The 55,268-nt window shown below is 56.6% G+C and carries 61 protein-coding genes and 3 tRNA genes (1 of these 64 running past the window's edge); 24 read left to right on the top strand and 40 right to left on the bottom strand.

Features of this window, described 5'->3' with window-relative positions:
* The 3 genes from EPN93_04235 to EPN93_04225 all read right to left on the bottom strand — a co-directional run.
* Positions 1-411, bottom strand: partial view of an N-acyl homoserine lactonase family protein gene (locus tag EPN93_04235; GenBank protein TAL38686.1) — the beginning only. The gene continues 417 nt to the left of window position 1, outside the view; 411 of the gene's 828 nt are visible here — the first part of the coding sequence; it begins with the start codon at positions 409-411; its stop codon lies beyond the left edge, outside the window.
* Positions 412-478: 67 nt separating this feature from the next.
* Positions 479-928 (bottom strand): cupin domain-containing protein, encoded by a 450-nt coding sequence (locus EPN93_04230; protein ID TAL38685.1) that lies wholly within the window; start codon positions 926-928, stop codon positions 479-481.
* Between the two features lie 409 nt (positions 929-1,337).
* The gene (locus EPN93_04225) at positions 1,338-2,354 is read right to left on the bottom strand and encodes a hypothetical protein (GenBank protein ID TAL38684.1); all 1,017 of its coding nucleotides are present in this window, start codon (positions 2,352-2,354) and stop codon (positions 1,338-1,340) included.
* 368 nt (positions 2,355-2,722) lie between these two features.
* Here EPN93_04225 and EPN93_04220 point away from each other — a divergent pair, with 368 nt between their 5' ends.
* The 6 genes from EPN93_04220 to EPN93_04195 all read left to right on the top strand — a co-directional run bounded on the left by EPN93_04220 (position 2,723) and on the right by EPN93_04195 (position 7,585).
* Entirely contained in the window at positions 2,723-3,439 is a 717-nt protein-coding gene (locus tag EPN93_04220; GenBank protein TAL38683.1) for an alpha/beta hydrolase, read from the top strand.
* Positions 3,440-3,771: 332 nt separating this feature from the next.
* On the top strand, positions 3,772-3,972 hold the full coding sequence (locus EPN93_04215; protein ID TAL38682.1) for a 4-oxalocrotonate tautomerase: 201 nt from the start codon (positions 3,772-3,774) through the stop codon (positions 3,970-3,972).
* 136 nt (positions 3,973-4,108) lie between these two features.
* Positions 4,109-4,447, top strand: a complete 339-nt coding sequence (locus tag EPN93_04210) for a transcriptional regulator (GenBank protein TAL38681.1) — start codon at positions 4,109-4,111, stop codon at positions 4,445-4,447.
* A gap of 77 nt (positions 4,448-4,524) precedes the next feature.
* The gene (locus EPN93_04205) at positions 4,525-5,343 is read left to right on the top strand and encodes an NAD(+) diphosphatase (protein ID TAL38680.1); all 819 of its coding nucleotides are present in this window, start codon (positions 4,525-4,527) and stop codon (positions 5,341-5,343) included.
* A 132-nt stretch (positions 5,344-5,475) separates the two neighbouring features.
* Positions 5,476-6,687: an aspartate aminotransferase family protein gene (locus tag EPN93_04200; GenBank protein TAL38748.1), complete on the top strand. Its 1,212-nt coding sequence runs from the start codon at positions 5,476-5,478 to the stop codon at positions 6,685-6,687.
* Between the two features lie 112 nt (positions 6,688-6,799).
* The gene (locus EPN93_04195; protein TAL38679.1) at positions 6,800-7,585 is read left to right on the top strand and encodes a glucose 1-dehydrogenase; all 786 of its coding nucleotides are present in this window, start codon (positions 6,800-6,802) and stop codon (positions 7,583-7,585) included.
* A gap of 85 nt (positions 7,586-7,670) precedes the next feature.
* Here the strand turns inward: EPN93_04195 and EPN93_04190 are convergent, their stop codons facing one another.
* Complete coding sequence (locus EPN93_04190) at positions 7,671-9,047, bottom strand: radical SAM protein (protein ID TAL38678.1); 1,377 nt, start codon at positions 9,045-9,047, stop codon at positions 7,671-7,673.
* A 36-nt stretch (positions 9,048-9,083) separates the two neighbouring features.
* On the bottom strand, positions 9,084-9,869 hold the full coding sequence (locus tag EPN93_04185) for a class I SAM-dependent methyltransferase (protein ID TAL38677.1): 786 nt from the start codon (positions 9,867-9,869) through the stop codon (positions 9,084-9,086).
* 145 nt (positions 9,870-10,014) lie between these two features.
* Between EPN93_04185 and EPN93_04180 the strand changes: the two genes are divergently transcribed.
* On the top strand, positions 10,015-10,827 hold the full coding sequence (locus EPN93_04180; GenBank protein TAL38676.1) for a glycosyltransferase: 813 nt from the start codon (positions 10,015-10,017) through the stop codon (positions 10,825-10,827).
* Between the two features lie 39 nt (positions 10,828-10,866).
* On the opposite strand, the gene EPN93_04175 is transcribed toward EPN93_04180, so the two are convergent.
* Positions 10,867-12,186, bottom strand: a complete 1,320-nt coding sequence (locus EPN93_04175) for a GAF domain-containing protein (protein TAL38675.1) — start codon at positions 12,184-12,186, stop codon at positions 10,867-10,869.
* A 384-nt stretch (positions 12,187-12,570) separates the two neighbouring features.
* On the opposite strand from EPN93_04175, the gene EPN93_04170 reads away from it, so the two are divergent.
* Positions 12,571-13,665, top strand: a complete 1,095-nt coding sequence (locus EPN93_04170) for an FAD-binding protein (GenBank protein TAL38674.1) — start codon at positions 12,571-12,573, stop codon at positions 13,663-13,665.
* A gap of 12 nt (positions 13,666-13,677) precedes the next feature.
* Here the strand turns inward: EPN93_04170 and EPN93_04165 are convergent, their stop codons facing one another.
* From EPN93_04165 to EPN93_04145, 5 genes are all read right to left on the bottom strand, one after another.
* Positions 13,678-14,217, bottom strand: a complete 540-nt coding sequence (locus EPN93_04165) for a TrmH family RNA methyltransferase (protein ID TAL38747.1) — start codon at positions 14,215-14,217, stop codon at positions 13,678-13,680.
* 132 nt (positions 14,218-14,349) lie between these two features.
* Positions 14,350-14,979 (bottom strand): hypothetical protein, encoded by a 630-nt coding sequence (locus tag EPN93_04160; protein TAL38673.1) that lies wholly within the window; start codon positions 14,977-14,979, stop codon positions 14,350-14,352.
* Positions 14,980-15,228: 249 nt separating this feature from the next.
* Positions 15,229-16,251, bottom strand: a complete 1,023-nt coding sequence (locus tag EPN93_04155) for a methylcobamide--CoM methyltransferase (GenBank protein TAL38672.1) — start codon at positions 16,249-16,251, stop codon at positions 15,229-15,231.
* A 51-nt stretch (positions 16,252-16,302) separates the two neighbouring features.
* Positions 16,303-16,929, bottom strand: a complete 627-nt coding sequence (locus EPN93_04150; GenBank protein TAL38671.1) for a cobalamin-binding protein — start codon at positions 16,927-16,929, stop codon at positions 16,303-16,305.
* Between the two features lie 77 nt (positions 16,930-17,006).
* On the bottom strand, positions 17,007-18,095 hold the full coding sequence (locus EPN93_04145) for a GntR family transcriptional regulator (GenBank protein ID TAL38670.1): 1,089 nt from the start codon (positions 18,093-18,095) through the stop codon (positions 17,007-17,009).
* Positions 18,096-18,394: 299 nt separating this feature from the next.
* Between EPN93_04145 and EPN93_04140 the strand changes: the two genes are divergently transcribed.
* Positions 18,395-18,850 (top strand): universal stress protein, encoded by a 456-nt coding sequence (locus tag EPN93_04140; GenBank protein ID TAL38669.1) that lies wholly within the window; start codon positions 18,395-18,397, stop codon positions 18,848-18,850.
* Between the two features lie 159 nt (positions 18,851-19,009).
* The gene (locus EPN93_04135) at positions 19,010-20,326 is read left to right on the top strand and encodes an MFS transporter (GenBank protein ID TAL38668.1); all 1,317 of its coding nucleotides are present in this window, start codon (positions 19,010-19,012) and stop codon (positions 20,324-20,326) included.
* A gap of 15 nt (positions 20,327-20,341) precedes the next feature.
* On the opposite strand, the gene EPN93_04130 is transcribed toward EPN93_04135, so the two are convergent.
* The 3 genes from EPN93_04130 to EPN93_04120 all read right to left on the bottom strand — a co-directional run bounded on the left by EPN93_04130 (position 20,342) and on the right by EPN93_04120 (position 22,229).
* A complete protein-coding gene (locus EPN93_04130; protein TAL38667.1) occupies positions 20,342-20,731 on the bottom strand; it encodes a response regulator in 390 nt (129 codons plus the stop codon).
* Between the two features lie 423 nt (positions 20,732-21,154).
* Complete coding sequence (locus EPN93_04125; GenBank protein ID TAL38666.1) at positions 21,155-21,754, bottom strand: isoprenylcysteine carboxylmethyltransferase family protein; 600 nt, start codon at positions 21,752-21,754, stop codon at positions 21,155-21,157.
* Positions 21,755-21,809: 55 nt separating this feature from the next.
* Positions 21,810-22,229: a MarR family transcriptional regulator gene (locus tag EPN93_04120; GenBank protein ID TAL38665.1), complete on the bottom strand. Its 420-nt coding sequence runs from the start codon at positions 22,227-22,229 to the stop codon at positions 21,810-21,812.
* 471 nt (positions 22,230-22,700) lie between these two features.
* On the opposite strand from EPN93_04120, the gene EPN93_04115 reads away from it, so the two are divergent.
* Positions 22,701-23,993 (top strand): MFS transporter, encoded by a 1,293-nt coding sequence (locus EPN93_04115; GenBank protein ID TAL38664.1) that lies wholly within the window; start codon positions 22,701-22,703, stop codon positions 23,991-23,993.
* Between the two features lie 117 nt (positions 23,994-24,110).
* Here EPN93_04115 and EPN93_04110 read toward each other — a convergent pair whose 3' ends face one another.
* The 3 genes from EPN93_04110 to EPN93_04100 form a co-directional block, all read right to left on the bottom strand.
* Complete coding sequence (locus EPN93_04110) at positions 24,111-24,494, bottom strand: hypothetical protein (GenBank protein ID TAL38663.1); 384 nt, start codon at positions 24,492-24,494, stop codon at positions 24,111-24,113.
* A complete protein-coding gene (locus EPN93_04105) occupies positions 24,491-24,844 on the bottom strand; it encodes a DUF3795 domain-containing protein (protein TAL38662.1) in 354 nt (117 codons plus the stop codon). The genes EPN93_04110 and EPN93_04105 overlap by 4 nt, the downstream gene beginning before the upstream one ends.
* Positions 24,845-24,963: 119 nt before the next feature.
* Complete coding sequence (locus tag EPN93_04100) at positions 24,964-25,908, bottom strand: YafY family transcriptional regulator (protein ID TAL38661.1); 945 nt, start codon at positions 25,906-25,908, stop codon at positions 24,964-24,966.
* Positions 25,909-26,162: 254 nt separating this feature from the next.
* On the opposite strand from EPN93_04100, the gene icd reads away from it, so the two are divergent.
* Positions 26,163-27,377 carry an isocitrate dehydrogenase (NADP(+)) gene (gene icd / locus EPN93_04095; GenBank protein ID TAL38660.1) on the top strand — a complete coding sequence of 405 codons (1,215 nt, stop codon included), beginning with the start codon at positions 26,163-26,165 and terminating at the stop codon, positions 27,375-27,377.
* 130 nt (positions 27,378-27,507) lie between these two features.
* On the opposite strand, the gene EPN93_04090 is transcribed toward icd, so the two are convergent.
* Positions 27,508-27,903 carry a hypothetical protein gene (locus EPN93_04090; GenBank protein TAL38659.1) on the bottom strand — a complete coding sequence of 132 codons (396 nt, stop codon included), beginning with the start codon at positions 27,901-27,903 and terminating at the stop codon, positions 27,508-27,510.
* Positions 27,904-27,979: 76 nt separating this feature from the next.
* Here EPN93_04090 and EPN93_04085 point away from each other — a divergent pair, with 76 nt between their 5' ends.
* From EPN93_04085 to tsaB, 3 genes are read left to right on the top strand one after another with little or no spacing between them, the layout of a single operon-like run.
* Positions 27,980-28,915, top strand: coding sequence for an RluA family pseudouridine synthase (locus EPN93_04085; protein ID TAL38658.1), 936 nt, complete (start codon positions 27,980-27,982; stop codon positions 28,913-28,915).
* Between the two features lie 57 nt (positions 28,916-28,972).
* On the top strand, positions 28,973-29,359 hold the full coding sequence (tsaE, locus tag EPN93_04080; GenBank protein TAL38746.1) for a tRNA (adenosine(37)-N6)-threonylcarbamoyltransferase complex ATPase subunit type 1 TsaE: 387 nt from the start codon (positions 28,973-28,975) through the stop codon (positions 29,357-29,359).
* The gene (tsaB, locus tag EPN93_04075; protein TAL38657.1) at positions 29,322-30,044 is read left to right on the top strand and encodes a tRNA (adenosine(37)-N6)-threonylcarbamoyltransferase complex dimerization subunit type 1 TsaB; all 723 of its coding nucleotides are present in this window, start codon (positions 29,322-29,324) and stop codon (positions 30,042-30,044) included. Before tsaE ends, tsaB begins: the two co-directional genes overlap by 38 nt.
* 7 nt (positions 30,045-30,051) lie before the next feature.
* Here tsaB and EPN93_04070 read toward each other — a convergent pair whose 3' ends face one another.
* Together EPN93_04070 and EPN93_04065 are read right to left on the bottom strand one after the other, a co-directional pair.
* Positions 30,052-31,221 (bottom strand): DUF1577 domain-containing protein, encoded by a 1,170-nt coding sequence (locus EPN93_04070; protein ID TAL38656.1) that lies wholly within the window; start codon positions 31,219-31,221, stop codon positions 30,052-30,054.
* Between the two features lie 346 nt (positions 31,222-31,567).
* On the bottom strand, positions 31,568-31,765 hold the full coding sequence (locus EPN93_04065; GenBank protein ID TAL38655.1) for a hypothetical protein: 198 nt from the start codon (positions 31,763-31,765) through the stop codon (positions 31,568-31,570).
* Between the two features lie 318 nt (positions 31,766-32,083).
* Between EPN93_04065 and EPN93_04060 the strand changes: the two genes are divergently transcribed.
* The gene (locus EPN93_04060; protein TAL38654.1) at positions 32,084-33,451 is read left to right on the top strand and encodes a ribosome biogenesis GTPase Der; all 1,368 of its coding nucleotides are present in this window, start codon (positions 32,084-32,086) and stop codon (positions 33,449-33,451) included.
* Positions 33,452-33,464: 13 nt separating this feature from the next.
* Here the strand turns inward: EPN93_04060 and recR are convergent, their stop codons facing one another.
* From recR to EPN93_04015, 9 genes are all read right to left on the bottom strand, one after another.
* Positions 33,465-34,055 (bottom strand): recombination protein RecR, encoded by a 591-nt coding sequence (gene recR / locus EPN93_04055; GenBank protein ID TAL38745.1) that lies wholly within the window; start codon positions 34,053-34,055, stop codon positions 33,465-33,467.
* 16 nt (positions 34,056-34,071) lie between these two features.
* Positions 34,072-34,392 carry a YbaB/EbfC family nucleoid-associated protein gene (locus EPN93_04050; GenBank protein TAL38653.1) on the bottom strand — a complete coding sequence of 107 codons (321 nt, stop codon included), beginning with the start codon at positions 34,390-34,392 and terminating at the stop codon, positions 34,072-34,074.
* Positions 34,389-36,107 carry a DNA polymerase III subunit gamma/tau gene (gene dnaX, locus EPN93_04045; protein ID TAL38652.1) on the bottom strand — a complete coding sequence of 573 codons (1,719 nt, stop codon included), beginning with the start codon at positions 36,105-36,107 and terminating at the stop codon, positions 34,389-34,391. The genes EPN93_04050 and dnaX overlap by 4 nt, the downstream gene beginning before the upstream one ends.
* Before the next feature lie 24 nt (positions 36,108-36,131).
* Positions 36,132-36,216 (bottom strand) — tRNA-Ser (locus EPN93_04040).
* Positions 36,217-36,442: 226 nt separating this feature from the next.
* Positions 36,443-36,528 (bottom strand) — tRNA-Ser (locus EPN93_04035).
* Positions 36,529-36,580: 52 nt separating this feature from the next.
* The gene (locus EPN93_04030; protein TAL38651.1) at positions 36,581-37,228 is read right to left on the bottom strand and encodes an adenylate kinase; all 648 of its coding nucleotides are present in this window, start codon (positions 37,226-37,228) and stop codon (positions 36,581-36,583) included.
* Positions 37,229-37,253: 25 nt separating this feature from the next.
* Positions 37,254-37,754 carry a nucleoside-diphosphate kinase gene (locus EPN93_04025; protein ID TAL38744.1) on the bottom strand — a complete coding sequence of 167 codons (501 nt, stop codon included), beginning with the start codon at positions 37,752-37,754 and terminating at the stop codon, positions 37,254-37,256.
* A 185-nt stretch (positions 37,755-37,939) separates the two neighbouring features.
* Complete coding sequence (locus EPN93_04020) at positions 37,940-38,119, bottom strand: hypothetical protein (protein TAL38650.1); 180 nt, start codon at positions 38,117-38,119, stop codon at positions 37,940-37,942.
* Positions 38,120-38,847: 728 nt separating this feature from the next.
* A tRNA-Leu gene (locus EPN93_04015) sits at positions 38,848-38,932 on the bottom strand.
* Between the two features lie 162 nt (positions 38,933-39,094).
* On the opposite strand from EPN93_04015, the gene EPN93_04010 reads away from it, so the two are divergent.
* Entirely contained in the window at positions 39,095-39,499 is a 405-nt protein-coding gene (locus EPN93_04010) for a hypothetical protein (protein ID TAL38649.1), read from the top strand.
* On the opposite strand, the gene pyk is transcribed toward EPN93_04010, so the two are convergent.
* The 7 genes from pyk to EPN93_03975 all read right to left on the bottom strand — a co-directional run bounded on the left by pyk (position 39,476) and on the right by EPN93_03975 (position 47,029).
* Positions 39,476-40,549, bottom strand: coding sequence for a pyruvate kinase (pyk, locus tag EPN93_04005; protein TAL38648.1), 1,074 nt, complete (start codon positions 40,547-40,549; stop codon positions 39,476-39,478). The genes EPN93_04010 and pyk overlap by 24 nt on opposite strands.
* 8 nt (positions 40,550-40,557) lie before the next feature.
* Complete coding sequence (locus EPN93_04000) at positions 40,558-41,517, bottom strand: DUF4340 domain-containing protein (protein ID TAL38647.1); 960 nt, start codon at positions 41,515-41,517, stop codon at positions 40,558-40,560.
* Entirely contained in the window at positions 41,507-43,705 is a 2,199-nt protein-coding gene (locus EPN93_03995; protein ID TAL38646.1) for a hypothetical protein, read from the bottom strand. Before EPN93_03995 ends, EPN93_04000 begins: the two co-directional genes overlap by 11 nt.
* Before the next feature lie 6 nt (positions 43,706-43,711).
* On the bottom strand, positions 43,712-44,434 hold the full coding sequence (locus EPN93_03990) for an ABC transporter (GenBank protein ID TAL38645.1): 723 nt from the start codon (positions 44,432-44,434) through the stop codon (positions 43,712-43,714).
* Positions 44,431-45,363, bottom strand: coding sequence for an ATP-binding cassette domain-containing protein (locus tag EPN93_03985; protein TAL38644.1), 933 nt, complete (start codon positions 45,361-45,363; stop codon positions 44,431-44,433). Before EPN93_03985 ends, EPN93_03990 begins: the two co-directional genes overlap by 4 nt.
* 69 nt (positions 45,364-45,432) lie before the next feature.
* Complete coding sequence (locus tag EPN93_03980; protein TAL38643.1) at positions 45,433-46,347, bottom strand: magnesium transporter CorA family protein; 915 nt, start codon at positions 46,345-46,347, stop codon at positions 45,433-45,435.
* Positions 46,348-46,660: 313 nt separating this feature from the next.
* The gene (locus EPN93_03975) at positions 46,661-47,029 is read right to left on the bottom strand and encodes a cupin domain-containing protein (GenBank protein TAL38642.1); all 369 of its coding nucleotides are present in this window, start codon (positions 47,027-47,029) and stop codon (positions 46,661-46,663) included.
* 178 nt (positions 47,030-47,207) lie between these two features.
* On the opposite strand from EPN93_03975, the gene EPN93_03970 reads away from it, so the two are divergent.
* Together EPN93_03970 and EPN93_03965 are read left to right on the top strand one after the other, a co-directional pair.
* Positions 47,208-47,891, top strand: a complete 684-nt coding sequence (locus EPN93_03970) for an adenylate kinase (protein TAL38641.1) — start codon at positions 47,208-47,210, stop codon at positions 47,889-47,891.
* Between the two features lie 180 nt (positions 47,892-48,071).
* Complete coding sequence (locus EPN93_03965; GenBank protein ID TAL38640.1) at positions 48,072-48,377, top strand: nucleotidyltransferase; 306 nt, start codon at positions 48,072-48,074, stop codon at positions 48,375-48,377.
* A 20-nt stretch (positions 48,378-48,397) separates the two neighbouring features.
* Here EPN93_03965 and EPN93_03960 read toward each other — a convergent pair whose 3' ends face one another.
* The 3 genes from EPN93_03960 to EPN93_03950 form a co-directional block, all read right to left on the bottom strand.
* The gene (locus EPN93_03960) at positions 48,398-49,699 is read right to left on the bottom strand and encodes a hypothetical protein (protein ID TAL38639.1); all 1,302 of its coding nucleotides are present in this window, start codon (positions 49,697-49,699) and stop codon (positions 48,398-48,400) included.
* 185 nt (positions 49,700-49,884) lie between these two features.
* Entirely contained in the window at positions 49,885-50,073 is a 189-nt protein-coding gene (locus tag EPN93_03955) for a HEPN domain-containing protein (GenBank protein TAL38638.1), read from the bottom strand.
* Between the two features lie 25 nt (positions 50,074-50,098).
* Positions 50,099-50,395: a nucleotidyltransferase domain-containing protein gene (locus EPN93_03950; protein TAL38637.1), complete on the bottom strand. Its 297-nt coding sequence runs from the start codon at positions 50,393-50,395 to the stop codon at positions 50,099-50,101.
* A 231-nt stretch (positions 50,396-50,626) separates the two neighbouring features.
* On the opposite strand from EPN93_03950, the gene EPN93_03945 reads away from it, so the two are divergent.
* Genes EPN93_03945 through EPN93_03925 form a run of 5 tightly spaced genes read left to right on the top strand, consistent with a single transcriptional unit; the run spans position 50,627 to position 54,773 of the window.
* Complete coding sequence (locus EPN93_03945) at positions 50,627-50,827, top strand: hypothetical protein (GenBank protein TAL38636.1); 201 nt, start codon at positions 50,627-50,629, stop codon at positions 50,825-50,827.
* A gap of 37 nt (positions 50,828-50,864) precedes the next feature.
* Positions 50,865-51,872 carry a hypothetical protein gene (locus EPN93_03940; GenBank protein TAL38635.1) on the top strand — a complete coding sequence of 336 codons (1,008 nt, stop codon included), beginning with the start codon at positions 50,865-50,867 and terminating at the stop codon, positions 51,870-51,872.
* The gene (locus EPN93_03935; GenBank protein ID TAL38634.1) at positions 51,873-52,307 is read left to right on the top strand and encodes a hypothetical protein; all 435 of its coding nucleotides are present in this window, start codon (positions 51,873-51,875) and stop codon (positions 52,305-52,307) included.
* On the top strand, positions 52,307-53,797 hold the full coding sequence (locus EPN93_03930) for a DEAD/DEAH box helicase (protein TAL38633.1): 1,491 nt from the start codon (positions 52,307-52,309) through the stop codon (positions 53,795-53,797). Before EPN93_03935 ends, EPN93_03930 begins: the two co-directional genes overlap by 1 nt.
* Entirely contained in the window at positions 53,790-54,773 is a 984-nt protein-coding gene (locus EPN93_03925; protein TAL38632.1) for a hypothetical protein, read from the top strand. The genes EPN93_03930 and EPN93_03925 overlap by 8 nt, the downstream gene beginning before the upstream one ends.
* Before the next feature lie 85 nt (positions 54,774-54,858).
* Here the strand turns inward: EPN93_03925 and EPN93_03920 are convergent, their stop codons facing one another.
* Positions 54,859-55,221, bottom strand: coding sequence for a hypothetical protein (locus EPN93_03920; GenBank protein TAL38631.1), 363 nt, complete (start codon positions 55,219-55,221; stop codon positions 54,859-54,861).
* Between the last annotated feature and the right edge of the window lie 47 nt (positions 55,222-55,268).

Raw genomic sequence — 55,268 nt, 5'->3', positions numbered from 1 at the left:
GGGAAGTTGTTGTGGTATCGGCTTCATGAAGTTGTGCCATTCATCTTCCTGGAAAATAATCCTGGCATTTTTGAAAAGATGCACGTTCCCCGCATGATCATTATGCAGGTGTGTCAGGAGCACCGTGTCAATATCGGATATCAATAATCCCTCTTTCTTCAAGGCATTCTCAACAAAACAAGAACCACCTTCTGCCGGGAGAGCACCCCATGCCTTGCCGTCAACGATGAATCCGTCGCTGATTCCCGTATCAACCAGAATATTTCTCATCCCATTCTGCAATAGGAATCCTAAATATGGGGCACTCATCTCGAAATCTTCCTCCAGCGGAGGCATCCCCGCCGGCCAAATCATCGAGACCCGCGCACGTATATTTCCGAAATAGAGGACCTTTATTTTCCAATACTTCATTCTTGAACTCCTATATGAAATTTAAAATTCATCAAAACTGAATTCGGTTTTACTAATTGCCGGACTCTCAGCCGCACCCCTTGAATTCTTTCAGTTTTTCAACCATGGCATTCTTGGGAATATCCGGTATACAATCAGTGCCGTCACCGGGACAGTCTATAATGCAGAGCAATTCTACCGGTTCGTTACCCTTGACGACACCCTTGTGTTTCTCATTTTCGTAAAAATATACGGTATCGCCGGGACCGACTTCGATCGTTTCGCCGTCACCATTTTGAAATATCATTGTACCCTTCAGGACAACGGGCGACTGAATATAGGCGTGGTTATGAAGCGGCATCATCTCGAGCGGGAGGCCCGGTTGAAGTGTATATTTGCGTACTGCATATCGATGCCTATATCGTTCATCACCAACCTGATTGCTTATTATCCATTGAATCACGAACATTCCGTCAGGAAGCCCGAATGGCTTACCCACATCGATCTTTTCCATGTCTGCGAGTTTTCTAATTATCATTATCCGCTCCTTAATGAATATCGATTGATCGTATTCCTGACATATGCACTCATCACCCAAGAATCGGGGAACAGTCGAATACGATAGAAACTATAAAACCATTTTAGTTTCTTATTACACAAAGGGTACACCACGCCTATTTGTCAACTTAATTAATTTCAAATTTTCAACTCAAGAAATTTGACGGGAATATCAGATCCTGGTGAATGCGCCTGCCGCGGTGGGCAGGCCCCGGAGAACAGACATAAGACTGATGCTTTTCCTGTTCAGCGATCTATAAGTGCACCCACGGGCAGGGTGCCAGTATGGACCAAAAGACAGCCGACATCATCATTCATCGCCGGGAAATCGAACGCGGCACTATTCGAGCCCTATGACTCCGGAGCACCACGCATGCGCCCATACCTCGTCAGAACGCGTACCTGTTCTGCAGCACGTCGAGGACAAGCTTTTTGGCTGCGTCCCCGCCGTTGTCGTACAGGAGCATATGTCCGCTTTCCGCGAACTTGACGGTCTTCACACGGTTGCCGGACGCGCGCAGCTTCTCCGCAAGCGACTCAAACCCCGCGGCGCTGAAGGTCAGATCGCTGTCCCCGTAGAGGATGAGGATTTTTTCGTTCGTGACACGGGGAACCAGATCCTTTTCCATGTACTCAGCGGTTTCGGTAAGATGCAGACCCTGCGCAAGGTTCTCTTCCCAGTTCACGGTGTCCTTCGCAAGCGCGTTCCATGTTTCGAGGTTTTTCCCGCTATTCACGATGTCGTATAACGTTGCGCGCTCCTTGTTGCCGCCCCTCATCGCCAGGGGGACGATATACCGGAGCCAGGAGGTCTGGGTCGCAAGCCAGCGCATCAGCGCGCTGCCCGACTTGTAATCGAGCACCGTGTTTACCGGCGCGACCATGACCATGGCATCGGGCTTTCTTTTCCCGAACACGGCCAGGGTGATGTTCGAAAATCCCCCGAACGACATGGAGCCCGTCACCACGCGGTGGCCGGCGGGAAGGTTGGCGCAGTAGGCATCGTAGACCTGGAGCGCCTGGCGCATGTCCTCCTCGCGGTGCCATGCGCGCGTTCGATACGCGACGGGCCAGCCCTGCAGGCCCGTGACCGGGCAGACGACGTTGATATGGTAATTTTCGTGAAGCGCCTTGAACCAGTCGAGATAATGTCCTGCCGCGACCTGGCCGCGAAAGCCGTCGATGAAAAAGAGCGTCGTCGCGTTGCCGGGCCTGACCAGGAAGATCGGCTCGCCGTAGGGCTTATGGTACTTGAGATCCTTGTCGTAGGGGCGATTCGCCTCGAGTTTTTCGACCTTTTTCAGCACTGAATCGCGCTGGCAGGAATAAAAAGAAGCATACAGGCCGACACAGGCAAAGACGACCACCAGTGATTTCGCTAGAATAATGCCTGCTTTTTTTATCATGCCAGTTCTCCTTTTTTAATCACCCTCTATAAATTTGCATCGTATTTCCAACCAGAGTTTACGGATATAAACTTGCACTGGAATGTTCGTCACAGTGATGCACTATACAAACGTATGTCAAGGAGTAATTATCCAAGCGAACTGACCTATTCCCCTAACAGTACGTTTTCTACAAACGGTGAAAGTGAAAGGCTTCAACGGAAATTTTGCCCCGACATGGATCGCCCCGATCAGACAAAATCGGTAAACCCGCGCAAATAAATATTGACACATTTGAGGATATGCTGTCATATCATCCGAAAGATAGCGAGCGTTCGTTATCTTTTTCCTGGAAATTGAAGCACCATTAAACTCAAGGAGATGAAAGCATGAAAACTCAACGCCTCAAAGCCCTGTTTTTGATTTCCGCATTTATCGCCTTATCCGTTATTTCCCCGCTTTCCAGCCAGTCGGTCCCGGAACATAATCCTATCCTGTTTATACATGGATGGTCGGCCAATGCCTCCAAATGGGATACGATGAAGCAGCGCTTTATTGATGACGGCTGGTCGTCCGATTCATTATTCGCGTATACATTCGCAAATCCAAACAGCGGCGCGGTAGGCATCAACATAACCAATGCGTCCCAGATCAGCGGGTGGGTAGATCAGGTTCTTGCCCAGACCGGCGCGAACCGGGTGGATATCATTTGTCATAGCATGGGCGGGGTCAGCACGTTATACTATCTACATTCGCTCGGCGGCGCAGCCGGCGGCAAAGTCACGGACGTAGTATTCCTCGATTCTTCCATGAAGGGCAACCCCGACTGGCTGGTTGTTCTGGCAATACCCGACATGAAACCCAGTACCGCCGTATGCAAAGCCAATGCCGTTCGTGATCAGACCCCCTATGGCATTCTGGCCGACAGCGTCGATCCGCATGTTGCAGGCGATATGACGTATACGTGTTACTGGCAAAAGGACAGCATCAATACTCTCGATGGGGCGACAAGCTTGCAGTTTTCAGCTATTGCTCATAACGACTTTTGTACCGACGCTGGTATATATGAATATGTCTCCGCCGCAGTGCAGGCAAACGAGGATTAATCAGCGTATTTGATTTCAGGATATATTAATAATTATGGAAAGAGCCAACTGGATGCTTTTTAGGGTATGAGTGGTCCGGCGACGCCGGCGGAATGTCCACAGCAGGGGCAGCCGCCGGGGTCGCTACGGCCATGTTTTACCCCGCCGCAGGGCCGTCGCTTACCCGGAGCTCATACCCATGTGTGCCGTCCATCGCGCCAAACTCCGCCCCGATATCCGTCTCCGTGCAACCGGAAAATTATAAATATTTTGAAGAAAAAGTCTTGCTACATATTGTGTAGTACACTACATTGTTTGTAGCTAACTACTATATATGTAGCAAGGAGGATTTCATGCCGGTAATTAATTTCGACCTTGGCCTCGGCCAGATAAACGAGGAGCAGAAAAAAAGGGTAATCTCCCGTTTTACGGCGGATGCCGTTGAGATCACGGGAATCGCCGCAGAAAAATTCACAGTTTTTATCAACGAATCACCCCTTGAGAACATCGGTGTCGGCGGCAAGACGATTAAAGACATCAAGGCGGGCAGATAAAACAGGGGGGCGGGAGAAAAGCTCTTGCCCAGTTTCTCCGCAGGCTCATTGTTACCATCATGCGGATAGTTTAGCCCGATAATGAGCGCCTTTACATGCAATTTGCGGGTTAATAAAAGCTTGAAGAGGTACTACGATGGCAATTCCAAAGCCCGGCAAACCCGTTCGGGGTTCAACGACGGGGTCACCCGTAATGGCAATCTTCGATCTTTTAGGGCGCCGCTGGGCTATGGGAATTGTCTGGCAGCTGAGCAGCGGGCCGCTCGCCTTCAACGTATTGCAGAGCAGATGCAGCTCAATCTCTCCGACAATCCTCAGCACCCGTATTAAAGACCTCATTGAAGCCGGAGTGATCGAACGCAGCCTTGACGGCTATCAGCTTACTAAAACAGGCCGGGAACTTTTTACGATTCTTGAGCCCTTCCAGGATTGGGCAATAAAGTGGGCAAAGAGTTTGAAAAATTCTTCCGGATAAAGGCGTTTCCCATCATTCCCTGCAATTGTTACGAATTACATTAGATCAGGGAAATCGAATTTCAGGTGATATCCATTATGAATTTCATTTCATCATTCAGGCCTCCGGAAAATTGCAGCGATCCGGCATGGTGGTTTATCTTCCAAAATGATAAAATACTCGCATGTGCCGGCAGTGATTCTGCCAAAATACCCAAAGTCACGGACCCCGGATCATTGAACATTAAAACTGTCAGCAGGCAGTACCTGGGAATCCTTGATGGAATACACTGCTATGCTACTGCCATTGATGCGCAATCGAAGGTATTCCCCGAAGGCCTATCCCTTCTATCCTTGCGCACCCTGTATGGCATGGTCCCCAATGATCTTTTCAGGATAGCGGCGCGGGCATCCATGATTATGTATTGGGACAGAACGCATCAATTCTGCGGGCGGTGCGGCACGCCGGTGCAGTTCTCAACTGTTGAACGTGTTAAAGTTTGCCCTGCCTGCGGATTTACCGGTTACCCGCGGATTTCTCCGGCCGTAATCGTAGCGGTAATCAGGGACCGGCGGATATTGCTTGGGCATTCAAAGCGTTTTCCACGGTCTTTCTACAGCGTGCTGGCGGGATTCGTCGAACCCGGTGAGACATTTGAGGAATGCATTCAACGCGAGGTGAAAGAAGAAGCCGGTGTGGATGTAAAGAATATTCGGTATTTTGCGAGCCAGGCATGGCCGTTCCCTGATTCGATGATGGTCGGATTTACCGCAGAATACGCAGGCGGAGAGATCAAGGTTGACGGCGAAGAGGTGTCCGACGCCGGGTGGTTTACGCTGGAGAATCTGCCTGAGATTCCCGGTAAGATCAGTATAGCGAGGCAATTAATTGACTGGTTTGCGGAGAACTATAAATAGCGAGCTCCCGTTATTCTTATTGACAGCCGGCGCCCCTCCACTATCGTGAATCGACGCCCCCGGGGGCATCTACGCTTCTCCTGCCACCGATCGGGGCTTACGACGACACCACACGATGCGATACGAATGACCATGAGCGCAATGCGGGACACGATGGCGACCGAGGACCGGTACGCCGCACCGTTCTTCCAGAAGATACCCGTCTCCTTCGAACGGGGCGAGGGCGTCTACGTGTGGGACGAGGACGGGAAGCGCTACCTCGACCTCACTGCGGGGTGGGGCGTCACGAGCCTGGGTCACGCGCACCCGGTGATCACGAAGGCGCTCTGCGACCAGGCCGCGAAGATCATCCAGAACCCGAACTCCGGCGCCTCATACTCGCCGATACGCGCAAAGCTCCTGGCCCTCATGAAGGAAATACTCCCCGCGAACCTGGACCGCGTCTTCTTCCAGAACAGCGGCGCCGAGGCGAACGACGCGGCCATCAAGCTCGCGCGCAAGGCGTCCGGGCGCCCCACGATCATATCGACCGACATGAGCTTTCACGGGCGGACGATAAGCACCGCCTCGGCGACGGGACAGGAATCCCATCGCGGGCGCTACAATCCCCTCATGCCGGGCTACGTCTTCGTGCCCTACGGGGACCTGGACGCGGCCGCCCGCGCGATCGACGAAAATACCGCTGCCGTGATCGTTGAGCCGGTACAGGGAGAGGGCGGGATCGTCCTTCCTCCGCAAGGGTACCTGCAAGGGCTCTCGGCGCTGTGCGCCGCGCGGGGGGTGTACCTGATCATCGACGAGATTCAGACCGGCTTCTGCCGTATCGGGCCAATGTTCGCGAGCGGCGTCCCCGGGGTGTGCGCGGACTTCCTCACCATGGCCAAGGGGATCGCCGGCGGGTACCCCTTCGCCGCGTTCGCGATGACCCAGCAGGTCGCGGACAGGCTCTCCATAGGCGATCACGGCGGGACCTACTGCGGGAACCCCCTGGGATGCGCCGTGGCATATGCCGTTATACGCCACATGCTTGACACCGGCATCTCCGCGCATGTCGCGGAAACGGGCGAATGGGCGCTGCGGGAGCTTCACGCGTGGGAAAAGGAATCCCCCGGGATCATCGCCGGCGTGCGCGGGCTGGGGCTCCTCATCGCGATCGATCTCGCGGACGAGCGGCGGGCGGTACCGGTGCGCGATGCGTGCCTCCGCCGCGGGCTCGTCATCAACATCACGCAGAAAAGAATCATACGCCTGTTTCCCGCGCTCACCGTCACAAAGGCGGAGCTGACGGAAGGGCTCGTCATCCTGAAGGAAGCGATATCGGACCCCGAAAACGCGGGGAAATGAGGGGCGGTGGGCGCCGATTCGCGGGCGGGCGGTTCACCATGGAAGTTCTTTGACAAAACCCGCGGGGACTTTTCCCCGGGAATTGCAGTTAATGCATATAAAGGAGGGTTTCATGAACGTAAAGGATCTTTTCAACCTGAGCGGCAAGGTCGCGGTCGTTACGGGCGGTGGCAGGGGAATCGGCAAGTTCATCGCGACGGGCCTGGCCGAGGCCGGGGCGAACGTGGTGGTCGCGTCACGCAAGCTCGATAAGCTGGAGCAGACGGCGGCCGAGCTTTCGAAGCTCGGGATCAAGGCGAAGGCATGTAAGGTCGACATGGGCTCCAAGGACGACATCCTGGGCCTGGTGGATTTCGCGATGAAGGAATTCAGCACGATCGACATCCTCGTAAACAACGCGGGCGTCACCTGGGGCGCGCCCACGCTCGAGTTCCCGCTCGAGCAATGGGACAAGATTTTCAACGTGAACGTGCGCGGCGTATGGATCCTCTCGCAGGCGGTCGCGCGGATCATGAAGGAAAAGGGCGGCGGAAAGATGATCAACATATCGTCCGTCATGGGCTTCCGCGGCTCCATCGAGGAAGGACACCCGGCGGTCCCCTACAATTCTTCCAAGGCCGCAATCAACCTTCTCACCATGAACTTGGCGATCAAGCTCGCGCGCTACAAGATTTTCGTGAACGCGATCGCCCCCGGATTCTTCCACACCGACATGATGGGCTACCTGGACAAGCCGGAGATGAAGCCCATACTCGACGCGGTGCTTATGCAGATCCCGCTTCCCCGGATGGGCGAGGCGGAGGACGTCAAGGGACTCGCGGTATTCCTCGCGTCGAAGGCATCGGACTACATGACGGGCGCGATACTGCCGGTGGACGGCGGGATGCTGGCGAAATAAGCAAAGAATATTGATTCAATTTACAAACAACGAAGGCGCGGATTCGAATCCGCGCCTTCGTTGTTTGTGCAATGGCATGATGAGCCTATTTCGTCCCCTTCCAGATCACGCCGCCGCTTCCGCGGATGCGGTCCAGCAGAAGCAGCTTCGTGATCCCGCGGTTGATCGCGCACCGCTCCGTTGAGCGGAATACCTCGCCCCCTCCTTCCGCCAGGCTCTTGATCGCGCAGTCCCCAGCGCAGTGCCACTTGCAGAAGCAGCGCGCGCAGTGGAGAAATGAGTCCACGGTCGTGGTGAAGCACGCGTCGAGCTTTCCGCCGTCGAGCGCGAGCCCCCCGGGGCCCAGGCTCCCCACCAGGAAGCGCCCGGCGAGCGGGTGCTCGCGCCCATAGCTCTCGAAACAGGCGGTTACGTCGCCGTCCGCGGTCACCACGAGGGCACGCCCGGCGGCCAGGCAGAAGCGCCTGGTGAGGACATCGGGCCTCGCCCCTGAATAAAAGAGCTCCACGCCCCGCGTGCGGGCGGCTTCGTACGCCTGCATGAATTTGCCGATGAAGCGCCCGGGGTCAGCCGCCATGGAGTCCTTCCCGGCGGCGCGTCCCTGCATGAAGACAGGCTCCGCCTGGATTTTCCCGGGACTATAGCGCGCGCAGATTTCCGCGACGCTTTCGGGGAGCCGGTCCAGCGATTCGCTCGTCACGGTCATGCGTATCCCGTAGGGGAAACCCGCCCCGTCCAGCCCGCGCAGGGTACGGTCGACGCGCGCGAAGGAACCGGACCCGTCCGCGCACGGCCGCGCAAAGTCCTGGATTTCGGGCGGGCCGTCCAGTGAAATGCTCGCCTCGGTGAAGGCGCTCAAAATATACTCCCGGGTCTCATCGCTCCAGCATCCGTTGAAGGCGCCCGCGATGGAGATCTCGACACCGCTGTCACGCGAGATGGATTTAAAGTACCCCACCGATTCCCGGAGAACCGGGAGGTTCATGGTCGGTTCGCCGCCGCCGTGAAAGGCGAGCGTGAATGTCGGGGCGCCGTGCCTGCGCGCATCGGCCCAGGCGATATCGATCGCCGCGCGCGCGGTGGCCGCGTCCATGGTCTTCACGGGATGGTCCCCGGCGTGCGCGTAGCAGTACCGGCAGCGCAGGTTGCAGGCATTGGTGAGGAAGAGGACGACAGTGTCGTAGCGCGGGCCGCCGGGGCCGCAGTCGTCCGCGGGCTCGGGGGCGGGGGTGAAGAAATCCATGCCGTCGAGCATGGATATGAAGCTGTCTTCCAGTTCCCCGGGTGGAAGGCCGGCGTCGACGCGGGCGCAGGCATCGAGAACCAGGTTTACAAGCGCCGTGTTCCCGATGAAGGCGATGTTCCTGAGCGGCGCATAAATAAGACTGCGCTCCCGGTCTACCGGCTCGGTAAACACCTGGCCGGTGAGCAGGGGGACTTGCGTGGAAGGTACGGGATTCATGGAGTGATCACCCGGGACACGCGCCGTCGATCATTTTCAGCGCTTCTCCTGCTCCGGCTTGTTCCGCATGAAGCAACCCAGGAAATATTTTTCCCTGAAGGCGCCGTCCTTGAATCCGTACAGCTCAGCGAGGACCGCGGCCTGTTCCCCCATGATTTCGCGCGCCCGGCCCACGTTCGCCCCGGGAAAGATGCCCGCCAGGTACGCGGAAAACTCGTCGAAGCTCATGGGATACTCCGCGACCGAGCCCTTGAGAAAGCGGAACTCGTTCAGGTCCATCATGGTTTTAAGGTCGTCCTCGAGGTAGTAGTCGTTATGCAAGGGGAACAGGGAATGGATGACGTCGTCATAGGCGCCGTCCACGTCGGCGTTGTCGAGGACGACGGTCCCCAGGAAGAAAATTCCGTCGAACTGCAGCGCGCGGCGGAACTCGTCCACACACTTGCTGGAATCGAAGATGCTCATGCAGTCAACGCACACGAGGAGGTCCGCCTTGTAGTAATCCACCGGGAAGTCGTGGAAGTCGCCCGCTATGAAATTGATCCGCTCGAGCGCGGGATCGCCCCGGTGCGTATCGAGGAAGCGCGCAATGAGCGCCGGGGAGGGTTCGACGACCGCGAGGTAGCCGGTGCCGTGCCGCGCGATCTCGAGGAGAAGGTCGCCGCCGCCCAGCCCCGCCTTCACGATCACGCCCGGGTTGTAATCGTTGAGCACGTCGAGGAGCCTGTCGCGCACCTGGGCGAAGCGGTACCCCGGCTCGATGACGACGCCATGCGCGCCTTCATGCTCAAGAAATTTCCTTACATCGTCAAGCCTGGACATACTGGGCTCCCCCTGTCGGAATGGTCGATGAACTACACGGGCTATTTTGTTATTGACATAATCCAAATTCAATTAAAAAATCACCACTCTGAAAGTATTATAGCGAAAACGCCGGCGCGGCGCAGGACAGCGGGAGGGCTCACCGATGGAAGACTCGATCTATTACGATTCCTGGAAGGAGGAGAGGGACGTTCTCCTGGAATACAACCAGGTCACGCTGGGCGACGTGAATATCGTGAACATCCTGGGCGTGGGCATCGACAACGTGAACCGCGCGCAGGCGGTCGTCAAGGTCATGAAGATGATCGAGGGCGGCGGCGTGCACCACGTGATCTCCCTTAACCCCTACAAACTCCACCGCATCAAGTCCAACCAGGACCTGCGCCTCATCTCGAGCAAGGCCGCGATGCACTTCGCGAGCGGCGCGGGGCTGCAGTGGTCAGCGAAGATGCTGCGCGCTGGGCTCAAGGAGCGCATTCCCCTCATGAGCTTCCTCATGGACCTGGTACGCATCGCCGAGATCAAGGAATACTCGATCTTCATCGTGGGCGGCCGGCCGGAGATCGCCGAGAAAACGTTCTTCAACATACGCAAGTCGTTCCCCAATATACGCATCGTGGGACGCCACGGCGGCTACTTCAATCCCGAGCGCGAGCTCTCGGTAGTTGAGGCGATCCGCAAGTCGCAGGCGGACATCATCCTGGTGGGCATGGGGTTCCCGCTCGAGGACAAGTGGATATACAAGTACAAGAATGAGTTCAGGAAGGCGGTGCTTATCAGCGTGGGGGGAAGCATCGACTACATTTCCGGCGAGGTGAAACTCGCGCCCCCGTTCTTCATGGGCAGGGGACTGGACTGGTTCTACCGCATCGTTGCCCGCCCATGGCGCATCGGAAGGCTGTTCAGGAGTATTTTCTTTTTCATCCAGGTGATATTCTCGAGGCTCTTTTCGCGGTAAACCCGCGCTTTAATGATACCCGCGCATATCGCGCGGAATTCATTTCACCTTCATCACGATCATCGAGACGTCCTCGCGGCGCTCCAGGCCCTCGGTAAAATCGTTCATGAGCCGCAGCAGCGAATGGATCACGTCCTCGGGATTCTCGTGCGGCGCCTCGAGCTGCTTCATGATGCGCTTGAGCCCGATAAGCTGCCCTCCCCTGTTTTTCAGGTTCACGATCCCGTCCGTGATGACCACGAAATAGTCCCCCGGGCGCAGCCTTACCGTCACGTTGGACGGCTCCTTTTCCTCGAGGTCCCCGCCGAAGCGCAGGTAGCGCGAGCACCCGTCCCTGACGAGTATGGTGTAGGCGACGCCCGCGAGCGCGAAGCGGAGCAGGTTCTCGTCGAACTTCACGTGGGCGTAGAACAGCGCGCGGTTGCGGCTGATCGCGAACACGTCGCGCAGGGAGTCGTACGCCCGGCTTATCAGGAGCGCGGGATTGTCGTGCTTCACGCGTGTGAGCGCCTTGAGCGCCCCGCTGGCGACCGACGCATAGATGGCCCCCGGGATTCCCTTGGCCTGGAAATCCCCCAGCGAGATCCCCACCGAATCGCTGAAATTGTATATCTCGTAGAACTCGCCGCCCATCTCGCGCGCCGCGAGCGACTTCGCCGCGATGCGCAGGGTCCCATAGTTGGTAGTGATGTCCGGCAGGAGGGAATGCTGGATGGTCTGCGCGGACATGAGCTCGCTCTTGATCCGCTCCTCCTCGAGGGCGTTTTTAAAGTAGATCGCGTTCTGTACGGCCAGGGCGCACTGGGTCGCGAAGGCGTTGATAAGGACCACGTCGTCGTCCGTGAAGACGGGACGGTTGATCGGGTTGATGGCCTGGATGACCCCCACGAGCTTTCCCTTGAACAGGAGCGGCGCGCAGAGGATGGACTTCGTGAGAAAGCCCGTCATCTTGTCGAAGTTGGGGTCAAAGCGGTCGTCCTTGTAGACGTCGTTGATATAAACGCTCGCGCGGTGTTCGGCGACCCAGCCGGCGATCCCCTGGCCCACCTTCACGCGGTATTTTTCCTGGAGCTCCTTGCCCGCCTCGCCCAGCGCCACCTTGAAGACCAGGTCGTGGCTGCTCTCCTCGTAGAGGAGCAGCGTGCTCGCCTCCGCTTCCATGATGTCCTTGATGATCTCCATGATGATCGTGAGGAGCTTTCCCATGTCCAGGGTCGAGTTGATTATCTGGTTGATTTCGACCAGCCGGCTCAGGTTGTGGAGCTGGCGCTCCAGGTACTCGAGAGTGTATTTGTCCATCCGGGGACTGCCGTCTTCCTGCATGGTACCACCGCCTCGCTGGTATACTGTTTCCTGCATACTCCCAGGATCATTAACGACGTGTAAGAATAGGGGAGAGGGGGATTGACGAGATATTCCTCCCTGGTCCCCGTAAGCTCGTATTCACGCATATCGGAGACGTAAGTTTCTGCGATTGTTCCCTGTAATTATATCGGCATTGCCGGGTAAAATAGTTATTTCGGGGGGCCGATAGTACCCTGCGGGGGCGATGCGGTATCGGACCCCCGAGGCCGCTGCCGTCCGATGCCCTTCTCGCGGGACCCCGTATATAGTTATATATGGCCGGTATTCCTCACCCCGGGGCCGATGCGCCGATTCGCCCCTTCCGCCGAAAAAATGCTCGCCTTTTTGACGATTCGCACGCACTAAGGGGCCACATCACCGCACGGGGAGGCGCGCCGCATGAAGAACGATCGGTACGACATCATCATCGCGGGCGCGGGACCGGCAGGCTCCACGCTCGCGCGCCTGCTGGGATCGCGTTACCGGATACTCGTGATCGAGAAGCGGCCGCTCCTGCGGCCGCCGCGCGGCGTGTACCAGGGGATCAAGTGCTGCGGGGGGCTGCTCGCGCCGGACGCGCAGGAGACGCTCGCGCGCCTGGGACTCGGGGTGCCGCTCGCGGCGTGCGTGGGGCCGCAAATCTTCACCGTGCGCACGATCGATTTCGACAACGGGCTCGAGCGCTACTACCAGCGGCACTACCTGAACATGGACCGCGAGGCGTTCGACCGCTGGCTGCTCTCGCTCGTACCGGGAAGCGTCGACGTGCGCTGCGGGTGCCGGCTCACCGGGTTCGCGCAGGACGCCTCCGGCGTGAGCGTGCGCTTCCTGCAGGGAACGCGCGAATACACGGCGCGCGGGCGCATACTCGCAGGCGCGGACGGGGCCTCCTCGCGCGTGCGCGCCGCGCTCTTCCCCGGGGAGGAATTCCGGACCACCTACCTCGCCATCCAGGAATGGGTGCGGGCCGATGCGCCCCTCCCCTATTTTTCCGCGATCTTCGACCGCGCGGTCACCGATTTCTATTCGTGGACCATTCCCAAGGACGGGCACCTCATCGTGGGCGCCGCCCTCGCACCGCGCGACGAGCCGTGGAAAAAGTTCGCGCTGTTGAAAGAGAAGCTCACGAAATACGGGTACCGGTTCCCGCGCGCGGGCAGGACGAAGGGCACGCTCCTCCTGCGCCCGGCGCGCGCGGGCCAGGTGCGGTGCGGCGCCGGCAGGACCGTGCTCGTGGGGGAAGCGGCCGGGTTTATCAGCCCCACCTCCGCCGAGGGAATCAGCTACGCCCTCAGAAGCGCCATGGCATTCGCGGACGCGGCGGCGGGCGGCGACCTGGACACGCTCCTCCCGCGTTACCGGAGGGAGAGCGCCCCGCTCGTTCGTTCGATAATCGCGAAGACCTTCAAGGCGCCGTTCATGTATAACGCGTTTCTCCGCGCGCTCGTGATGCGGGCGGGGGTGCGGGGCATGAAGATGTACGGGGAAAGGTAACGCCGCCCGGGCTCAGGGATTCGCCTTGCGGTATTCGTTCACCAGGTGGTACGCGATTATCCCGTAGGCGACCGACGCGTTCAGAGACTGCTTGATGCCGTACATGGGGATCTCCACGGCGGAATCGCACAGGGCGAGCGCCTCGTCGGATACCCCCTCCACCTCGTTTCCCACGACGATACAGAGCGGGAAGCGGTACCGTGCCTCCGTGTAGGGGACGCTTTTATCTGTATGCTCGAGCGCGAGGATATGGTAACCCTGCCCTTTAAGCGCGCGCAGCAGGGCGCAGGTATCGGGGCGGTGCTCCCAGGGGACGCTCTGCACGCTGCCGAGCGAGGTCTTCTCGATCTCGCGGCGCGGCGGCGCGCCGGTGTACCCGCACAGGTAGAGCTTCTCGATGAGCGCGCCGTCGGAGGTGCGGAAGGCGGCGCCCACGTTGTAGAGGCTGCGGATATTCTCCATCACCGCGCACACGGGAAAGCGGGCCGCGCGCACGGCCTCCTCGACCGACAGCCGCGCGGCGGTGATCTGGGCGAAGCTCAGCTTTTTTATTTCATCGGGCATCGGTGCACTCAGGGGACAGGAGATCGCCGGGCTTTTTCGATTGCAAGACTTTTATCGAGGGGGCGGGTTTCGAAAATGGTCGCCGCATCGCGGAACTGCCCCCGACGCGGCGATTCGATGCTATTTAATATCGCTCCCGTCCGTGAGAAGGAGCTTCTTCACCTTCACCACGTCCTCGGGCTTGAGGTCGAAGGTGATGGGGTTTGTTCCCGAATAGATGCGGTACGTAATGGTATTCGCGGCGAGTAGGGATTTTTTCATTTCGGGCGTGATCGCTATTTTCCCGCGCATTTCCTTCCATGACTGTGACGAGGTCGTGGTTTTCGAATTCCCCGGCTTGGAATAATCGACAAAGCCGTCGGCGCGGGCCTGGTGCGTAGTCTCGGTCGTCGAGCTTATTTCGGTTTTGACCTCCACCACCCTGTCCACCAGCTTGATTTCAAATTTTTCATCATTTGCTTTTACGATGGCGTTATCCGTGATATCGTCGCATTCTACGCAGGTTCGAGTAACAAGTGTTACCCTGATAACTTCCGAATTCGTCGGCTTGATTTCCCGCGCGTATTTGGTCAGACAGTCGTAGCGCGGTGAGAGCAAACCGGGCATTTTTTCCTTCGACGTGTGCTCGAGGTCGAGGGTGATGACCTTGCTTCCCGTCATATCGTCCACCCGCATCTGGATCTTTCCCACGGTGGAGCACCCGACACACAGCGCGCACACCGCGGCAGTGATTACTGCGATTCTGAACATGACATACCCCTTGTTTTAGTTTGAACGATTAATTGAAACCGGACGAAACGACCGGCGGGACATCGCACTCATAATCGCCCCAATCCCCGGCGGCATCCCGCTCGTCAGGATTTTTAACCCGAACAATTATAAGTCAACTATTATTCAAGGTATGTGGTGAATATAACGACCGCGTGAACAGGACCGGCGCGAGCGCGATCCACGCGAGAAGCAGCAGCCAGAGCTCGCCGCGCCAGGCTCGGAAAAGCCTCAGGACACGGGCGACACCGCCTTCCCGTTATACGCCTTGAGCACCCTGAACATCGCATCGATGTTCTCGATGGGCGCCGCCACGGGGATATCGCATCCCGACGAAAGTAGGAAATTTTTGAATCCCGCGGTCCTGTGCAGAAGCTCCAGCGTTTTCACGCGGACCTCGTCGACGCTCCCGGCCTTGAGCACGCGCGCCGGGTCCAGGTTCCCGCAGGCGAGCACGGCCGGCGGCACCTTCGCGCAGACCTCGCCCATATCGGCGACGTTCCCGAAGTGCAGCCCCATGGCGCCGGTCGACGCCATGGCATCGACGTGGCGGGGCGTCGCCCCGCAGTTATGCAAAATCACCATGAAGTCATCGTCTTGCACCGCGCCGATTATCTCTTTCACATAACGCGAAGAGAATTCCCCGCATTGCGCGGGCGACATGAGCCCCGCGGCCGGTTCCGCGATCACGACGCCGTTCACCCCGGTCGCCTTGAATGCCCGCGCGTATTCTTCCAGGAACCCGGCGCACTTCCGGAGCACAGTATGCAGCATGGCCTGTTCCGCGTGCACGCCCAGGAGCGCCTCGGTCATTCCGCACAGCCTGCCGGCGAGCGAAAAGGGTCCTATGAGGCAGCCAAAGAGCGGCCGGTCCGCGCATTCCGCGGCCAGCCGTGCCGCCTCCAGGTACACGCCGGTCCTCCCCGCGCCAATGCGCGGGACCTCCAGCGCGCCGGCCGATACGGTATCCGTCACGATGCGCCCGGTGATGGTCGGGGTCTCGTCCCCCATCCAGCGCGCTTCGGCGCCAAAGGCCTCCGCTTCCACGGAGAGGTCCATGAACGTGATACACGCCGCGGACTCGTAGCGCTTTGCGAGCGCCCCCACGCAGGCCGCCTGTTTCCCCGCGTCGCGAAGCGCATCGGCGAACCGGACGCCCGCGAGCGAGGCCCCGGTCCCCGCCATGAACGGGAACGCCTTTCTCTCCGGGGACGCGGTGATGTCCTCGATCCACTGCCTCATACTCATCTTCATGTCCGGCTCCCCGGGCAGGCGCGTATCGGCCCCCGCCCTTTAATTTTTTCCTTACGCCAGTCCCAGGCACGCGCTCACGACGCTCACCGCGCCGCCCGCGTCCGCCGCGTACCCGTGCGCCCCGATCGAGTCCGCGTACTCCTTCGTCACCGGCGCGCCGCCGATAATCACCTTGACGTTCGGGAACTCCGCGAGCTTCTCCACGACGGTCTTCATGTAGCTCATCGTCGTGGTCAGGAGCGAGCTCAGGAGCACGGCCTGGGCACCCTCCCTCACCGCCTTGTAGTACGATTCCGCGTCGCAGTCCACGCCCAGGTCCGTCACGTCGTAGCCCGCGCCCTTCAGCATGATGGCCACTAGGTTCTTGCCTATGTCGTGCAGGTCCCCCTTCACGGTGCCTATGCACACGCGGCCCAGCGGCTGGTGGCCGCTCGCGTTCAGGATGGGTTCGATAAGCGCGAGCCCTGCCTGCATCGCACGCGCCGCCATGAGCATCTCCGGGACGAAGGCCTCGTTCCTGGAAAAGCGGTCCCCGATCTCCTTCATCGCGGGGATCATGGATCCCTCGAGCACTTCCTCGATGTTCTGTTTCGCGTCCACTGCCTCCCGGACGGCCGCCACCGCCGTATCCTTTTTGCCCTCGATGATGGCATTGAAAAGCTTTTCGTTCCTGGCCATTTCCCTGCTCCTTATGCTGGTGTCGTAAAATTCTTCTATAACATCCGGGGCGCCGATACGCCGTTCCCCGTTGTGCGCTAGGTCCCCCGTACGATCACTTCCGGCTGCGCGACGTACCGCCTGTTCTCGATTGCGCCCCCCGACATCACGGGGCCCAGGAGCTCGACGATATTGGACGCCATCTCCTCGTTGCACGAATCCACCGAGGTGATCGCAGGCGTGAAGTAGCGCGCAACGTCCGTATTTCCGTAACTCACGACCCGAATGTCCCCCGGGACGCGTATTCCCTGTTCGCCGATACGCCCGATCACCTGCGCCGCGCTGATATCGTCGCAGCAGAAGATGCCCTCGATCCCCTTCTCCGCGACCATGGCCGCCGAGAGATCGCTCACCCGCGAAAGCACGAGCGGCCGCGCCCCCGGGCGCTGTTTCTGGAGAAAATCCTCGTAGGTCTCCACGAGGTGCTCCTGGATCATGTTCATCCCGCTCCAGGTGTCGTTCTTGACGAGGGCGATCGTACGGTGCGTGGTTTCGAGCAGGCGGCGCATGCCGCGCACCAGTCCCAGGTCGTAGCTCTGGATCACGCAGGGATAATCGTAGTTCGTCATGGTATGGTCGAGGAACACGATGGGCGAACCGAAGCTGGGTCTTTTCAGGTAGAAGTCCTTCGTCTTCGACTCCTCCATCGTGGGTATGACGATGACCGCTTCGTAATTTTCCCGGAGCATAGAGCCCACCATGCGGATCTCGTTTTCCCAACTGTTGTAGTCGCAAAAATGCCGCAGCTCGCGATCCCGGGGGGCCAGCTTGTCGGCGATTCGGGCGAGAAGGTCCTCGTACTGGATCGAGTAGAAGGGGAGCACCACGCCCCAGACGCTCTTCTTGTCCCTGGGTTTGGCCACGAAGGAGCCTTTCCCCGCGTGCTGCTCGATGAGCCCCTCGTCCGCCAGGAGGTTGAGGACCTTTTTGGCGGTTTCCCGGGAAATCCGGTACTTCGTCTGTAACCCGGTGATCGATTCGATGCGGTCCCCCGGCATGAGGCGATGCTCAAGGATTGTTTGTTTGTATTCGGAAAGAATCTTCTTATATAAAGGATATACGGCGGGATCGTCCCCTTCGCGGGGGCCGATATTCAGGTTTCCGGTTACTCTCTGATTGTCTGCCATATCAATATTGATTCAAGTCACATCACATTACATCACATTGAACCAAGTAACTTATTTGTCAATATATTAATCTGAAATTTTTTCAGCATATCAGTACTAATTGATGCGAAACTACGGTCTCGCACTCGCGGGGAGCCCTGCGAAGCTACCCCTGCCGTGCGGGTTTCCATCAAAAACGCTGCCGTCCTGTCTCAATGGGCATACTCATCCCTGAAACACCGCTGGCGGAAGTTTGACGTTAGCCTCACTATAGATTATATTTAAGTAGTCTTTAAAATGTTGTAGTACGGAGGTTTCGTATGTTTAACCCGAAAAGGATCCTCGTCACTACCGATTTCAGCAGCGAATCCGATATGGCCATACAGGAGGCGCTCGATATCGGGGGGAAATACAAATCGCATATCTATCTATTACATGTCATCCCCGAGGTCGAGCAGTGCGCCGCAGACTATTGCCTGGACGCGTCCGATGTCATGGCCGAAAAGGACCAACTCATGGCCCAGGCGAAGAAAAAAATGAAGGAAGAGTTGGCTCGCGTGACGAAGAAGAAAACGATTCCGGTGTCGAGCGACATCAGGTTCGGGCACGCGTCGGACGTCATCATTGAAGTGGAAAGGGAGCGCGGCATAGACCTCGTGATTGCGGCCCCGCATACGCACAAGAAGCGCGCCTGGAGGCTTTTCCCGCACCTCACGGAGACGCTGGTCAACGAATCACCGGCCGAGACCCTGGTGGTGAGAAGCAGCATTCATTAAACGCAAGGCGCGCGAGAATGAAGGCGCGCAAACGTTTGCGCGCCTTCATTCTCGCGGTTCGCGCATCGGACCAAAAAATGTTATTGCATTAATTCCCGACTGAGCGTATGCTCACCGCCGACTGTTCCGATACACCCAAATCCTGCAAGGAGATCCTTCATGGCACCAACCGGAATGAGCCTGCGCGAAAAGATTACGCTCGGTCTGTTGTTCGTTATGACCACCCTGCTGTACGCCGACCAGTTGATCATGTCGGCCATCCTCCCCGAGCTCTCGAAGGAGTACGCCGTAAGCGAGACCACCCTTGGCCTTATCGGCTCGGGCTTCACCCTGGTGGGGGCATTAATCAGCATCGTGTTCGGCTTCTTTTCCGACAGGGCCCCGCGCAAGGCGCTCATGGTGCTCGTGATCATGGTGGGCGAGATCCCCTGCATCCTGACCGGCGTCCCGTATTTCACGTCGAGCATCGAGTCTTTCACGATACTGCGCATTCTTTCGGGAATCGGGCTTGGCGGCATCATGCCCATCACCCTTTCGGTCCTCGCCGACTTCTTCAGGGAGGAAAACAGGGCCTCGGCCTCCGCATGGATGATCACGGCATGGTCGGTGGGCTCGGTTCTGGGGGTGGAGGTTGCCGGATTCCTCACCAACGATTTCGGGTGGAGGCTGCCGTTCATTCTCATAGGCGTGCCCAACATCCCGCTGGCGATCATCTTCGCCCTCTACGCGCGGGAGCCCGAACGCGGCCGTACCGAGGAGGCGCTGGAAGCCCTGATCCAGAAGGGCCTGGTCTACAAGCAGAAGATAAAGCTGAGCGATTTCGGGCTTATATTCACCAACAAGACCAATATCTACACCTTCCTGCAGGGCCTGCCCGGAACGGTCCCGTGGGGAATCCTCACCTACTGGCTCATCAACTTTTTTGAAACACACCGGGGCGTATCGAAGGAGATGGCGAGTCTCATATTCCTGGTGCTGGGGATCGGATCGCTCCTGGGAGGGCTGGGCTTCGCCTACGTCGGGGAATGGCTCTACAAGAAACAGCCCCGCTACATGCCCCTCATGTGCGGGGCCGGGGTGCTCCTGGGGATCATACCGTCATTCCTGCTCATCAACATGTCGCTGGAAAATATGACCCTCTACCTTGCCCTTGGGTTTTTTACGGGCTTTCTTGTCTCGGTCGCCTCTGCCAATGTAAACGCGATCCTCATGAACGTGAACCGGCCGGAGCACCGCGGCTCGGTGTTCGCGGTGTTCAACATAACCAACAACCTGGGACAGGGCCTGGGGCCCGCGATCGGCGGCCTCCTGATTCCCCTGGGACAGATTTTCATGATGAATTTCGCGATTCTCTGGTGGGTGCCCTGCGGGCTGCTGCTGCTTGCGGTGGCGCGCTACATCACCGCCGACCGCGAATCGCTGCGCAAACTCCTGGGAGAGCGCGCCGCGCAGATGCAGGCCCAGGCCCGCGGCTGACGCGGGCCGCGGGAATCAATTCCCGCCCGGCTCCCGCAGCGATTCGATGACACGGGCGATCTGGCTCACCTGGGGGACGGAAAGGGGCTTGACGAAGAACCCCGCCGGGTTGATCAGCTCGGCGCGCTTGCGGAGGGCTTCGTCCTCGTAACCGGTAATGATGATCACGTGGACCGGTAAGAGCTCGAGTATCCGGCGGGCGCCCTCTATGCCGTCCGCGCCCCCCGGGAGGCTCACATCCATGATCACGACGTCGGGCTGTTCGGTCCGTGCGGCCTGGAGCGCTCCCTCCACGGTCGCGACCGGCTCGCACACGGTGAATCCCCGGTTCCTGAACTCCATTTCCAGGAACATGGCCGATATGGCCTCGTCCTCAACAATGAGTATTTTCGTCTTACTGTTCATCACGCACGCTCGATACGCCTGATGGGTCGCCGCGCATGCCCCGGATCGTTCAGCATTCTTTCCGGGGACACGCGTGCCGCGGAAAATCCGGGGGGCCGATTCGACCCTCACCCCTCGTCGGTACCGGGCCGCCCGGCACGCCCCCTCCTTCCCGCGGACTGACACGCCATAGATAGTATCGGCGCCCGAACCTCCGTAAAAAAGCCCTATATGCCTTTAATTGCCATCCATACCCGAATGCCGGCCGCCCCGTTCCTCCGTCCCGATCATTACCCATAACACAAAACCTGCCTCAGGAGGCCCCCTAAATCCCCCGGAGGGAAACTTCAGCAATTGAAGAGTGTGCATTCTCTGCCATTGACAAAGATGCCGTTGCCCCCCGCCGGGGGGGATATGGGGGGCGTTTGCTCACTTGCGAGCACGTCAGATATACCGCCGAACCGCGGCGCGGTAATCCGCATACGCCTTGCCGTAATATCCCTGTAAAAAGCGCTCCTCCTGGAGAATCTGCCAGTGCACGCCCGTCACCGTTATCGCCGCGGCAGCAAGAAAGAAGGGCGATCCATTGATGAGAAAGGTGCTGATAAACATGGCATCCATGAAGAGAAAAATCGGGTTGCGCGAAAGGGAAAACGCGCCACCGGTCACCAGGGCGCCCGGGCTCCCGATATCGATCCCCACCCGCCAGGAGCGGCCGAACGAAACGAGCGCCGCGACAAACAGCGCCAGGCCCCCCGATATCATCACCGCGCCCGCCGCCTGTGCGGGTATCCATACGAAGAGAGGCTCATGCAGCCATCCCGGCAGGATGCGCGGCAGGTGCAGCGCCTGGACCACGATCTGCGCCGACCATAATAAAAGTGCCGCCATGAAGACGCGCTCGAGCCATGCACGGGGACCTTTCTTTCCCACACCGAGCATAAAGACCTTCACGCCGCGCGACATGAGCATGAGGGTGCGGCCGACGAATACTGCATAGAATGCGACGAGCGACAAAATTTGAAACAGGTCGAAGAAATCCATGTTGATAACCCTCTCTAATTAGTTTAATCGAACTAACTAATTTCACAAAAAAAATTCACGTCCCTTGTATCACCTTGTTGAGAATTCGCACCATCTGCGCAAGGTCCTTCGCGTCCAGGTTTTTCGAGAGAAGATGTGCGATCCTCTCGTGTCCCTCGCGGTGAAGGCCCGAGAGCGTCTCGGCCTTGTCCGTAACATGCAGGTGGAACGACCTCCTGTCCTCGTCGGACTGGATGCGCTGCACGTAGCCCAGGCCTGCAAGCTTTTCGACCGCCGCCGTCACCGACGGTTTCGATAGTGCCAGCCTCCGGGCAAGCTCGCCGTACGTGGGATTCTTCATCTCACGGATGGTCTCCAGATAATACAGCTGGCGTGCCGTGAGACCGCTCGCCTCAAGCTCTTTCAGGAGATGCAGTTCCTGGTCGCCGATAAAGCGCGTCAGGACATCGATAAGTTCTACCAGGGTTAGCGACATAGTTATGTACAATTAGTTAGTTAATATAAACTAAATATACCACAGCGGGAATAACCGTCAAGGTAAATCAACAATCCCGTCAAAATTTCGCGATTTCCCGTATTGGAAAAAGAGGCCGGCCCCGGGAGAAACCGGCGGCCGCGTATTAGTCATAAAAGCAGTGGTACGCCACTTATCGTGTATCAGCAATTCAAAGATGGGCACTGCATTTTGCATATACGCATTGAAACATATTTGACATTTTTCGATTCGTGTTGCCAGATAACTCATTGGTCGAAGATCGTAACTACTCAGCTGTCTGTTAAATATATGCACATAAATAATAAGTGCGCGGAATACTCCCCCGCCGCCCCTGCGGCGGGGGAGTATTCAATACTTTTAATTACTTTTGGTTATGATTTCATACTAGCTGAGTAGTTTCCGAAAATCGGTCATTATCAGATCCACAAAAATAAAACCTGGAGGTTCCCGATGAGCGATGCACCCGGAAAGAAGGAGCTTAAAACGGGCGGATGGAGCGCGCGGTATGTTCTCATTATCTGTTCCCTTTTATACATGGTGAATTACATGGACAGGCAGGTCCTTTCGGCGGTCCTGCAGCCCATGAAGGTCGACCTGGGGTTGTCGGACACCCAGGCCGGTATGCTGCAAACGGTATTTCTTCTCAGCATCGCGCTGTTCTCGCTTCCGGTCGCCTATATGGTCGACCGCTGGAGCAGGCGCAAGGCGATCGCGATCATGGCGGTGATATGGAGCGGCTTTACGTATCTTACCGGTCTTGGCAGGAACTTCCTGGGCGTACTGCTTCCCCGCATGATGGTGGGGGTGGGCGAATCGGGCTTTTCCGCCGGCGGCACCGCGATGCTCACCGCGGTATACCCGCCCGAGTCGCGCGGCAAGTTGATGGGGATATTCAACCTCGTCATTCCCATCGGGGCGGCGCTTGGGCTCGTACTGGGCGGTTACCTTTCCAAGAACTTCGGGGGCTGGCGCACGCCCTTCCTGGTCTTCGCGATACCGGGCGTTATCCTGGGTATACTGGCCTTCTTCATGCGCGACTACAAGACCGTGGTCCATGTGGATGCGGCCGGCAAGAAGGCGGGCTTCCTGAAGTCGGCGCTTTCGCTCTTCAGGATTCCCACGCTCAAGTGGCTGTACCTGGGCTACGGGATACGCAACATCATGAACTTCTCGGTCCTCACCTGGATATCGGCCTACTTCATGCGCTCGCAGAATATTCCCGAGGACAAGGCCGGGATGCTGGGCGGCGTGATATTCATCATGGCTATCCTGGGAAGCGTGCTGGGCGGCGTGCTTTCCGACACCTGGCAGAAGAAGAACCGGCGGGCGCGCATGCTCCTTCCGGTAATAGGGGATATCCTGGCCGCGATCATCCTCATCATCGCACTCTACCTCGAGGCGAGGGGCGCGGGTTTCATCATCCTGTGCCTGTGGGGCGCCATGGTCATGGTGGGCGTACCCCCGCTCACGGCCGTGACTCAGGACGTGGTCGAGCCGGCCGTGAAGGGCCTCTCCTACGGGATGGCGGTGTTCTGCATGTACCTCTTCGGGGGCGGCTGGGGGCCGATAGTGACCGGTGTGATATCGGACGCCCTGGGCGGCGGCGCCGACGGACTTAAATACGCGCTCATCATTATCGCGCTCTCGGGCTTCGTCGCCGCGTTCATCGAGTGGCTGGGCTCGCGCAGCTACCCGGCCGACCTGGACAAGGTCAAGGGCCTGGTGCTCGAGCAAGAGAAATAGACGCGGCATCTCCCGGTACTACGGGGCCCGCATCACGGAGAGCGATGCGGGCCTTTTCATTCCCGCCGCCCGGCTATCCGCGCGCTTCCTTCATGAGCGCATCGAAGGCACGTACGTTTATCGGACCCCCTGCCGCCCCGCGAGGAGAAAGCCCATCCCGGTGCTGATTATGGGAATCGAAAGGTACACGATCCCGGTATACAGGAAATACTCGGCGACGGGCATCTTGAACGCGGCGACCAGCGTCGCCAGGTCAAGGACGATATTCACTGCCAGCCACGCGAGGCCCACGACGAGCCCCTCGCGCACGTGGTCCGCGTTCACGCCGCGGAAATAGCGGACAAGCAGCGTCACCCCCGTGAGCATGCCGGTGACGAGCATGATGTTCTTGAAGAGCGGCATCATCGTCTCGTGCAGGGGCGGATAGAGGGGAATGCTGAGCGCGAAGGGAATCAGCCAACTTATAAAGCCGTAAACCGCGATCGTTTTCACCCTGTTCATCGCGCACCCCCCGCCGCGCGGATCGATTCCAGTTTGTCCCTGGCCGCGGGCACCATGGCGAGAAACTCGTCCAGCTTCGTGCATGAATATTCGCCGCAGCCCGCGCAGTTGCCAACCTTCCTCTCCCTCCCACACGCGCGGATGCCGCACACGCTGCAATGGCCGAATATCCTGCCCTCCTCGTTGAGACATCCCTTGCAGTAGATGTCTTCCTTTTTAATTTCGACGTTAAACTGCTTCGACCACTCCGCCGCCGTGCGCGCGCGCAGGGCGTCATCGTCGTTCCGGGTGGCGACGAAGGCGGGGCATTCCGTGCACACGAGGCCGCAGTAGCTGATGATTGCATCCATATGATTCCTCCTTTAAGGTTTATGCTGAAACCCTATCACACAAACCCTGACAGCCGTATGTCAGGGTTTGCCGGGGGATGAAAAATATCTCAAAAAATCGCGCACCGTTCGCGGGGAAATCAATCGACGTCCTTTTCATAGATGGCGTGTATCTTTTCCGCCCGCGCGCGAACGAGGTCGCGGATCCTGCGCGGTTCGAGCACCTCGACGTCCTCGCCGAACGAAAGGAGGAACCCGTACACCCACTCGTCCTCGGGGTAACGCGTGCGCACGTCAAAGCCCCCGTCTTTCCGCCTGCGCACCTGGGCGGGCAGGAAATAGTCCTCCACCCTCACGCGGGCGCGGGGCTTGAAGCGGAGCACCAAGTCGAGCGGCGGTTTCGAGGTCCAGTTGTCGGTCCATTGCTCCGGCGAGTATTCCATGGGGCGCCGGGCGAACCGTTCCCCGGTGACCCTGAGCGATTTGATGCGGGAGATGCGAAACACCCTGAAATCGCCTCGCAGCCGGCAATAGCCAAAAAAGTACCACACGGTGCCCTTCAGCACCAGCGTCATGGGCTCCACCGCGCGCTTCGCCGTCGTCCCGCGGCCGTCCACATAGCTCATGCCGACCACCCGGCATTCCTCGATCGCGCGCAGTATCTCGTCCGCGCGCTTTTTCAAATGAGCGGGGTACATCCAGGGGGAGCTGTCGATGATAATGGTTTCTTCCCGCTTTTTAAGACGCGTGCGCTCGTCCGGGGGCAGGAGCGTCGTGAGCTTTTCGGCGGTGTCGCGCGCGCGCTTCCCCGCGACGCTCGCGCCCACGCCCTTGAGCGCGGTGACGATCGAAAATATCTCGTCGGGGGTGAGCACGTGGCGGTCGAACTTGAAGGATTCCATGATCCCGAACCCGCCGTTCTTCCCGGGATAGGCGACTATGGGAATGCCGGCAAGGTTTATGGCGTCGATATCGCGGTATATGGTGCGCACCGATACCTCGAAATAGCGCGCAAGCTCCTCGGCGCTCACGCGCTTCCGGTTGACGATGAGCATCACTATGGCGAAGAGCCTGTCGAGCTTCACCGGGCGCCTCCTGGCTTTCCGCCGATTCGCTTTCCGGCGGAGGATATCCTTCTACCAGCGACGCCCGCGTACCGCAAGAAAAAAGCGCGCTGCCCGCCGCGCAGGGTGTATCGGCGCCCGAAATTTCCGTATACTATTCACGGGGACGCGCATGGAGCCCGGGGGATCACCTTCACGGCAAAAAATGTTTGCATTATTCCGGCACATCACCCTCCATGCATTCACGAATAAATTCACAACAGGAAACCGCGAACATGAAACCCGAAAAGATACGTTACGAGGACGGAAAAATATCGGTCCCCGACAATCCTTACGTGCTCTTCATCGAGGGTGACGGCACCGGCCCCGACATCTGGCGCGCCACGAGGATCGCGCTGGACGCCGCGGTAGAAAAGGCATATGGCGGGACGAAAAAGATCGAATGGATGGAGGTGCTCGCGGGAGAGAAGGCGTTCAACGAAACCGGCCAGTGGCTCCCCGATGATACCGTCGCGAAGATCAGGGAATACAAGGTCGCGATCAAGGGCCCCCTTACGACGCCCGTGGGAGGCGGCATCCGCTCCATAAACGTCGCACTCCGGCAGATCCTTAAACTGTACGCGTGCGTGCGCCCCGTGCGCTACTTCGCGGGCGTGCCCAGCCCGGTTAAAAGGCCCGAGAGGGTCGATATGATCATCTACCGCGAAAATATGGAGGATCTCTACGCGGGCATCGAATGGAAAGAGGGGAGCGAATCGGCGCGAAAGGTGATCGACTTCCTCAACAATGAGCTGGGACAGCAGGTGCCGATAGACTCCGGCATCGGCATCAAGCCGATCAGCATCACGAACACGAAGAAGCTCATGCGCGCTGCCGTCAATTACGCATTACGGAACGGCCGGTCGAGCGTGACCCTCATGCACAAGGGCAACATCATGAAATTCACCGAGGGCTCCTTCAAGGACTGGGGCTACGAGCTCGCGCGCGAGGAATTTTCCGGCCAGACGATAACCGAGGACGAGCTCTGGGAAAAATACGACGGCAAGGTCCCCGCGGGGAAGATCGTCATCAAGGACCGCATCGCCGATTCCATGTTCCAGCAGGTGCTGCTCCGCCCGGAGGAGTACGACGTCATCGCGACGCCCAACCTGAACGGCGACTTTATCTCCGACGCACTCGCGGCGCAGGTCGGGGGGCTGGGCATGGCGCCGGGCGCGAATATCGGCGACAACGAGGCGGTCTTCGAGGCGACCCACGGCACCGCGCCCAAGTACGCGAACCAGGACAAGGTCAATCCCGGGAGCCTCATGCTTTCCGGAGAGCTCATGCTGCGCTTCATGGGATGGACCCAGGCCGCCGACGGGCTCGTGCGCGGCATCGAGCGCACCATCGCGCAGAAGCGCGTCACCTACGACCTCGAGCGCCTCATGGAGGGTGCGACGCTGCTCAAGTGCTCGGAATTCGGGAAGGCGGTTGCGGAGAATATTTGACGGCGCACCCCGTTGGCACGGAACGGCATTCCCGTTCGCGAATGCGCGGATTCGAATCCGCGCATTCGTACTTCCATCCCCACCTCCTTCTTACACGCCTTTGAATTCCGCTCGGAATGGGTACGCGCGTTCAGGCGTATGATCGTTTCACGTTGTCGTCGGTGAGGGCGAAGATGAATGCGAGCTCGGCCGCGGCCATAGAGAGGCGTAGCGTCATGAAGACGGTGTCCATCCCGGTAAACTCGCTCCCGTGGAAGACCAGGCTGTACGCGAAGGGGATCGAGTAGGCGCAGTGCATATCCATGAGCGCGAGCTGCACCACCCTGTGCAAGGGCTTCTTTAAGTAGAGCATGAACACGTGCACGGCGAGCAGGACGGAGAGCGCCCCTGCGATGGGAACGGCAAGGACCTTCCCGAACATAAACGCGAATGCGACCATGAGGTACATGATCTCGGCAAAATAGAGCACGGTGAAATACGGGATCACCCGGTCCAGCCGTAAAAAAATTTCCTGTTTCGTTGACATAACCATGGGTATATCGGATCATGACGATGTTACAGGGGCCGTCCCCCGCGAGTAAAGCACGATTTAATAATATTCCATGGCTATCGAACACTACGAAATAACCGTCCCCGAGGAGTATCACCTCGAGCGCGCCGATGTCTTCCTGGCGAGCGCGCTGGAGATTGACCTCTCGCGGAGCTACGTACAGAAGCTTATCAAGGGCGGTCACATCCTCGCGAACGGCGCCCCGTTCAAGGCGAACTACAAGATCAAAACCGGCGACATACTTCATATCGCCATACCCGAACCGGAAACGCTCGACGTGGTCCCGGAAAACCTGCCGCTTGATATCCTGTACCAGGACGAGTCTATCGCCGTCATCAATAAAGCCGCGGGCATGGTAGTGCACCCTTCCCCCGGAAACTGGAACCATACGCTCGTGAACGCGCTCCTGTTCCACCTTAAAGACCTCTCTTCAATCGGGGGTACCCTGAGACCGGGAATCGTGCACCGCCTGGACAAGGACACCGCGGGCATCATGGTCGTCGCGAAAAACGACGCGGCCCACCAGGCGCTCACTGCCGAATTCGCCGCGCGCGGCGTCGACAAACGGTATATCGCGGTGGTCGTCGGCAAGCCTAAAATCGCGCACGAGCTCATCGAGGAGCCGATCGCCCGGCACCCGGTATACCGTCACAAGATGACCGTACGGGAGGACGGACGAGAGGCCGTGACCGAGCTTTTCTGCACGAAGATATGGCACGCGGAGCAGGGGGTGTTTTCCCTCTTCGACGTGCGGCTGCACACGGGACGCACGCACCAGATTCGCGTGCACCTGTCTTCCCGGGGGCTTCCCATCGTGGGGGATCCCATCTATTCGAAAAAATGGGACCGGTACCGCGTACCATTCCTGCTGCTCGCCTCCGTGTTCCTGGAATTCACCCATCCCGTCAAGGGCGGCCGCATGAAATTCCAGATTGAACCCCCCGTGCACATAACTGAATTTATTCGAAAGCTCGAAAGGAACAACTGACAGGGGGATGCCGGCGCGGTGCGGAAAACCGTGGTGACACATTCGGAAGAGGAGACCATGAGGCTGGGCGAGGAGCTCGGCCGCGAGGCGCTCCCCGGCGCGGTGTACGCGCTCACGGGCGAGCTCGGGGCGGGAAAAACCGTTATCGCCAAGGGCATCGCCCGTGGGCTCATGATACCGGACGAGATCACGAGCCCCACCTTCACGCTTCTGGAAATCTACCGCGGCAGGCTTCCCCTTTACCACTTCGACCTCTACCGGATCGCGCGCGCGGACGAATTCGACGAGCTCGGCTTCGAGGAATACTGGTACGGTGACGGGGTTTCGATAATCGAGTGGGCCGATAATGCGGCGGGCCTCCTTCCAAATAGCGCAGTACGTGTCCTGAGCGAATACGCGGGGCCCCATGCGAGGAGAATTACAATTGAACACCCTGGTGATTGATACCTCGACCTCAATGGAGCTCATAGCCGCGCGCAAGGGGGAGCGAGTCTCCGACATGACCACGCCCGCGGAACGGTCCCACTCGGCGACGCTGTTCGACCTCGTGCGCAGGGCATTGGAGGCCGTCGGTCTGGATGTGCGCGAAATCGAGCTGATCGGCGTGGGAATCGGCCCCGGCTCGTTCACGGGAATCCGCATCTCGGTGAGCGCCGCGCGCACGCTCGCCCAGGTGCTCGGCGTCCCCCTGGTGGGGGTTCCCTCAGCGCTCCTGTACGCGGTCTCCTGCGGCGCGCAGGAAGGGCGGCACGTGCTGGTCGCCTTTGACGCGAAGAAGGACCGTGTTTTCGGGGCGCTCTACGAAGCCGCCGGTCCGGGCGGTATCCCGCGTACCCTCATGGAACCGGGAGATTACGAAATTGGACACCTCGCTTCCGGCGCCCGCCCTGACGCTCTGTGCCTTGGGGATGGGGCCCTGCGCTATCGCGAACATCTTACACACGCGCTTCCGGCGCATGTCATGATCGAATCATCGCGTCCCTCGGGTGCGGACGCGCTCGATCTCGTGGAGGCCCTCTACCGCGCGCGTCCGGACGAGTACCGCGGCTACGAACACGTACTTCCCCTGTATGCGCGCAGATCGGACGCGGAAATTATTCTCGAAAAGAAAAAAAGCGGGGGGGCGTGACCGGATGCTACTTGGAGCGCTGCTTCATCTCCTTGAGCAGCCGGTTCTTGTATTCAAGCTCCATGGGCTTGATCACGGAATAGAACCTCTTCATTTCGTCCTTGCGGGACGAGTTTCCCGCGAAGTCGACACCCACGAACAGGTTTGAGCTTTCATCGGTGAACATGTGGCGAATCTCCCCGTAGATGGTTATGGGGGCCTGGAGCTTGAAAACGATATCGAAGATGAAGCCCTTGGCGCGCGGGACATAGCGCTTCAGGTTTTCGTCCGTGAACATGAGCTTCGCTCCCCCAAGGCTCATATCAACGACCTGCTGGTGCTGGGGTATGAACAGGGTATTGGCGTCCCGGATCCGCTCTACCAGCTTGAATGAGAGATCCTTCACGAGGAGCACCTGGTCCATACCCATGCTCTCCTTCTTTGAAACGACCTCGAAATAGGCGAAGGGGAGCGAAGACCCCGATTCCGTTATGTAGAATATGGGGGAGATGATGATTGATTTGTATCCTTTTTCGATGTTTTTCTTCATGTACTGCGCAAAACCGTCCCCGAGCAGCCCGGCGCTGTCGAGAAAATCTTCGTTCGCCGGGTTATACGACTCCCTGTTCCCCACATCCTCGACGAACAGGGTCCTGCCGGTCTTCTTGATGCTGTCGTAAATCGGATCCCCCGCCTGGAAAACATCGATACGCACGATGTCGGAGAGCTTCGCGTTCTGGTTCTGGAACTGGTCTATCACGACCTTGATAGTGGTTGGAATCTTGAAGTCCGAAATCTCGATTGTGTGTTTTGATATCTTGAAATTGGTCGCCACCACCTTTTCGGCGGACATCTTGAAGCGCAGGTCGCGCCTGCCCACCATGGCCTTTTTCATCCCGGTAACGGCGCACAGGTAATAGCCCGGTCCCCGCTTTTCCTCGACCTTGAGGTCTATCTCGAAATACTTGTCCATGAGCCCGTAGAGGACGATAGTATCCTCCCCCTCGAAATCCGGGTCGGTAACGACGAGTATCGTGCCGTCTTCAAGGTACTCGTTTATCTTCGCCTCACGCTTTTCGAACGAGTACTTGATGAGCAGCTTCCTGTCATACTGGTTTTTCAGGAATTCGAGCACATCCTGGCGGGTTTTAATTTCCTCAAAGGTTCGCTGTTTTCTCTGTTTGTAGGTATTCACTATCGTCCCCTGACAGCGCCGAAATGGACTTTATCTGATCTAAATAAATGAAAATTAATATAACTACAAGACATATAACGGCAGTTTTTCCTTATAATTATCGAAATATTCGCCCTGTTCCTGTAGAATTTTAACCTCAAGGGGGTTTTTACGCTAAAGTGAGCCCCCCGCGCTCGATATGGACGGATTTTATACCCAATGCTCATTAATCGTGACCTTGAATGGCTTGAAACTCGGTTACCCCTTCCAAGGCATCCTACCCCGCGGCATGAGCGGCTTCCGGGAAATTAATAAAAAAGAGGAGGTTTTTTATCCCCCCTCTTTTTGCGTCCTTGACCGTAAACTGGAGCTAGGCTTTCTTGGCGGCCTTTTTCGCGGGCTTCTTCGCCTTTTTTGCGGCGGCTTCGGCTTTCTTCGCGTCGGCAAGCGCTTTCTTCAGCGCCGGAGCGCCGGCCTTTTCCTTCTTGAGATCGCCGGCGAGCTTCTTCACCTTGGCGTCCTTTCTCTTTAAGTCGGCCTGAAGCGATTTAACGGATTTCCCTTTCATCGAGTACACCACCCTTGTTTAATTTTTCGGCCCCTCCCGGAGGCCCGACGCGATCCGTCCGCTTTGTCAATTTATGAACTGAATCCCGATACCATGAACCGCATCGAGCGATACTATGTGACATAATATTTTTTTTGCAAGAAAAAAATATCTTTTGACAAAAAAAAATTAAAAATATTCTTGGCTCACGGAACCGGAAAAAGGTGGTTTTTGTCTCGCGGCGCGCCCCTAGAAATAAATTTCCAAGATAAAATCAGCCGCGCCGCTCGCCCGGGCGCTATTCCTCAATTATGCTTGATATTGACGGCGCGATGCCCGATGGTGCGTTCAGTGCGCAACAATGGAGGCCTCATGGCAAAAAATTTACCCGTGGTAACGATAGTGGGCAGGCAAAACGTGGGGAAATCCACGCTTTTCAACGCGCTCATCCAGCAGAAAAAGGCGATCGTCGATCCCATGCCGGGGCTCACGCGCGACATTCTTTCGTGCGCGGTCACGCATGACGAGGCGGCCTTCATGCTCTGCGATACGCCCGGCCTCGATATCCGCGATCCCTCGCAGCTTTCGCAGACCATACTTGAAAACACGAAGGCCTTTCTTGGCACTTCGAGCGTGATCATCCTTCTGTTCGAGAATCCCGCGCCCAGCTCGTTCGATTACGAGCTTTCGGACATAGTGCGGAAGCTCTCGCTCCCCACGATCGTGGCGGTAAACAAGATGGACAGCGCCGAGGAATATGAAAACCTCTCAAATTTTTACGAGATGGGATTCTCGGAGGTCCTTCCGCTGGCGGCGCAATCGCGGACGAACATGGGCCTCCTGCTCGACGCGATCGTGCGCGAGCTCCCCGTCCGCCGGCAGGCGGCGGCCGAGAGCGACATGAGGATCGCGATCGTGGGAAGGCCCAATTGCGGGAAGTCGACGCTGCTGAATTCCCTCACCGGCTTCACCCGTTCCGTGGTGTCGGACGTGCCCGGAACGACGCGCGATTCGGTGGACGAGGAGCTCACGTTCCAGGGAAGACGGCTCACGGTCATCGACACCGCGGGAATCCGGAGAAAAAGCAAGATCACCGAAAACGTGGATTTCTATTCGGTGACGCGCACCAGGGATTCGATCAGGCGCGCCGACGTGGTCGTCCATCTTATCGACGCCCAGGCGGGCCTCACCGAAACGGACAAGAAGATCTCGGACGAGATTCTTACGGCGCACAAGCCCCTGATCATCGCGATAAACAAGTGGGACGCGATAGAGAAAGATACGAAGACCTTCCAGGCATTCAAGGAAAAGCTCGTATTTCAGTTCTACCGGGCGGGCGACTTTCCCATCATTTCCATCTCCGCGAAGGAGAAGCAGCGCATCCACAAGCTGCTCGAGCTGGCCATGGATCTCAACGATCGCGCGAACACGCGCATCGACACCCCCCGGCTCAACAAGATCATGGAGGGGATACAGCGCTCGCGGCGGCTCCCCCTGCTTGGCGACACGCTGAAGATATACTATATCACCCAGACCGAAAGCAGGCCCCCGAAGTTCAAGCTGTTCGTGAACCGGCCGGAGCTTTTCAGAAAGGACGTCGTGCGGTTTCTCGAAAAGGAGCTTCAGAATCAGCTGGGGGCGACGGGGATTCCCATGGTGCTCATCATCGAGGGAAAGAAGAGGGACAACGCGCGCCGGGGGCGCTGATACAGCAGGTTTCCTAAAGGTCCACCCTTCCCGCTATCGAACGCGCGATGGTGACGCTGTCGGCGAATTCCAGGTCGGCGCCGGCGGGAAGACCGTGCGCGATCCGCATGACCCGCACGCTCAGGGGCTTGATGAGCCCCGCCAGGTAGAGGCTTGTCGCGTCCCCCTCGACCGTGGGGTTCGTGGCGACGATAATCTCGCGCACCCCTTCCCGGGGGACGCGCTCCAGCAGGCTCGTTATGTTAAGGTCGTCCGGACCGATCCCGTCCAGCGGCGCGATCACCCCTCCCAGCACGTGGTAGGTCCCCTTGAATTCCCCGGTCTTTTCCACCGTGAGCACGTCATTGGCTTCTTCCACCACGCAGATAATCGCATGGTCCCGCGCGGGATCCGTGCAGATCGCGCAATACTCGGCCTCGGCTATCCCGCCGCAGCGGGCGCAGCGGGTGATGCTTGATTTCACGGTGACGAGCGCCCGTGAGAGCCTCTCCACGTCCTCCCGGCCGGCCTTCAGGATATGGAACGCGAGCCTGGAGGCGCTTTTAGGCCCTACCCCCGGCAGGCGGGAAAGCTCGCGGATGAGCGCTTCAAGGCTTGCGGGCATACTCACGGATACACACCTACTTCAAGAAATTTCCAAGCCCGGGGATATTCAACCCCCCGGTGAGTTTCTGCATCTCCTGGGCGGCGACTTCCTTGGTCCTGTCGACGGCGGCGTTCACCGCCTGTATCACCATCTTTTCGAGCTTCTTCGCGTCGCCCGCCTTTAACAGCGCATCGGCGACCTGAATGTCGGTGACCCTGTATTCCCCGTTCACCCTCGCCTTGACCGACCCGTCGGCGCTTGCGCCCTCGCATTCGGTCTTCTGGAGTTTTTTCTGGATGTTCTTGAATTCCTTCTGCAATTTCATTATCTGTCCGATATCGCCAAGTCCCATCATTCGTCTCCTTTTTCCAGTATCTTGCCGCTGAACGCGTCCCTGACTTTTTCCACGACGGGATTCGTCATCTTGATCTCATCCGTCTCGGGGTTCATGATCATCTCCGCCTCCGGCGGAGGCGGGGCCTCCTCGATTGCGGGCTCTTCCTCGCGCACACGCGGCCCCGAGGTTACGAACAGGCCCGCTTCGAAGCCGGTGCGCTTTAACAATTCTTCCTTAATGAAATCCTGCGCGGCCCTGTCGAGCACCCTGCTGTTGTATTCGTGACCACCGCCCTCGGGGAATATTATCGCGAGCGTCCTGTCGCGAAGCTCGACGCGGGCCTCCTTGAGATTGAAATGGAGGAAGGAGCGCGTGGTCTCGATCTCCTTGATGAGATCGCGCCATGCCGCGCGCATCTGCGCGTCCGAGGGAACGCCCTGGGGTGCCGCCTTCGCATTGGACTGTTTTTTAGGGAGAAGCTTTTCATCGGTCCTGGGGGCCCTGGCCTCCGCCGGGCGCGCGGGCTTCGCAGGGGCGGACTTTTCCGCCGCCGGGTTCGCCGGGGCGGATTTCGCGTCCCCGGCCGATGGCCGTATCGGACCCCCCTCGTCGAGCATTTTAAGAAGCGCGGCGATGGAGGGGGCGTTCTTGAGGGCGATCATGTCCAGCAGCGCCATTTCAAGGTTTATCCTTTCGTTCGCGGAGGTGCGCAGGTCGGCCAGGAGATCGCTCCCGATCCTGAAAATTCCCGAGAGCTCCTCGTCGACGAAGCGCCCGGCAAGCGCCGTTATCGCCGCCGTCTCCTCGGCCGAATAGCCTAAAAGCTCCTGCACCGCAATGCCGTTCTTCACGAGCCGGAGCGCGCGTATCGCGTCCACGAGCCCGGCGGCGTAGCGCGCGATGTCCACGCCCAGCTCGATCACGCGGTCCACCTCCATGACCGCCTCCCGGCGGCCGCCCGCGGACATGGTTTCCAGGAGGAGCAGGTAGCTTCCCAGCGGCACCACCCCCAGGATCGCGAGGGCGTCCTCCTCCCCGACCTCGCCCTCGGCGAAGGAGAGCATCTGGTCCAGGAGCGACTGCGCGTCGCGCATGGAGCCGTCGGCGGCGCGGGCCACGGGATAAAGGGCTTTCGGGTCGATCGAGAAGCCCTCGGCCTTCACGATGGAGGCGAGATGGGCGACGATGGCGTCGATCGATATCTTCTTGAAAAAGAATTTCTGGCAGCGCGAGAGTATGGTCTCGGGGATGCGGTGGAACTCGGTAGTGGCAAAGACGAAGACGATATGCGCGGGCGGCTCCTCGAGCGTTTTCAGGAGGGCGTTAAAGGCCTCCCGCGAAAGCATGTGCACCTCGTCGATGATGTAGACCTTGTAGCGGCACTTCGCGGGCGCGAAATTGACGTTCTCACGCAGCTCGCGGATATGATCGACCCCGCTGTTGGACGCCCCGTCGATCTCGATGACGTCGAACGAATTCCCCGCGCGAATCTCGGTGCAGTGCTCGCAGACGCCGCAGGGGCTCTCGGTGGGACCGTTCACGCAATTGAGCGCGCGCGCGAGGATGCGGGCCATGGTGGTCTTCCCCACCCCGCGCGGTCCCGAAAACAGGAATGCGTGCGAGATGCGCCCCTTCTTTATGCCGTTTTTTATTGTGCGGGAAACATGATCCTGGAAGATGACGCCGTCAAACTCCTGGGGGCGCCATTTCCGGGCTATTACCTGATATGACATCGTGTTTCGTTTTTTTGTAGGATGCGGAGAAGGAGGGATTCGAACCCTCGGTAGCTTGCGCTACACACGGTTTCCAACCGTGCTCCTTCGGCCACTCAGACACTTCTCCGGGTTTTTTCAAGTCCTGTGCCGCGGCACCCTGACTTCGTAATTCAGGGGTGCATGTTTGTCAATAGTAAATTTTAAGCTGCGTGCCGGAACAAGCAAGGTGTGTAAGAATTGGAGATAAGGAGATGGTTAAAGGCGATGGAAGAGATAAAGTCCGAGGATAGAATCTCTTCTATCCCCACATCTCCTATTCTTACACGTCTTTAAGCGGCGGGGATTTGATTCTGCGGAGAGGGAGGGATTCGAACCCTCGGAGGGCAAAGCCCTCAACGGTTTTCGAGACCGCCCCGTTCGGCCACTCTGGCACCTCTCCGGACGACTATCATTTCGTGCATTTGTGAACCACATGCACGTATGAGTCAAGGCTATTTCTTCAAACGCGCGTCGATCGCCGAAAAGCATTCCTTCGCGTCGAGGCAGGGCACGGAGAAGAATTCCGGGTCCTTCGCGTAATACTCGATGAGCGGCGCCGTCTTTTCGCGGTACGTCGCCAGGCGCGCCTGTATGACGGGCTCGGTCTCGTCGTCGCGCTGAATGACGGGGCTGCCGCACACGTCACATTTCCCCTCCACCCGGGGGGGCTTCGTATAGATATTGAATATCGCCTGGCAGTTGGTGTTCGAGCAGGTGCGCCTGCTCGTGAGCCTTTTCAGGAGCACGTCCTCGGGCGCCTCGAGGTTCACCACAGCGTCCAGCTTCAGGCCCATCCCGGCAAGCAGCGCCTTGAGCGCATCGGCCTGTGCGCGCGTGCGCGGAAACCCGTCCAGGATGAAGCCCTTCGCGCAATCGGGCTCTTTCAAGCGCTCCCGGATGCAATCCATAATGACTTCGTCCGGAACGAGCGCGCCGGCATTCATGTATTCGGCCGCCTGCTTCCCCACCGCCGAGGCCTTTTTCACCTCGTTGCGGAGGATGTCGCCGGTGGATACCTGGACGATGCCGTATTTCCCGACCAGGAGCGAGGAGATGGTCCCCTTCCCCGCGCCCGGCGCTCCGAGCAGTATAACTCTCATGGCGTTACCCCGCGTTCCCGTGCGCTCAGGCCCACACGGTTGTTTTGACTTCCTTGAGCACGGTCTCTTTGACCGGGTAGATATCCTCGACCAGCTCGTAGGGCTGAAACCAGAGCTTGATTTCCTTCTCGGCGTCCTCGGGGCTTGAGGATGCGTGCACGACGTTCTCGAACACGCCCGAGGTGGTGATGCGCCCGTAGGCGCCGCGGATGCTCACGGGGTTGGCCTTCTCGGGATCGGTGTGGCCCACGATATCGCGTATGCGCTGGATCGCGTTCTCACCCTGGTAGACGAAGGCGACGACCCGGTTGGATCCGTGGAGCTTGCCCATGATGTAGTCGATGAGCTCTTCGAAGAAGGGTTTGTCTTTTAAATGCTCGTAATGCGTCACCGCGAGGTCCCTGCTCACGTGGACCGCCTTCGCGCCCACGATAATGAGCTTCGCCTCGGCGAGCCTCGAGAGGATGTTGCCCGTGAGGGACTTCACGAGTCCGTCGGGCTTGATGATGATGAGCGTCTGCTCCATTGCCATGTGTGGTACCCCGGGATTGACCTATCGGCGCCAGCCCCCCTGCCGTGATCCTTGCGTATTCGGGGAAGCGGGTCCAGTGCCGACGGATATTTTGCGTGTTCTTAAAATGAAAACGCCGGCGAAGAGATCAACCGGCAGTCGTTAAGGACGGTGTCAGGATGCTGAACGCGCGGAATTTATCAAGAATTTTTTATCGCGGTTACGGCGCTGTTCCAGTCGCACCGCGAACACTTGAGGTCCCTGTACTTGTAGAATTCCCCCTGCACGGTGCGTACCACCGCGGCCATCACGAGCGCTTCGCAGCGCGGGCAGTGTTTCGCGATGATCTCGTAATCGCTCTGCATATTGTAATTGATCATCGATTCCTCCTTGGGCGAAAATACTTCCCTCATCTCCCTTATCGAGCGTTTCGCTCCAGGGCATGAGGAAAATCTAAATTTCCAACTTTTCCGGGACGGCATCCCCCGCTCAATAACTGCCGCGGCGATTCCTTCTCCCGGCGATAACTATTAATACTTTGGCATTATAGTGAGCAAGCACTCACTCATATTATTTATGTCCCATAATTTGTCAATAAAAAAATAGTAAACAAATTGTCACATCAATATAGCAAATAAAACTCAATGTCAACAATATAACGTTATCGATTTATTAAAAAGATGTAAATATTTCAAATGCCGGCCTTGGCCGGCCCTTCCCAGTTATGCAGGGAGCCCTGCGGGGGCTCCTGTAAGGGGCTCCGCCCCTTACGACCCCATTTTCAGCATGTAGTAAAGAAATAACTATTTTAGGCGTGGGCCGTGGGTCCAACCTAATCAGGTTACGCGCGGGACCCTCTGGAGTTTCTGTCAGGGGCTTCGTCCCTTACGATTTGAGTATTTACGAAGTAACTATTTTCGGCGTGGGCCGTGCTTCCAGTCTATTCAGGTTACGCACGGGTCCAGATGAGTTTCCGTCAAGGGCTTCGCCCCTTTCGACCCCGTTTTCAGCATGCGCGGGAGAAGTTTAATCCGACGTGTGTATGAACCAGCCGGGGAAAATAAAAAAAGAAGGCGCGGACTGGTTGTCCGCGCCTTCTTTTTATGTGTGCCCAGGAAGGGATTTGAACCCTTACAGGATATTCTCCCACATGCCCCTCAAACATGCGTGTCTACCAATTCCACCACCTGGGCGGGCATGTTAAAAACAAATGCGGCGGTCCTGTTGACCCCGCACGCGAACTTGATATACGACCAGCATATGCTGTCAACCAGAAAAATGAAATTTCTTATGGACACGCCCCGCGCGCCCCGCTAGGCTTGCCGGCGAGTCAACCTCAAATGGAATTCGGGAAAATGAAATCTTTGTACGAGCGCGCGCCGTGGTCCCGGGGCAATCTTCCCGCGGTCGCCGGGGCGGTGCTCGTCCTCCTGTCCGTGATCGCGCCCTGGTTTTACAGCGAGAACCACATGGCGCGCCGCTACGTTTCCGGCGGTGAGATCGCGTTGAATATTTTCAGCGGGGCGGAGCCCATTCCGGTGATTGCGTCCCTGAGCGTGTTCGCCGTGGGCGCCGTTGCGCTCTACGTGCTGCTTTCGAAGAGCGCGGTCCTCGCGCGGCTTTTCGCGCTCTCGGCCGCGGCGTTCTTCCTGGTCTCGATCGTGCTTCTTCCGGTTCCCCTTTCCCAGGTCTGGGCGGGCGCGTGGACGGCATGCGCGGGGCTGGCGCTGATAGCCTTAAGCCCGCGCCAGCACGGCTAGTCCGTTGATCCCCGCCTTGCGTTCGCGGTAGCGCGCCGTTTTCCCGGTCAACTCCGCGACATGCCGCATGATGCGCACGCATTCCACCGGGTATTTGCCCACCGAGGTTTCCCCCGAGAGCATGATGATATCGGAGCCGTCGTAGAGGGCGTTCGCGATATCGCTCACGTCCGCGCGGCTGGGATGCGGGTTGTCGATCATGGATTCGAGCATCTGGGTCGCGGTGATCACGGGCTTCCCCGCGCGGTTGCACTTCGCGATCATCACCTTCTGGAGCTCCGGGAGCTCGCACGGGTCCATCTCCACGCCCAGGTCGCCGCGGGCGATCATGACGGCGTCCGTTTCGGCGAGGATTTCGTCGAAGTTTGCGACGCCCTCGGGATTCTCGATCTTCGAGATGATCTTGATGCGCGTGCCCGCCAGACGCCCGCGGAGCTCGCGCACGTCGGCGGCGCTGCGGGTGAAGGAATCGGCGATGAAGTTTACGCCGTTGCGCGCGGCGAAGTCCAGGTTGGGATAGTCCGCGGGCATCGTGTACGGGTAATCGATTATCGTGTCGGGATGGTTGAGCCCCTTGCGGGGACGGAGCGTGTCGCCGTAGAGCACGACGCACTCGATCCTTCCCGGGGATACCCCGGTCACCTTGAGGCCCGCGTACCCGTCGTCCACGAAAAGCCGGTGACCGGGCTTCACGCACCGGTCGAGTGTTTCGTAGCTTACCGGTATCCCCCCGGCGGAGTCTTCCACCGCGGGGTAGTCGCTTCCCTGCGGCTTGGGAATATCGGTGCGCAGCACGAGCACCTGGCCCGCGCGCACGGGAATGGGCGCGGGGAAATCGCCCAGGCGCATCTTGGGTCCCTTGATGTCGTAGACGACGTAGCCTTCGGGATTCGCGGCGCGCGAGGCGGCGATGACGCGCGCGTGCGTCGCGGGATCGCCGTGCGAGCTGTTGATGCGCACGCCGGACATGCCCGCGGCATAGAGCGCGGGCATGATCTCCAGCGACGCGGGCCCGATGGTGGCGAGTATCTCGGTGACGTGCGCGCTCACGCTGCCTCCTACTTCTTCACGATTTCGTCCGCGACCTTGATGATGGTGTTCTCCACCTTCCAGCTGTCCATGGTGAACGGATAGGGCGACTCGGAGGAGGAGCAGAGGTATTTGCTCTCGTCGAGCTTCTTGAAGATGTCGAGGCGCATGTTCTTGTCGAAGGCCCGTATGGTCACCGTGCAGAGCGGGGCGAGCCCCTTCACCTCCTGATCGGAATAGGACATGGCCTTGAGGGGATCGAACGATGCGAGCGCCTGGCCGAGCTTTCCCTCGTCCACGCGCGCCGCGGGGTTGCCGTCGAGCGTCCACTTCTCGACCTTCTTCGTCTTCTCGCGGACGGGACCTTCAGGAACGGCTTCGTCCTTTTCAGGGCTTTCTTCCTTCTTTTCCTCGATCTGCTTGACGAGCCTGGTCCGTATTCCCTTGTTCACGATCTCGACCGATTCGATCGCGCCCTTCGAGACCTTCATGACGGTCTTGTCGCGCAGCTCCTCGACGGGCTTCGTGATTTCGTCAAAGCCGCCGGTGGCAAGGTACACCTCGGGCGCCTCGCCCAGGCGCACGTAGGTGTGGCGCATCGTGCTGCTCTTCTTGCCCAGCGTGACATCCCGTAAAAGCGCGCCGCCGGCCTTCACGCGCACCCGCACCGCACGCTCGCCCTCGAGCTCGTAGCGCTCGTAGGGCGGCTTGTCGGTGATAAGCTCGGCAAGCTTCAGGTTCTTGAGCTTGTTCTCGATCTGCGTCATCGTCTCCGGGTCCGCGGGGAAGGCCTTCTCGCCTATCTGCCACTTCCCTTCTTTGAGGGCGATGCCCGTATCCTTCCCGTCGCGCGTGATGACGATTTCATCCGCGGCGTCTTTCCACGCCTTGAGCGAAGGCACGCTGGGAGAACGGAAGCTGTTTACCGCAAGCACGAGCGCGCAGATGAGGATAATCCCGAGGCTTATGTAGAGCTTCTTATTTTTCATCGTGCGCCTCCGTCTTCGCGAAGACCGCAATAATACGCTGCCTACGCGCGCCCCTGCGCTTCCAGATGACGAGCCCCGTAAGCATCACCAGGAGCGGGAGTCCCGCGATGTTGAATATCTTGAGCGTGAGCTTGGTGTTGTCCCCGGTTTCCTTTATGGGATTCATCTCCAGGCCCTTGCTGCGCATCTCCGGCACGTCGTAGTTGCCGTTCAGGTAGTCCACCATGTTATGCAGGAGCACGGAGTTGGGCGAGCGCCCCTCCTTGTCCACGAACATGGGCGAGCTGATTTCCGATGTCCCGGCGACGATGATCTTCACCGGCTTCACCGCCTTTTTCAAAGGCTGCGCCGACGCGACAGGGGACCTCTCCCCGCCTTCTCTTCGCTTATCGGGCTCCCCGGCCTTGCCCTTGTTCTTGTCCTTGTCTTTTTCCTTCTTCTCTGGGACCGGCCTGTTCGCGAAATAGCTGGAGAACTCACCGCTCGTGAGCGCGGCGAGGGTGTAGCGGGACATCTCGGCCGCCTTGGGGGGCGCCATCTGCCACGCGTTGAAATTCACGCGGCCCGACATGAGCCAGCTGTCGTCTGACGAGCTCACCAGGGGAATGCGCGTCTCGCCGCCCTTCGAGGCCTCCGCGAGCCCCAGCGAGGACGACTTGAAGAAGGCGATCTTCTTGAGATGGCGCGTGATCGTGTTGTCGCGGCTGAGGCCCGATTCGTCGATGAGCGGGAGGAAATAGACGTACTGCTCGGCCATGCCGCCCATCCCGCGCTGCACCTGCCGGTAGCAGTTGCGGTCCAGGACGATGTCCCTGTTCACCGTGACGCCGAAATGCGCGATGAGCTTCTCGATCCCGGTGTTGACCGGGAGCACGGCCGGCTCGCGCATGAACATGTTCTGCTGGCCGTCGGGCTGGATCTCGTTGAAGGAATCGAGGAACACGAGCGCCGATTTCCCCTGCATAAGGAACTGGTCGATCCTGTAAAGCTCCCAGTCCGCGAACTCGCCGCGCGGCCCGTTGATGACGATCGTCTGAATGTCGCCGGGGATCTCGTCCTCCGTGAGGTCGATGACCTTGAACTCGTACATGTCGTCGATGAGCTCGCGGAAGCTCGCGGCTCCGCCCTCGCGCGGGTTGGAGAGGTCGCGCTCGCCGTGGCCGGTGATATAGCCCACCTTGGGATTGATGCCCACGAGATTGCCCACGGCGGTATTGATGGATTCCTCGAGGTTGTCCATGCCCGCGACCGTGAAGTCCCCGAACATGGAGCGCCCCAGGATGGGCACGGTCTCGAACCGGTCGCCCATCTTCACGAGAATGCCCAGGGCCCCCTCACCCGCCTCGACGTACTTGCCGGTCCGCGTGGTGTAGGTGGGCCACTGGAGCTTCGGGAAGCCGTAGACCTCCGCGAGCTCGAGCGCCTTTTTGTCCTTTCCCGGGTCCACGTACGAGAACCGGAGCTTGTCGTAGTTGCGGTGATTGCACTTGCGGACCTTCTCCGCGACCTTCTTGTCGATATCGGCCATGCCCTCGATCTGGAGGTCCGAGCTCGCGAAGAGGGTCACGTCGATCTTTTTGTCGTCAAGGCGCAGGAGTGCGTCCACCTTGCCGGTCATCTTCTGCATGAGCGTGGTGATCTTGTACTCGATCCCCTGGAAGGTGGTCGCGCGGCGCTTGAGCTCCTCGGGATCGATGACGGGATTCACGGTTTCGACCAGGTCACCGTGCACGAGCGCGATGCCCATGAAGGCGCTGCGCGCCGATACGCGGTCGCTCTTGAGCTCCTGCAGGGAAATGGGCTGGATGCCGAATTCCGATGCGGCCTCCTTGTGCTTGTCCACGTCCACGAACTCGTAGCGGAACTTGCCGCTTCCGGACTGCTTGTATTCCTCAAGCAGGTCCGCGACGTAGCGGTTCACCGTGTTCACGGGCGCGGGCAGGTCCTTCGAGAAGAAGACCTTGACCGTGAGCGGCTCCTCGAGCGTGGCGACCGCCTGTTTGCTTATCTTCGAGAGCGAGTAGGCGCGGTTCGCGGTGAGGTCGAGGCGGAAATAGAGCACCGCCCCCGCGAGATTGACGAGTACTATAATTACGATGTTGACGAGCCACTGGTTCTTCCGCTCGCCCGCCGTATCGACGGCGCGCCGGAGGGCGGCCTTCACATCATTCAGGGTGATCATTTTCATTGCGTGTCAGCTCCTGTCCTCAAGCTTTTTTGACGTCGCGATGAATGCGAGCGCCGCGACCGAGAGAAAGTAGAGAATGTCGCGCGAATCGATGATGCCGCGCGATATGTTGCCGAAATGATAATCGGCCCCCAGGTATTCGAAGAAGCCCACGACGGCGCCGGGCACGAAGAACAGGAACTTGTCGATGAGCGATACGAACAGGCACATCGCGAGCCCTATCATGAATGCCACGATCTGGTTCTTCGTGAGCGAGGACGCGAAGACGCCGATTGACGAGAAGGCGAGCGCGAGGAGCGCCGTCCCGAAGTAGCCGCCCACGATGGGACCGGCGTCGGGCGAGCCCACGATGATCGCCGAGGCCGCGTACAGCAGCGTGGGCGCGACCATGATGAGCGCGAAGCCCGTCCCCGCCAGTATTTTGCCGAGTATGACGCCCTCAAGCGAAATGGGCAGGGTCATGAGCGTCTCGAAGGAACCCGAGTGCTTTTCCTCCGCGAAGAGCCGCATCGTTACCGCGGGCACCACGAAGGCGAGGATGAGCGGCAGGAGCTCGAAGAAGCCGCGCAGCTCCGCCTGCCCGTAGAGGAAGAAGGTGGAGAAGAAGAACCACCCGGTGACGATGAGGAACACCGTGATGACGATGTAGCCCACGGGGGTGGTCAGATATCCCTGTATCTCCTTGCGGGCGATTATTCCCGCCTCGTGCAGAATTTCCCGGATGTTCATTGCAGGCCTCCTTTGGTGAGCTGCCGGAAGACATGCTCGAGGGTTTCGTGCTCGCGCGAGAGCTCGTAGAGCGTCCAGCCCCTGTCGCGCACCGCGGCGAAGGCCGCGGGCCGGATGTCGTCCGATGACGAGGATGTCACGATCGCGGCCGTGAGCCCGTCGGGGTCTTCCGCGCGGTTAACGGCGCCCGCGCCGGGGAGCGCCCCCAGCGCCGACGAGAGCTCGTCGTACGCGGCGCCCTTCACGCGGACGAGTATGCGCGCCTTCTTGTTGTGGGATGACGTGATGTCGGCCATGCGCGAATCGGCGACGATGCTGCCGCGGTCGATGATGATCACGCGGTCGCAGGTGGCCTCCACCTCGGAGAGGATGTGCGTGGAGAGGATCACGGTCTTCTTCTTCCCGATCTCGCGGATGAGCGTGCGGATCTCGATGATCTGGTTGGGGTCCAGCCCGCTCGTGGGCTCGTCCAGGACCAGTATCTCGGGGTCGTGGATCATCGCGTGCGCGAGCCCCACGCGCTGGCGGTAGCCCTTGGAAAGCTCGGAGATGTTCTTGTGCATCACCTCGGTGATGCCGCACGTCCGGGCGATCTCGCTGACGCGCGCGGGATCCTCGATCTTGTGGATTCTTCTCACGTACTCGAGGTAGTCGTACACGAGCATGTCCGCGTACAGCGGCGCCGATTCGGGCAAGTACCCGATCATGCGCTTCACCGCGCGGGGGTTCTCGTCCACCAGGTAATCGCCCAGGGCGATCCTGCCGGACGTGGGTTTCAGGTAGCAGGTGAGCATGCGGAGGGTCGTCGTCTTCCCCGCGCCGTTGGGGCCCAGGAGGCCCGTGATCTCGCCCTTGCGGATGGAGAACGAGATGTCGTTCACCGCGCAAAAGCTCCCGTAGTATTTTGTTACGCCGTTAACACTGATCATGTGCAGCCGTGTTCCTCCTTGATAAATCTCCGAATCATGGAACGACTATCTGCTTCGCGAAGCGCGGGGTCACCACCACTTCTTGTACTTCCAGAACAGTATGAATACCATGAGCATGACCATCGCGAGACCCATCACTATCCAGAAGGCGAACGGATGTCCCTGCAGGGGGATGTCCACGTTCATGGAAAACGCGCTCACCACGAAGGTGGGCACCATGATGGCGATGGTGATGATGTTGAGCGTCTTCATGAGCACGTTCAGGTTGTTGCTTACGATGGACGCCCGCGCGTCCATGAGGCTGGCGAGAATGTTCGAGTAGATCTCCGCCTGCTTGTAGCACTGGCTGTTCTCGATAATGATGTCCTCCAGGAATTCCTGGTTGTCGGTGGTGAACCCGATCTTCTTCGCGTTCGCCTTGAGCTTGTCGATCACGTAGCCGTTTATGTTCACCGCGTTCTGGTAATACACGAGCCCCTTCTGAAGGGTGAACATGTTCAATAAATACCGGTTTTCCATCGAGGTGTTCACCTTCTGCTCCAGGCTGTCCGAGATCATGTTGATCGCCTTGAGGTGGTCCAGGAAATGGTAGATACTGCGATAGATGATCCGGAGAAAGACGTCCTGGATGGTTTTCGACCCCATGAATATCTTGTCCTGAAACATGAACATCTCGTCGGCCATGACGATGATGAGCACATCCTTATAGAGGAACATCCCCGTGGACATCACCTTGAAAAGAAAATTGTCCTCCGACGAATAATTTTTGGGCCGCTTGAAGATGAAGGCCATGTGCCGGGGCTCGAACTCGATACGCGCGAGCTCATCCGGGTCGAGCGCCGAGTTCAGGGTGTGCTCGTCCACCTGGTACTCGGCGATGAGGTACTTTTTCTCGCTTTCGTCCGGATTGACGACGACGATGACCTTTCCCTCGTCGTCGGCCTCCTCGAGGCGCCCCCCCGATAATGCGAACCGCTTCAGCATATGCAAACCCCGCCGTGCCGACGACGCCGGTCCATGATTGGCATGTGACCGATTCGCCCCCGACAGGTTACAAAAAATTCATGTGACTACTTATCTATCAATCTCACGGGCACGCCCCGTACCCATTAATAATTCGCGTTTATTGGCGTTCATTCGCGGTTACCCGGAGGTTCGAAGCGCACACGCCGGGAAGCGCCCCGGCCCATCGTGTTATGCGACGCCGCCTTCCGGAAGGCAAGCGTTTTTCGGAACGGCGCATGCGCCGCCGGTCGTATCGGTCCTTACATGGGCATCCGGGTGAGGCAATACTATATCAGACCCGGCCGAAGTCGTCTTCGACGCGCTCGATATCGTCCTCGCCGAAATAGTCGCCGGACTGTATCTCGATGAAATAGAGATTATCGGTCCCCCTGTTCTCGACCCTGTGAAGGACGCCCTTCCCTATGTCCACCGCCCCGCCGGGGGTGAATTCCACTATGCGCTCGTCCAGGGTCACCGCGCCCGTGCCGTGCACGCACAGCCAGTGCTCGGCCCTGCGCCGGTGGCGCTGGAGGGAGAGGCGCTTCCCCGGGAACACCGTGATCCGCTTCACCTTGTGGTCGTCCTCGTCGGCCAGGACCTCGTAGATTCCCCACGGGCGCCTGCCCAGCTCGAGCCCGTTTTTCCCCGTTTCCGCCGCCATATCGTCACCTCGATGCGCAAGAATAGACTCGGGAAACGCCCGCGCAAGTGAAAAATCGCCCCAGCCGGCGGGGGATAAAATTTCTTTACAAACAGGTCTCATCCTTTATGCATGGATAAGGCTAGACGGAGCAGGTGTGCGGAAATCGTCATCAATCTACTATTAAGGAGCGTTTTCTATGAACATACTCATTTTCGGGCCCAACGGCAGCGGCAAGGGCACCCAGGGCGCGGTCGTACAGAAGAAATACAGCATCAACCACGTGGAATCGGGCGTCATCTTCAGGGAGAACATCAAGAAGGGCACCGAGATAGGCATGAAGGCGAAGGCGTTCATCGACAAGGGCGAGCTCGTTCCCGACGGCATCACCATCCCCATGATCGTGAGCCGCCTCCAGGAGCCCGATTGCAAGAACGGCTGGCTCCTTGACGGGTTCCCCCGCAGCATCGAGCAGGCGAAGGCGCTGGATGAGGCGCTCCAGAAGGCCGGCATGAAGCTCGATTTCGTGATCGAGATCGACCTTCCCCGCGACATCGCGAAGAACCGCATCATGGGCCGCCGCCTGTGCGCGAACGACAACAACCACCCGAACAACGTCTTTATTGACGCGATCAAGCCGACCGCGAAGGACGGCGGGTTCGTATGCCGCGTGTGCGGCGGGGCGCTATCCGCCCGTTCGGACGACCAGGACGAGGTGGCCATAGGCAAGCGCCACGACATCTACTACGACGCCAAGACCGGCACGGTCGCCGCGGTGAACTATTTCAAGGACGTCGCCTCGAAGAAGGGCGTGAAGGTTATCATACTCGACGGCAAGCCGGGTGTGAAGGAAGTGAGCGAAGATTTGATGAAGAAGCTGTAGGCTATTCTTATATTCGCGTATCAGAATCAGTACAGGGGCGCGCCGGGGACGGCGCGCTTTTGTTTTGTATCGGAAACCGGGTTAGGGAACGTGTAAGAGTGGGAGAGGAGGGGATGGAGGGATCAAAATGTGGTTGATATTTTCGGCGATCGGGTCAAGTAAGTTATTCAAGGTGAACGTATGAATGAAAAACTCCTGACACGCGAAACGATCCTGTCCGAGCTGGGACAGCTGAAACCCGGCCTCGCGAAACGCTACGGCGTTTCACGACTGGGGCTTTTTGGCTCCTTCGCCCGGGGAGAGGCGCGTGAAGACAGCGATATAGATGTAGTCATCGAGATGAACGATCCCGATCTTTTCGCGCTTGTCCATATCAAGGAAGAACTCGAGCAGGACCTGCGTCACCCTGTCGACGTAATTCCTTTGAGTCCGCTCATGAATAGCTTTCTCAAGGCGCGCATCAGCATCGAGGCAGTGTATGTTTGACCGGAATGTAATTCTTCCCGCTACTTCGCGTAACAAGGCCGGGAGACGCGAAAATCCATTGTCCCCTTGTTCTCGTTGAGATTTTTTCCACACTCGCCGGCCGTGTGGAAGGGGCCTATGGGGCTCGATTTTCCTTCATCGGTGATCTTCGCGTCGTAATAATATGCCTGACCTCCGCCCGTTCTGGCTCCGCCGGTCGTCACGGCGCCCGGCGCGGTCGCCCTGTAATACGGATTCTGCATCGACATCGTCTGCATGACGTTAAGCACCGCGCCCATCTCCGCCATGTGCTGGTTATAGCGTTCGGTAGCCTGGTTTGACGCCGCCTTGTACGCGGCTTCGACCTCGCCGGCAAACATGCTGTCCGCGACGTACCCATCCAGGAAATCCCCCACGGTGACGCCCATGAAACCCGCCTCCGCCATCTTTGCGATCACCAGCGCGCCCGCGTTGGGACGCGCGGGCCCGAACGTCTCCATATGATTCGGGTAGCGATTCGCGACCCATTCGGGCATGGCCTCGGTCACGGGATTTTTAAAATGTTCGGCCCATCGTTCAAAATATCCGTTCGAAAGCGCATCGACGCTTTGGGCGATCCTGGTGTCGCGTTCTTCCTGCGTAATATACCCCTTGGCGATTTCGTCTTCGTAATTCGCCTGCCACAGAGCCAGCCATCCGGCCTTCACCTTGTCCCGCAGTGCGGCTTTATTGAGCAAGTCGGCCGGGGTGACGACGAAATCCAGCTTCGAATAACTGAAATTGTGGCCGATTATCACCCTGATTACCGAATCGGCGTAGAGAAGAAATACGCTCCGCCCGATTATCTCGCCGTCGGGGAAGGCGATGTCTTCCGCGTTGATCGCGAGCGGAATCCCGGCCGCGGAAAGGACCAGCTTCAGGTCGTCCCTGTTCCTGAGCGGATCGAAGAAGGGGATCTTCATCTGCAGCATGGGGTAATTCTTTATGAGCTTTAAATACATTTCGGCCACCGGGATACGGTCGGAAGGCGTGGCGGTCGCGGTTTGCCCGCTCATGAATATGCTGCGCGACAGGTTTATCATTGAATAGAACTCGAAGCGGTCGTTCCCCCTGCTCCAGCTGTCCACGAAACCAATGCCTGAGAGGTCGGCCTCATGGAAAACGGCTCCCGAGGGATAGCGAAAGTCATAGAAGTCGTCCTCGTAGTGCAACCCAATGCTGAAACTATCCTGACAATATTCTATGCTGAGCTGATCGGGCGCTCCCTTCTCCGTCAACACACCATGGAAACTCGCACATCCCGCCATGAAGATACTGAGCAGTACGATCGAAAGCCTTTCCATCGGTCTCTCCTCTCGTGCTTTATTATTACTATATGTCAATGTCATCATGAAATACGATTGTCAATAAAAATACACTATAACCAGGTGAAACTGTTGTCTGATTGAATTCCTGGAATTGTTCAGGTTCGGGCGGCCGAGGTGGGCCAGGCGGGGTGCGATTCATGTATAGTGCAGACGTATCGGCCTCATGGGGGAGGCGTGTTGATCCATGCGCATCGGCGTTGAGACGTGTGCCACAGGAAATAAAAGAGAGCATAGTATATTCTGTTGACCGCGGATGAGTAGCTTTCGTTTTCGAATAATACCCGCGCATCGCGCAATGTTTCCCGCGCCTTCGCCCTTCGATATCGTATGAGGTCGGTCTTGTCGTTCACACCGGAACGCCTTCGCGGTCGATGTTCACATGAAGCGGCATGACGGAGGAGAGTCCGGAATCCCAGAATTCTCGGGATACACGATGATCCCGAACACCACGTCATGACGGAGCTCTATTTCATACGCGGTTTCGATCACTTCCTCCTCCAGGCGAATACCAACCATTCCGGGAATGAGAACCAGAATATCGACATCCGAATCGCTGCCGCATGTTCCCCTGGCAGCGGAGCCGAAGAGGATTAGCGTGATTCCGTTGCCGAATTTACCGACAAGGGCGGTTTTCAGTTCCTCGACTGCTTCCGGTATATTTTCCGTTTTCATATCGTTATCTTTTTCCTGATCGGTGGTATCGCGGTCAGAACAATGTTCAAATTGTACCCGGATGGGGCCAATTGTCAATCAAATGCCGGTTAATTTCATGCCAGGGATTCCCGCGTACCTGCTATTTGACTGCCATACCGTGAAAATATGTTGACAGACGAAACTATTTTGTCTCAATAAAAACAGGTCATATATAAAGGCGCATACATGCGGGATGCCAATCGAGAAATCATGAATATCTTCAAGATTCTCTCTTCCTACGACGGATCCATCAACGAACCTAATATCAGTTCATATCTTGCGTATTTGCTGGACCCCGGCGAGGACCATGGGATTTCGTGTTTGCTGTTGCAAAAGATCCTGGGGACATTTCTTGCCGTTCACCCAGAAGCGATAAAGAAGATCACGTTAGCGGACGGAACGCGGATTTAGTACGATCTCAACAATTAAAGGACTAAGGTGGTATTTTATGCCAACGTTAAAACTACTTGAAGTTGATAAACTCCTACTTGATGTTGCCAATCCGAGAATTGCCAGATTGATTGAAAAGTATGGCACTAACCCTACTGCAGACCAGATAAATCTTGCACTTGGCGCTGGAAGCCCCACTAGTTCAGAAGGGGGGACAACATTTCAAAGCTTAAAAGAGTCAATACGTACAAACGGCGGAATAATTAATCCAATTATCGTCAACTGTAGACCAGATGGAATATTTGTTGTAATCGAGGGAAATACTAGGGCGGCAATCTACCGTGAATTTAAGAAACAAAAGGTAATCGGCGATTGGAATGTTATTCCATCTTTAGTATATGACAATCTAGAATTAGCAAGTCAAGACGCCATCAGGCTTCAAGCACACCTAGTAGGTCCTAGAGCATGGGATCCATATTCAAAGGCAAAATATCTCAATGAACTTAGAAATAGTGATCATTTAACAATTAATCAAATTATTGATTTCTGTGGTGGAAAAAGGCAAGAAGTACTGTCTTTAATCCAGGCTTATAATGATATAGAGACTTATTATAGACCAATTTTAAGTGATGAATCCGAGTTTGATCAAACTCGCTTCAGTGCTTTTGTTGAACTTCAAAAAGGGCCAATTTTAACTGCACTTAGTGAAGGTGGTTACACGAAGGAGAATTTCGCCGGCTGGGTAAATGATCGTCTAATTGATCCATTGGCAACAGTTCGCGATTTGCCTCGTATCCTTCGCAATCCAAATAGTAAGACAAAATTTTTCAGTGTAGGGGCAAGAGAAGCCCTAAAAGAATTGGTGGTAAATGAAGTTGGTGAGAACTTTTCAAGTATTCCGATGGATTCACTAGTTAAAGAACTTATAAATCGCTTAAGAAATATTAGTCATGCCTCTGTCCGTGAAATGAGCACAAATGCCGATAGCGAGAAAACCCAAAATATTTTTTCACTAAAGGATGAGATCGATCAATTATGCTCAGATATCGAAACTAGGAATGAATAATTGTCTGTTTCATCAACACATACGTTTTACGTAAAAGAACTAATTAAATGGCTTCAACAGGGGAATGATGGAGGCCTAGAATATTTTATTCACTGTGATATTTCCAATTTAAATTTAGGAAACCAACCTCCTCGCATTGATGGTTTTATACCTGATGTTTATGCAAAAGCGAGATTTGGGGAGCGAATCATTATTGGTGAAGCAAAAACGTTAATGGATGTTGAATCAAGACACTCAAAAAATCAGTATATCTCCTATTTGAAACATTGCTCATGCTTTGCTTCATCGGCTCTACTATTGGCTGTCCCATGGACTATGGTAAATTGTGTTAAGGGATTATTGAAGGCCATCATGCGAAATAATAATATAAAAAGTATCGACGTTATCGTATTAGAATATTTGCCTGAACAGTTTTCTGATTTATGGGATAAGTAATGAAGCCATATCTAAAAAGGAAACCGAATTTAATTCCCAAAATGCATGGGTTCGACTATCAACTAGAAGCTGTTCGAGCGATTCAGAAATTAGAATATAGTGCCATATTTCACGAACAGGGATTAGGAAAAACAAAAATTGCCATCGATTTGCTGTTATATTGGCTTGAATCACAAATAATCGATACCGTAATGATTGTAGTAAAGAAATCTTTATTACACAACTGGCACGAAGAACTCAAACAGCATTGTCAACTGCGTCCTGGAATTCTTTCTCAAGACAAGCACCAGAATCATTTCGTATTTAATGGCGACTTCAGAATTGTACTCACAAATTACGAAGTTGTAAAATCGGAATTTGAGCGAATGATATTATTCCTTAAGTCAAGAGATGTGGGAGCGATTCTTGATGAATCAGTAAAAATTAAGAATCCAGATTCAAGTTTAACGCAGGCATTTTTCAATTTGGCTCCCTTTTTTAAAAGACGTGTAATTATGACTGGCACACCCGTGGCAAATCGTCCTTACGATATTTGGGCACAAATATGGTTCCTCGACCAAGGAAGAAGCCTTGGCAACAATTATCAACATTTCCGTCACAGTCACGATTTATCCAATAATCTTGCTGAATCGACCGAACTAAGAACTAGTCTTGAAAATGGTTTGCTAGAAATAATGAATAATATTAGCCACTTCACAGTGCGCGAAACAAAATCAAGTGGTGTAATTTCCTTGCCGGAAAAAGTGTTCGAAAGGGTCGAATCAATTTGGGAACCCATTCAGTATGAAATGTATTCTCAAGTACGTGATGAAATGAGAACTACGATAATAAAAGAAGGATTGGCATTTGATGACATTTCCGAAGGCATCTTAAAGCGTCTTCTTCGACTAGTGCAGATTACCTCCAATCCGCGACTAGTTGATGAGTCATATTGTTCCGAACCAGGCAAACTGATTTATTTGCATGACTTAATACACCGAATTACAGACAACAAGGAGAAATGTATTGTTTGGACTTCCTTTACAGAAAATGTTGATTGGTTAAGTCGAGATTTAGTTGAATTCGGAACATGTAAAATCTATGGCAAAATGAATATGTATGAACGGAGCCATAGTGTAGCTGCATTTAAGAATGATCCCAAAACTCGCATACTAATAGCTACGCCGGGAGCCGCAAAGGAAGGGTTAACTCTTACAGTTGCGAATCATGTGATTTTTTATGATCGTGGTTTTAGCTTGGATGATTACATCCAAGCGCAGGATAGAATCCATCGTATTTCTCAGCAACATACATGTTTTGTGCATAATATTGTTATGCAAGATTCAATCGACGAATGGATTGACGCATTGCTGACTTCGAAAGAATTAGCAGCCAAGCTTGCTCAAGGCGACATCACTCTTGAATATTATAGAAGCCGAATGTCATATGACTTTGGAACCATGCTTAAAGATATTCTTAAAATTCCATCCAAAGGAAACGTAAATGAGTGAATTCAACAATGATTCAATCACCTTGCTCGGAAAGGAAATTCCAGTACAAATTGGCTATCTTCAAGTCCGCGATCTTAATTTTTACCCAGAAAATCCCCGTATTTATTCACTAATATACGATGATGGTTCCGAACCATCTCAAGAAGAAATATTTGATAAATTAAAAAACATGGAACATGTAAATGAATTACTACAATCAATAAAAACCAATGGTGGCCTCAGAGAGCCACTTATTGTTCGCAATAATATGGTACTCGAGGGGAATAGCCGCCTTGCTGCGTACAAGATACTCGAACAAAAAGACATTAAGTGGGCAAAAGTAAAATGTAAAATATTATCAAATGATGTAGGCGATGACGTTGCTTTTGCAATATTAGCTGACCACATAAAAGGGAAAAAAGATTGGGCTCCCTATGAACAGGCTGGGTATTTATATCGACGCCACAAGCAACACAATGTTACGGTTCAGCAAATTGCGAATGACATGGGACTAACGGTGAAGCATGTTAATTTCTATATCAATGTATATTCTTTAATGCTTAGCAAAAATGAAAAGAGAACGGACCGCTGGAGCTATTACTTCGAATACCTTAGAAATAACTCCGTCAAAAAAGCACGAGATAAATTTCCAGATCTCGACAAAGTCGTAGTTAAAAAAATAAAAACCAAAGAGATTCCGACCGCCGCAGATTTACGAGATAAATTACCCGTGATATTAACGGCAAAACCAGCTATAGTAAATAAATTTCTATCAGGGGAATGTCGTTTTGAAGAAAGTTACGAAAAGGCAGACAAACAAGGTCATAATAATACAATTTATAAAAAACTCCATCATTTTAGAAAATGGATCGTTGAAGGTTCATTAATGGAAAATATTTGCGAATTAGACGAGACGGTAATTGATAAATGCAAGTTCGAATTAACAAAAATTGAAGCAAACACTCATAGAGTATTAAAAGAAATAAACAAACTATAGTAAATATTAATTCCCAGTTTACAAATACGATATTTTTCATTCCATAAATAATATTATTGGAAGATAGATTCAGAGTAAGCTAACATTACGTGCAACTTGATGAATCATTAACTATTTTAATAAATGTATTGCAATTGGAACAATTTTTTATTATTCCTCGAATTACCTCTTCGGATGGCATTCGGTTATTGCAACCTACAACACTCAATCCCTTCAACTTATTATTCTCATCTTGCGTTGTTAATTTTTGAGGGGCCTCGAGAGAACCAGTATTGATATTTAAGGCATTTTGAGATTTTGATCTTAGTCTTATTTCTCTAGATACAGGGAGACCAATTGCTTTTTCTATCTCATTATAAAATATGGTTTTAGCTTCATTATCTATAAAATCATCTCTTCTACTATTAGGGATTAAGTCTGGAGAGACAATATGTATTTCTCCGATCATATAGCTATTAAATCGACTTTCTCTGAAACATCTGTCTAATAAATGCG

Source organism: Spirochaetota bacterium, from assembly GCA_004297825.1.
Lineage (GTDB): Bacteria > Spirochaetota > UBA4802 > UBA4802 > UBA5368 > FW300-bin19.
Note: the sequence above shows the minus strand (reverse complement) of the source record. Positions and strands in the feature narration are given on the sequence as shown.

Bases quoted from the DNA above. Each gene is read 5' to 3' on its own strand.
- EPN93_04230 (TAL38685.1), bottom strand. From the start codon at position 928: ATGATAATTAGAAAACTCGCAGACATGGAAAAGATCGATGTGGGTAAG.
- EPN93_04225 (TAL38684.1), bottom strand. From the start codon at position 2,354: ATGATAAAAAAAGCAGGCATTATTCTAGCGAAATCACTGGTGGTCGTC.
- EPN93_04220 (TAL38683.1), top strand. From the start codon at position 2,723: ATGAAAACTCAACGCCTCAAAGCCCTGTTTTTGATTTCCGCATTTATC.
- EPN93_04215 (TAL38682.1), top strand. From the start codon at position 3,772: ATGCCGGTAATTAATTTCGACCTTGGCCTCGGCCAGATAAACGAGGAG.
- EPN93_04210 (TAL38681.1), top strand. From the start codon at position 4,109: ATGGCAATTCCAAAGCCCGGCAAACCCGTTCGGGGTTCAACGACGGGG.
- EPN93_04205 (TAL38680.1), top strand. From the start codon at position 4,525: ATGAATTTCATTTCATCATTCAGGCCTCCGGAAAATTGCAGCGATCCG.
- EPN93_04200 (TAL38748.1), top strand. From the start codon at position 5,476: ATGAGCGCAATGCGGGACACGATGGCGACCGAGGACCGGTACGCCGCA.
- EPN93_04195 (TAL38679.1), top strand. From the start codon at position 6,800: ATGAACGTAAAGGATCTTTTCAACCTGAGCGGCAAGGTCGCGGTCGTT.
- EPN93_04190 (TAL38678.1), bottom strand. From the start codon at position 9,047: ATGAATCCCGTACCTTCCACGCAAGTCCCCCTGCTCACCGGCCAGGTG.
- EPN93_04185 (TAL38677.1), bottom strand. From the start codon at position 9,869: ATGTCCAGGCTTGACGATGTAAGGAAATTTCTTGAGCATGAAGGCGCG.
- EPN93_04180 (TAL38676.1), top strand. From the start codon at position 10,015: ATGGAAGACTCGATCTATTACGATTCCTGGAAGGAGGAGAGGGACGTT.
- EPN93_04175 (TAL38675.1), bottom strand. From the start codon at position 12,186: ATGCAGGAAACAGTATACCAGCGAGGCGGTGGTACCATGCAGGAAGAC.
- EPN93_04170 (TAL38674.1), top strand. From the start codon at position 12,571: ATGAAGAACGATCGGTACGACATCATCATCGCGGGCGCGGGACCGGCA.
- EPN93_04160 (TAL38673.1), bottom strand. From the start codon at position 14,979: ATGTTCAGAATCGCAGTAATCACTGCCGCGGTGTGCGCGCTGTGTGTC.
- EPN93_04155 (TAL38672.1), bottom strand. From the start codon at position 16,251: ATGAAGATGAGTATGAGGCAGTGGATCGAGGACATCACCGCGTCCCCG.
- EPN93_04150 (TAL38671.1), bottom strand. From the start codon at position 16,929: ATGGCCAGGAACGAAAAGCTTTTCAATGCCATCATCGAGGGCAAAAAG.
- EPN93_04145 (TAL38670.1), bottom strand. From the start codon at position 18,095: ATGGCAGACAATCAGAGAGTAACCGGAAACCTGAATATCGGCCCCCGC.
- EPN93_04140 (TAL38669.1), top strand. From the start codon at position 18,395: ATGTTTAACCCGAAAAGGATCCTCGTCACTACCGATTTCAGCAGCGAA.
- EPN93_04135 (TAL38668.1), top strand. From the start codon at position 19,010: ATGGCACCAACCGGAATGAGCCTGCGCGAAAAGATTACGCTCGGTCTG.
- EPN93_04130 (TAL38667.1), bottom strand. From the start codon at position 20,731: ATGAACAGTAAGACGAAAATACTCATTGTTGAGGACGAGGCCATATCG.
- EPN93_04125 (TAL38666.1), bottom strand. From the start codon at position 21,754: ATGGATTTCTTCGACCTGTTTCAAATTTTGTCGCTCGTCGCATTCTAT.
- EPN93_04120 (TAL38665.1), bottom strand. From the start codon at position 22,229: ATGTCGCTAACCCTGGTAGAACTTATCGATGTCCTGACGCGCTTTATC.
- EPN93_04115 (TAL38664.1), top strand. From the start codon at position 22,701: ATGAGCGATGCACCCGGAAAGAAGGAGCTTAAAACGGGCGGATGGAGC.
- EPN93_04110 (TAL38663.1), bottom strand. From the start codon at position 24,494: ATGAACAGGGTGAAAACGATCGCGGTTTACGGCTTTATAAGTTGGCTG.
- EPN93_04105 (TAL38662.1), bottom strand. From the start codon at position 24,844: ATGGATGCAATCATCAGCTACTGCGGCCTCGTGTGCACGGAATGCCCC.
- icd (TAL38660.1), top strand. From the start codon at position 26,163: ATGAAACCCGAAAAGATACGTTACGAGGACGGAAAAATATCGGTCCCC.
- EPN93_04090 (TAL38659.1), bottom strand. From the start codon at position 27,903: ATGTCAACGAAACAGGAAATTTTTTTACGGCTGGACCGGGTGATCCCG.
- EPN93_04085 (TAL38658.1), top strand. From the start codon at position 27,980: ATGGCTATCGAACACTACGAAATAACCGTCCCCGAGGAGTATCACCTC.
- tsaE (TAL38746.1), top strand. From the start codon at position 28,973: ATGAGGCTGGGCGAGGAGCTCGGCCGCGAGGCGCTCCCCGGCGCGGTG.
- tsaB (TAL38657.1), top strand. From the start codon at position 29,322: ATGCGAGGAGAATTACAATTGAACACCCTGGTGATTGATACCTCGACC.
- EPN93_04065 (TAL38655.1), bottom strand. From the start codon at position 31,765: ATGAAAGGGAAATCCGTTAAATCGCTTCAGGCCGACTTAAAGAGAAAG.
- EPN93_04060 (TAL38654.1), top strand. From the start codon at position 32,084: ATGGTGCGTTCAGTGCGCAACAATGGAGGCCTCATGGCAAAAAATTTA.
- recR (TAL38745.1), bottom strand. From the start codon at position 34,055: ATGCCCGCAAGCCTTGAAGCGCTCATCCGCGAGCTTTCCCGCCTGCCG.
- EPN93_04050 (TAL38653.1), bottom strand. From the start codon at position 34,392: ATGATGGGACTTGGCGATATCGGACAGATAATGAAATTGCAGAAGGAA.
- dnaX (TAL38652.1), bottom strand. From the start codon at position 36,107: ATGTCATATCAGGTAATAGCCCGGAAATGGCGCCCCCAGGAGTTTGAC.
- EPN93_04030 (TAL38651.1), bottom strand. From the start codon at position 37,228: ATGAGAGTTATACTGCTCGGAGCGCCGGGCGCGGGGAAGGGGACCATC.
- EPN93_04025 (TAL38744.1), bottom strand. From the start codon at position 37,754: ATGGAGCAGACGCTCATCATCATCAAGCCCGACGGACTCGTGAAGTCC.
- EPN93_04020 (TAL38650.1), bottom strand. From the start codon at position 38,119: ATGATCAATTACAATATGCAGAGCGATTACGAGATCATCGCGAAACAC.
- EPN93_04010 (TAL38649.1), top strand. From the start codon at position 39,095: ATGAAATCTTTGTACGAGCGCGCGCCGTGGTCCCGGGGCAATCTTCCC.
- EPN93_04000 (TAL38647.1), bottom strand. From the start codon at position 41,517: ATGAAAAATAAGAAGCTCTACATAAGCCTCGGGATTATCCTCATCTGC.
- EPN93_03995 (TAL38646.1), bottom strand. From the start codon at position 43,705: ATGAAAATGATCACCCTGAATGATGTGAAGGCCGCCCTCCGGCGCGCC.
- EPN93_03990 (TAL38645.1), bottom strand. From the start codon at position 44,434: ATGAACATCCGGGAAATTCTGCACGAGGCGGGAATAATCGCCCGCAAG.
- EPN93_03985 (TAL38644.1), bottom strand. From the start codon at position 45,363: ATGATCAGTGTTAACGGCGTAACAAAATACTACGGGAGCTTTTGCGCG.
- EPN93_03980 (TAL38643.1), bottom strand. From the start codon at position 46,347: ATGCTGAAGCGGTTCGCATTATCGGGGGGGCGCCTCGAGGAGGCCGAC.
- EPN93_03975 (TAL38642.1), bottom strand. From the start codon at position 47,029: ATGGCGGCGGAAACGGGGAAAAACGGGCTCGAGCTGGGCAGGCGCCCG.
- EPN93_03970 (TAL38641.1), top strand. From the start codon at position 47,208: ATGAACATACTCATTTTCGGGCCCAACGGCAGCGGCAAGGGCACCCAG.
- EPN93_03965 (TAL38640.1), top strand. From the start codon at position 48,072: ATGAATGAAAAACTCCTGACACGCGAAACGATCCTGTCCGAGCTGGGA.
- EPN93_03960 (TAL38639.1), bottom strand. From the start codon at position 49,699: ATGGAAAGGCTTTCGATCGTACTGCTCAGTATCTTCATGGCGGGATGT.
- EPN93_03950 (TAL38637.1), bottom strand. From the start codon at position 50,395: ATGAAAACGGAAAATATACCGGAAGCAGTCGAGGAACTGAAAACCGCC.
- EPN93_03945 (TAL38636.1), top strand. From the start codon at position 50,627: ATGAATATCTTCAAGATTCTCTCTTCCTACGACGGATCCATCAACGAA.
- EPN93_03940 (TAL38635.1), top strand. From the start codon at position 50,865: ATGCCAACGTTAAAACTACTTGAAGTTGATAAACTCCTACTTGATGTT.
- EPN93_03930 (TAL38633.1), top strand. From the start codon at position 52,307: ATGAAGCCATATCTAAAAAGGAAACCGAATTTAATTCCCAAAATGCAT.
- EPN93_03925 (TAL38632.1), top strand. From the start codon at position 53,790: ATGAGTGAATTCAACAATGATTCAATCACCTTGCTCGGAAAGGAAATT.
- EPN93_03920 (TAL38631.1), bottom strand. From the start codon at position 55,221: ATGATCGGAGAAATACATATTGTCTCTCCAGACTTAATCCCTAATAGT.